Annotated in this window: 49 protein-coding genes and 3 pseudogenes (1 of these 52 running past the window's edge); 23 read left to right on the top strand and 29 right to left on the bottom strand. The window is 63.8% G+C overall.

The genetic code is table 11. The annotated features are described in order from the left end of the window. The 4 genes from GA0061098_RS35340 to GA0061098_RS35325 all read left to right on the top strand — a co-directional run. A protein-coding gene (locus GA0061098_RS35340; protein WP_091966018.1) for an amino acid ABC transporter permease crosses the window boundary here: on the top strand, positions 1-234 show its end. 498 nt of this gene lie to the left of the window's left edge; the window shows 234 of its 732 coding nt (coding positions 499-732); its start codon lies beyond the left edge, outside the window; the stop codon is at positions 232-234. A gap of 4 nt (positions 235-238) precedes the next feature. Further along, positions 239-931 (top strand): amino acid ABC transporter permease, encoded by a 693-nt coding sequence (locus tag GA0061098_RS35335; protein WP_091966017.1) that lies wholly within the window; start codon positions 239-241, stop codon positions 929-931. A 12-nt stretch (positions 932-943) separates the two neighbouring features. Then, positions 944-1,675 carry an amino acid ABC transporter ATP-binding protein gene (locus GA0061098_RS35330; protein WP_091966016.1) on the top strand — a complete coding sequence of 244 codons (732 nt, stop codon included), beginning with the start codon at positions 944-946 and terminating at the stop codon, positions 1,673-1,675. A 167-nt stretch (positions 1,676-1,842) separates the two neighbouring features. Next, on the top strand, positions 1,843-2,703 hold the full coding sequence (locus GA0061098_RS35325) for a D-amino-acid transaminase (RefSeq protein WP_091966015.1): 861 nt from the start codon (positions 1,843-1,845) through the stop codon (positions 2,701-2,703). Positions 2,704-2,839: 136 nt separating this feature from the next. Here the strand turns inward: GA0061098_RS35325 and GA0061098_RS35320 are convergent, their stop codons facing one another. The 3 genes from GA0061098_RS35320 to GA0061098_RS35310 all read right to left on the bottom strand — a co-directional run bounded on the left by GA0061098_RS35320 (position 2,840) and on the right by GA0061098_RS35310 (position 6,238). Beyond that, positions 2,840-3,301 (bottom strand): carboxymuconolactone decarboxylase family protein, encoded by a 462-nt coding sequence (locus tag GA0061098_RS35320; RefSeq protein WP_091966014.1) that lies wholly within the window; start codon positions 3,299-3,301, stop codon positions 2,840-2,842. 28 nt (positions 3,302-3,329) lie between these two features. Continuing rightward, positions 3,330-4,940: an MDR family MFS transporter gene (locus tag GA0061098_RS35315; protein WP_091966013.1), complete on the bottom strand. Its 1,611-nt coding sequence runs from the start codon at positions 4,938-4,940 to the stop codon at positions 3,330-3,332. A gap of 116 nt (positions 4,941-5,056) precedes the next feature. Then, positions 5,057-6,238, bottom strand: coding sequence for an HlyD family secretion protein (locus GA0061098_RS35310; protein ID WP_091966012.1), 1,182 nt, complete (start codon positions 6,236-6,238; stop codon positions 5,057-5,059). A 299-nt stretch (positions 6,239-6,537) separates the two neighbouring features. Between GA0061098_RS35310 and GA0061098_RS35305 the strand changes: the two genes are divergently transcribed. After that, on the top strand, positions 6,538-7,449 hold the full coding sequence (locus GA0061098_RS35305; RefSeq protein ID WP_091966011.1) for a LysR family transcriptional regulator: 912 nt from the start codon (positions 6,538-6,540) through the stop codon (positions 7,447-7,449). Here the strand turns inward: GA0061098_RS35305 and iaaH are convergent. Continuing rightward, a pseudogene (iaaH, locus tag GA0061098_RS47285) lies at positions 7,433-8,864 on the bottom strand (indoleacetamide hydrolase). The gene GA0061098_RS35305 and the pseudogene iaaH sit on opposite strands and share 17 nt — an antisense overlap. Positions 8,865-8,940: 76 nt before the next feature. Continuing rightward, a complete protein-coding gene (locus GA0061098_RS35295) occupies positions 8,941-12,390 on the bottom strand; it encodes an indolepyruvate ferredoxin oxidoreductase family protein (RefSeq protein WP_091966010.1) in 3,450 nt (1,149 codons plus the stop codon). A 152-nt stretch (positions 12,391-12,542) separates the two neighbouring features. On the opposite strand from GA0061098_RS35295, the gene GA0061098_RS35290 reads away from it, so the two are divergent. Next, on the top strand, positions 12,543-12,998 hold the full coding sequence (locus GA0061098_RS35290; protein ID WP_091966009.1) for an Lrp/AsnC family transcriptional regulator: 456 nt from the start codon (positions 12,543-12,545) through the stop codon (positions 12,996-12,998). A 104-nt stretch (positions 12,999-13,102) separates the two neighbouring features. Here the strand turns inward: GA0061098_RS35290 and GA0061098_RS35285 are convergent, their stop codons facing one another. The 3 genes from GA0061098_RS35285 to GA0061098_RS35275 are packed head-to-tail and all read right to left on the bottom strand — an operon-like array spanning position 13,103 to position 16,345. Continuing rightward, positions 13,103-13,888: a fumarylacetoacetate hydrolase family protein gene (locus GA0061098_RS35285; RefSeq protein ID WP_091966008.1), complete on the bottom strand. Its 786-nt coding sequence runs from the start codon at positions 13,886-13,888 to the stop codon at positions 13,103-13,105. Positions 13,889-13,903: 15 nt separating this feature from the next. Continuing rightward, positions 13,904-15,271, bottom strand: coding sequence for an LLM class flavin-dependent oxidoreductase (locus tag GA0061098_RS35280; protein WP_091966007.1), 1,368 nt, complete (start codon positions 15,269-15,271; stop codon positions 13,904-13,906). Positions 15,272-15,292: 21 nt separating this feature from the next. Next, positions 15,293-16,345 (bottom strand): Ldh family oxidoreductase, encoded by a 1,053-nt coding sequence (locus GA0061098_RS35275; protein WP_091966006.1) that lies wholly within the window; start codon positions 16,343-16,345, stop codon positions 15,293-15,295. Positions 16,346-16,642: 297 nt separating this feature from the next. On the opposite strand from GA0061098_RS35275, the gene GA0061098_RS35270 reads away from it, so the two are divergent. Beyond that, a complete protein-coding gene (locus tag GA0061098_RS35270; protein WP_091966005.1) occupies positions 16,643-20,758 on the top strand; it encodes a bifunctional diguanylate cyclase/phosphodiesterase in 4,116 nt (1,371 codons plus the stop codon). Here GA0061098_RS35270 and GA0061098_RS35265 read toward each other — a convergent pair. The 5 genes from GA0061098_RS35265 to GA0061098_RS35245 all read right to left on the bottom strand — a co-directional run bounded on the left by GA0061098_RS35265 (position 20,732) and on the right by GA0061098_RS35245 (position 26,530). Then, a complete protein-coding gene (locus GA0061098_RS35265) occupies positions 20,732-21,073 on the bottom strand; it encodes a hypothetical protein (protein WP_091966004.1) in 342 nt (113 codons plus the stop codon). The two genes, GA0061098_RS35270 and GA0061098_RS35265, sit on opposite strands and share 27 nt — an antisense overlap. 187 nt (positions 21,074-21,260) lie before the next feature. Then, positions 21,261-22,253, bottom strand: a complete 993-nt coding sequence (galE, locus tag GA0061098_RS35260; RefSeq protein WP_091966003.1) for a UDP-glucose 4-epimerase GalE — start codon at positions 22,251-22,253, stop codon at positions 21,261-21,263. A gap of 19 nt (positions 22,254-22,272) precedes the next feature. Next, entirely contained in the window at positions 22,273-23,076 is an 804-nt protein-coding gene (locus GA0061098_RS35255; protein ID WP_091966002.1) for a WecB/TagA/CpsF family glycosyltransferase, read from the bottom strand. Then, a complete protein-coding gene (locus GA0061098_RS35250; protein WP_091966001.1) occupies positions 23,069-25,438 on the bottom strand; it encodes an exopolysaccharide transport family protein in 2,370 nt (789 codons plus the stop codon). The genes GA0061098_RS35255 and GA0061098_RS35250 overlap by 8 nt, the downstream gene beginning before the upstream one ends. A 291-nt stretch (positions 25,439-25,729) precedes the next feature. Beyond that, a complete protein-coding gene (locus tag GA0061098_RS35245; protein WP_091966000.1) occupies positions 25,730-26,530 on the bottom strand; it encodes a class I SAM-dependent methyltransferase in 801 nt (266 codons plus the stop codon). Between the two features lie 394 nt (positions 26,531-26,924). On the opposite strand from GA0061098_RS35245, the gene GA0061098_RS35240 reads away from it, so the two are divergent. After that, a complete protein-coding gene (locus GA0061098_RS35240; protein ID WP_091965999.1) occupies positions 26,925-27,953 on the top strand; it encodes a glycosyltransferase family 2 protein in 1,029 nt (342 codons plus the stop codon). Between the two features lie 3 nt (positions 27,954-27,956). Here GA0061098_RS35240 and GA0061098_RS35235 read toward each other — a convergent pair whose 3' ends face one another. Continuing rightward, positions 27,957-28,943, bottom strand: coding sequence for a glycosyltransferase (locus GA0061098_RS35235; RefSeq protein WP_165637808.1), 987 nt, complete (start codon positions 28,941-28,943; stop codon positions 27,957-27,959). Between the two features lie 245 nt (positions 28,944-29,188). Here GA0061098_RS35235 and GA0061098_RS35230 point away from each other — a divergent pair, with 245 nt between their 5' ends. The 3 genes from GA0061098_RS35230 to GA0061098_RS45335 all read left to right on the top strand — a co-directional run bounded on the left by GA0061098_RS35230 (position 29,189) and on the right by GA0061098_RS45335 (position 32,919). Continuing rightward, positions 29,189-30,289 carry a glycosyltransferase gene (locus tag GA0061098_RS35230; protein ID WP_091965998.1) on the top strand — a complete coding sequence of 367 codons (1,101 nt, stop codon included), beginning with the start codon at positions 29,189-29,191 and terminating at the stop codon, positions 30,287-30,289. Between the two features lie 15 nt (positions 30,290-30,304). After that, positions 30,305-31,657, top strand: coding sequence for an O-antigen ligase family protein (locus GA0061098_RS35225; protein ID WP_129591011.1), 1,353 nt, complete (start codon positions 30,305-30,307; stop codon positions 31,655-31,657). A gap of 119 nt (positions 31,658-31,776) precedes the next feature. Further along, positions 31,777-32,919, top strand: coding sequence for a GNAT family N-acetyltransferase (locus GA0061098_RS45335; protein ID WP_165637807.1), 1,143 nt, complete (start codon positions 31,777-31,779; stop codon positions 32,917-32,919). Positions 32,920-32,940: 21 nt separating this feature from the next. Here the strand turns inward: GA0061098_RS45335 and GA0061098_RS35215 are convergent, their stop codons facing one another. Next, entirely contained in the window at positions 32,941-33,480 is a 540-nt protein-coding gene (locus tag GA0061098_RS35215; RefSeq protein WP_091965997.1) for an RBBP9/YdeN family alpha/beta hydrolase, read from the bottom strand. A 122-nt stretch (positions 33,481-33,602) separates the two neighbouring features. Here GA0061098_RS35215 and GA0061098_RS35210 point away from each other — a divergent pair, with 122 nt between their 5' ends. Continuing rightward, positions 33,603-34,079 (top strand): Lrp/AsnC family transcriptional regulator, encoded by a 477-nt coding sequence (locus tag GA0061098_RS35210; protein ID WP_091965996.1) that lies wholly within the window; start codon positions 33,603-33,605, stop codon positions 34,077-34,079. Positions 34,080-34,127: 48 nt separating this feature from the next. Here GA0061098_RS35210 and wrbA read toward each other — a convergent pair whose 3' ends face one another. From wrbA to GA0061098_RS35195, 3 genes are all read right to left on the bottom strand, one after another. After that, on the bottom strand, positions 34,128-34,727 hold the full coding sequence (gene wrbA / locus GA0061098_RS35205; RefSeq protein WP_091965995.1) for an NAD(P)H:quinone oxidoreductase: 600 nt from the start codon (positions 34,725-34,727) through the stop codon (positions 34,128-34,130). A gap of 83 nt (positions 34,728-34,810) precedes the next feature. Next, entirely contained in the window at positions 34,811-35,509 is a 699-nt protein-coding gene (locus tag GA0061098_RS35200; RefSeq protein WP_091965994.1) for a pirin family protein, read from the bottom strand. Positions 35,510-35,544: 35 nt separating this feature from the next. After that, complete coding sequence (locus GA0061098_RS35195; RefSeq protein WP_091965993.1) at positions 35,545-36,297, bottom strand: SDR family NAD(P)-dependent oxidoreductase; 753 nt, start codon at positions 36,295-36,297, stop codon at positions 35,545-35,547. Between the two features lie 117 nt (positions 36,298-36,414). On the opposite strand from GA0061098_RS35195, the gene GA0061098_RS35190 reads away from it, so the two are divergent. Continuing rightward, a complete protein-coding gene (locus tag GA0061098_RS35190) occupies positions 36,415-37,350 on the top strand; it encodes a LysR family transcriptional regulator (RefSeq protein ID WP_091965992.1) in 936 nt (311 codons plus the stop codon). Between the two features lie 64 nt (positions 37,351-37,414). Here GA0061098_RS35190 and GA0061098_RS35185 read toward each other — a convergent pair whose 3' ends face one another. After that, a complete protein-coding gene (locus GA0061098_RS35185; RefSeq protein WP_165637806.1) occupies positions 37,415-37,672 on the bottom strand; it encodes a hypothetical protein in 258 nt (85 codons plus the stop codon). Between the two features lie 148 nt (positions 37,673-37,820). On the opposite strand from GA0061098_RS35185, the gene GA0061098_RS35180 reads away from it, so the two are divergent. Next, positions 37,821-38,807, top strand: coding sequence for a tripartite tricarboxylate transporter substrate binding protein (locus GA0061098_RS35180; RefSeq protein WP_091965990.1), 987 nt, complete (start codon positions 37,821-37,823; stop codon positions 38,805-38,807). Positions 38,808-38,815: 8 nt separating this feature from the next. Here GA0061098_RS35180 and GA0061098_RS35175 read toward each other — a convergent pair whose 3' ends face one another. Next, positions 38,816-41,434 (bottom strand): autotransporter outer membrane beta-barrel domain-containing protein, encoded by a 2,619-nt coding sequence (locus GA0061098_RS35175; protein WP_091965989.1) that lies wholly within the window; start codon positions 41,432-41,434, stop codon positions 38,816-38,818. A 315-nt stretch (positions 41,435-41,749) separates the two neighbouring features. Here GA0061098_RS35175 and GA0061098_RS35170 point away from each other — a divergent pair, with 315 nt between their 5' ends. Then, a complete protein-coding gene (locus GA0061098_RS35170; protein WP_091965988.1) occupies positions 41,750-42,094 on the top strand; it encodes a hypothetical protein in 345 nt (114 codons plus the stop codon). 68 nt (positions 42,095-42,162) lie between these two features. On the opposite strand, the pseudogene GA0061098_RS35165 reads toward GA0061098_RS35170, so the two are convergent. The 5 genes and pseudogenes from GA0061098_RS35165 to GA0061098_RS35145 all read right to left on the bottom strand — a co-directional run bounded on the left by GA0061098_RS35165 (position 42,163) and on the right by GA0061098_RS35145 (position 46,122). Continuing rightward, a pseudogene (locus tag GA0061098_RS35165) lies at positions 42,163-42,991 on the bottom strand (adenylate/guanylate cyclase domain-containing protein). Positions 42,992-43,050: 59 nt separating this feature from the next. After that, on the bottom strand, positions 43,051-43,518 hold the full coding sequence (locus tag GA0061098_RS35160; RefSeq protein WP_091965987.1) for a YbaK/EbsC family protein: 468 nt from the start codon (positions 43,516-43,518) through the stop codon (positions 43,051-43,053). A gap of 41 nt (positions 43,519-43,559) precedes the next feature. Beyond that, on the bottom strand, positions 43,560-44,291 hold the full coding sequence (locus GA0061098_RS35155; protein ID WP_091965986.1) for a haloacid dehalogenase type II: 732 nt from the start codon (positions 44,289-44,291) through the stop codon (positions 43,560-43,562). Between the two features lie 168 nt (positions 44,292-44,459). After that, the gene (locus GA0061098_RS35150; protein WP_091965985.1) at positions 44,460-44,984 is read right to left on the bottom strand and encodes a hypothetical protein; all 525 of its coding nucleotides are present in this window, start codon (positions 44,982-44,984) and stop codon (positions 44,460-44,462) included. Positions 44,985-45,198: 214 nt separating this feature from the next. Continuing rightward, a complete protein-coding gene (locus tag GA0061098_RS35145; protein ID WP_091965984.1) occupies positions 45,199-46,122 on the bottom strand; it encodes a LysR family transcriptional regulator in 924 nt (307 codons plus the stop codon). A 109-nt stretch (positions 46,123-46,231) separates the two neighbouring features. On the opposite strand from GA0061098_RS35145, the gene GA0061098_RS35140 reads away from it, so the two are divergent. Both GA0061098_RS35140 and GA0061098_RS35135 read left to right on the top strand, forming a co-directional pair. Next, complete coding sequence (locus tag GA0061098_RS35140; RefSeq protein WP_091965983.1) at positions 46,232-46,936, top strand: alpha/beta fold hydrolase; 705 nt, start codon at positions 46,232-46,234, stop codon at positions 46,934-46,936. A gap of 133 nt (positions 46,937-47,069) precedes the next feature. Then, positions 47,070-47,771 (top strand): alpha/beta fold hydrolase, encoded by a 702-nt coding sequence (locus tag GA0061098_RS35135; RefSeq protein ID WP_091965982.1) that lies wholly within the window; start codon positions 47,070-47,072, stop codon positions 47,769-47,771. 188 nt (positions 47,772-47,959) lie between these two features. On the opposite strand, the pseudogene GA0061098_RS44220 reads toward GA0061098_RS35135, so the two are convergent. Next, positions 47,960-48,088: pseudogene (locus tag GA0061098_RS44220) on the bottom strand (haloacid dehalogenase type II); the annotation flags it as partial. Positions 48,089-48,309: 221 nt separating this feature from the next. Here GA0061098_RS44220 and GA0061098_RS35130 point away from each other — a divergent pair. Beyond that, positions 48,310-50,073 carry a caspase family protein gene (locus GA0061098_RS35130; protein ID WP_091965981.1) on the top strand — a complete coding sequence of 588 codons (1,764 nt, stop codon included), beginning with the start codon at positions 48,310-48,312 and terminating at the stop codon, positions 50,071-50,073. Positions 50,074-50,536: 463 nt separating this feature from the next. Here GA0061098_RS35130 and GA0061098_RS35125 read toward each other — a convergent pair whose 3' ends face one another. After that, positions 50,537-50,908: a winged helix-turn-helix transcriptional regulator gene (locus GA0061098_RS35125; RefSeq protein WP_201759906.1), complete on the bottom strand. Its 372-nt coding sequence runs from the start codon at positions 50,906-50,908 to the stop codon at positions 50,537-50,539. Positions 50,909-51,056: 148 nt separating this feature from the next. Here GA0061098_RS35125 and GA0061098_RS35120 point away from each other — a divergent pair, with 148 nt between their 5' ends. Continuing rightward, positions 51,057-51,791 (top strand): SDR family NAD(P)-dependent oxidoreductase, encoded by a 735-nt coding sequence (locus GA0061098_RS35120; protein ID WP_165637802.1) that lies wholly within the window; start codon positions 51,057-51,059, stop codon positions 51,789-51,791. A gap of 61 nt (positions 51,792-51,852) precedes the next feature. Here the strand turns inward: GA0061098_RS35120 and GA0061098_RS35115 are convergent, their stop codons facing one another. Next, entirely contained in the window at positions 51,853-52,737 is an 885-nt protein-coding gene (locus GA0061098_RS35115; protein ID WP_091965978.1) for an amidohydrolase family protein, read from the bottom strand. 310 nt (positions 52,738-53,047) lie between these two features. On the opposite strand from GA0061098_RS35115, the gene ykgO reads away from it, so the two are divergent. From ykgO to GA0061098_RS35100, 3 genes are all read left to right on the top strand, one after another. After that, positions 53,048-53,173: a type B 50S ribosomal protein L36 gene (ykgO, locus tag GA0061098_RS35110; RefSeq protein ID WP_006611362.1), complete on the top strand. Its 126-nt coding sequence runs from the start codon at positions 53,048-53,050 to the stop codon at positions 53,171-53,173. 107 nt (positions 53,174-53,280) lie between these two features. Beyond that, positions 53,281-53,913, top strand: coding sequence for a tetratricopeptide repeat protein (locus GA0061098_RS35105; RefSeq protein WP_091965977.1), 633 nt, complete (start codon positions 53,281-53,283; stop codon positions 53,911-53,913). Between the two features lie 140 nt (positions 53,914-54,053). Further along, entirely contained in the window at positions 54,054-54,314 is a 261-nt protein-coding gene (locus tag GA0061098_RS35100) for a hypothetical protein (RefSeq protein ID WP_028140081.1), read from the top strand. A 112-nt stretch (positions 54,315-54,426) separates the two neighbouring features. On the opposite strand, the gene GA0061098_RS35095 is transcribed toward GA0061098_RS35100, so the two are convergent. After that, positions 54,427-54,609 (bottom strand): hypothetical protein, encoded by a 183-nt coding sequence (locus tag GA0061098_RS35095; RefSeq protein ID WP_038947516.1) that lies wholly within the window; start codon positions 54,607-54,609, stop codon positions 54,427-54,429. A gap of 342 nt (positions 54,610-54,951) precedes the next feature. On the opposite strand from GA0061098_RS35095, the gene GA0061098_RS35090 reads away from it, so the two are divergent. Beyond that, a complete protein-coding gene (locus tag GA0061098_RS35090; protein ID WP_165637801.1) occupies positions 54,952-55,908 on the top strand; it encodes an alpha/beta fold hydrolase in 957 nt (318 codons plus the stop codon). The last annotated feature ends 596 nt before the right edge of the window (positions 55,909-56,504 follow it).

The raw sequence follows: 56,504 nt of genomic DNA, 5'->3' as shown, positions 1-56,504 counted from the left end.
CCGCCGCTGACGTCGGAGTTCCTCAACACCATCAAGAACACGGCGGTCGCGATCACCATCGGCCTGCTGGAGCTGACCGGACAGGCGCGCTCGATGCAGGAATTCTCGTTCCAGGTGTTCGAGGCCTTCACCGCCGCGACCATCCTCTATCTTCTCGTCAACGCCGTCGTCGTGACCGCGATGCGTTTCCTCGAGCGCTGGGTCGCGATCCCCGGCTACATCACGGGGAAATAGCGCGATGTTCGGCAATCTCGATTTCGACGTCATCCGCCGCGCGCTGCCCTATTTGTTCTACGAGGGCATGACGTTCACCCTGACGCTGACGGGGCTTGCAGCTCTCGGCGGCCTGGTCTTCGGCACGGCGCTCGCCCTGATGCGCCTGTCCGGCCTCAAGCTGCTCGGCCGGATCGCCGGGGTCTATGTCGACTTCATGCGCTCGCTGCCGCTGGTGCTGGTGATCTTCTGGTTCTACTTCCTGGTGCCCTATATCGGGCAGTGGGTGACCGGCGCCTCGCGCCCGATCAGCGTCGGCGCGTTCGCGTCCTCGCTCATCACCTTCATCATGTTCGAGGCGGCGTACTTCTCCGAGATCATGCGCGCCGGCATCCAGTCGATCTCGCGCGGCCAGCCGGCCGCGGCCAGCGCGCTGGGTCTGACCTACGCCCAGACCATGCGCTACGTCGTGTTGCCGCAAGCCTTCCGCAACATGCTGCCGGTCCTGATCACGCAGACCATCGTGCTGTTCCAGGACACCTCGCTGGTCTACGTCCTCTCGATCACGGACTTCCTGGGAGCGGCGAGCAAGGTCGCGCAACGCGACGGGCGCCTCGTAGAAATGTATCTGTTCGCAGCGGTCGTCTACTTCACCATTTCCTGTATCGCGTCCTTCGGCGTCCGTCGCCTTCAGGCGCGCATCGCCATCATTCGATAGAGCGTGTCGGTCATGATCGAAATCAGCCACGTCAACAAATGGTACACTCCGAGCTTCCAGGTGCTGACCGATTGCACCACCAGCGTCACCAAGGGTGAGGTCGTCGTGGTCTGCGGACCCTCGGGCTCGGGCAAGTCGACGCTGATCAAGTGCGTCAATGCGCTGGAGCCGTTCCAGAGCGGCGACATCAGCGTCGACGGCACCAAGGTCAACGACCCCAAGACCAATCTGCCCAAGCTGCGCTCGCGCGTCGGCATGGTGTTCCAGCACTTCGAGCTGTTCCCGCACCTCAAGATCATCGACAATCTCTGCCTCGCGCAGCAGAAGGTGCTGGGCAGGTCGTCTGACAAGGCGGTGACGAAGGGCATGATGCTGCTGGATCGCGTCGGCCTGAAGGAACAGGCGCAGAAATTTCCCGCGCAGCTTTCCGGCGGCCAGCAGCAGCGCGTGGCGATCGCGCGCGCGCTCGCCATGGACCCGATCGTGATGCTGTTCGACGAGCCGACCTCGGCACTCGATCCCGAAATGGTCAGCGAAGTGCTCGACGTCATGGTCGATCTCGCCCATGAGGGCATGACCATGATGGTCGTCACCCACGAGATGGGGTTTGCCCGCAAGGTCGCCAACCGCGTGATCTTCATGGACCGCGGCGAGATCGTCGAGGACGCGGCGAAGGACGATTTCTTCGGCAAGCCGCGCAGCGACCGCGCGCAGAAGTTCTTGTCGAAGATTCTGTCGCATTAATTACCGCTGCCGTCATTCCGGGATGCGCCGAAGGCGCAGGCCCGGAATCTCGAGATTCCGGGTTCATTCGCTTTGCGAATGCCCCGGAATGACGAAACGAGGGATGATTGCGCCCCTCAATCAGCGTATAACGCCCCAAATTCCCCTTTCTCCCCAGGAGACCTGCCTTGGACCCGATCGCCTACGTCAACGGCTCATTCGTCCCGCTCTCGGACGCCAAGGTCTCGGTCCTCGATCGCGGCTTCTTGTTTGCCGACGGCATCTATGAGGTCTCGGCCGTGCTCGACGGCAAGCTGGTCGACAACGCCTCGCATCTGGCGCGGCTGGAGCGCTCGGTCGGCGAGATCAGCTTGAAGCTGCCGGAGACGGTCGAGCGCATCACCGAGCTGCAGAAGGAGCTGATCGCGCGCAACAAGGTCGCCAACGGCCTCGTCTATCTCCAGGTGACGCGCGGCGCCGACAAGGGCCGCGACTTCGCCTTCCCCAAGGGCGACGTCAAGTCGAGCCTGGTGATGTTCACTTCCGAAAAGGACATCATCAACGCCGCTTCCGCGAAGACCGGCATCAACGTCATCACCGTGCCTGATATCCGCTGGGAGCGGCGCGACATCAAGAGCGTGGCCCTGCTGGCGCAGGTCTTGGCAAAGCAGGCCGCGGCCGAAGCTGGCGCCGGCGAAGCCTGGATGCTGGAAGACGGCTACGTCACCGAGGGCGGCTCCTCCTCGGCGTTCATCCTCACCAAGGACGACGTCATCGTGACCCGCAAGAATTCCAACGCGATCCTGCCGGGCTGCACCCGCAAGGCCGTGGTGGCGCTCGCCGAGGAGCGTCAGCTCCGTGTCGAGGAGCGCTCGTTCACGGTGGCCGAGGCGCTGGCCGCGAAGGAAGCTTTTGCCACCTCGGCGTCACTGTTTGTCCAGCCCGTGGTTGCGATCGACGGCAAGAAGGTCGGCGACGGCAAGCCCGGCCCGATGGCCACGCGCCTGCGCGAAATCTACGTGGAGTTCGCCAAGGCGACGGCGGTCTGAGCCGCGCACTCAGCTGCCGTAGGGCGGGCAAAGCGCAGCGTGCCCACGTCCTGCCTATTTGATGGGAAGACGTGGGCACGGCGTAAGTGCGCCTTTGCCCACCCTACGAGACCTGCGCTGAGGCGCGTGTTGCGACCTACGCCACGGACGCCTTCACCTTCACCGGATGAACCGCACGGAACGCGATCGCGATCCTGTTCCAGGCGTTGATGGCGCCGATCAGCATGGTCAGGTTCACCGTCTCTTCCTCGGAGAACTGCGCACGGACCTGCTCGTAGACGTCGTCAGGCGCGTGCGTCCGCGCAATCAGCGTGACCGATTCCGTCCAGGCCAGCGCGGCGCGTTCGCGATCGGTGTAAAGCGGGGATTCGCGCCAGGCATCGAGCAGATAGATGCGCTGCTCGGTCTCGCCGCGCTTGCGGGCGTCCTCGGTGTGCATGTTGATGCAAAAGGCGCAGCCGTTGATCTGTGACGCCCGGATCTTGACGAGCTCGATAAGCGATTTCTCGAGCCCCGTGGACTGGATCTGCGTCTCCAGCGCCATCAGCGCTTTCATCGTGTCGGGCGCGGCCTGGTAGAAATTCATCCGGGGTTTCATGGTCGTTCTCCTTGCTTGCTGGGTTGAGTCAGTGGGCGCCACCGGCTGAGGTCTGGCCGGGCTTCTTCAGGAAGAGGACCGCGGCGAGCGCGACGATCAGTGCCATGCCGAGCAGATAAAACGTGTCGCTGAAGGCGAAGATATAGGCCTGCTTCTGCACGGTATGGCCAATCGCGACATAGGCGCGATGCGCCGCATCCGCACGGTCGAGGATGCCGTGATTGACGAAATATTGCGTAAGCTGTTCCAGCCGTGTGCGGGTGGCCTGCTCGAACACCGAGACCGACTGCATCAGCACGTTGGAGTGATACTGCTCGCGCTTGGTCAGCACGGTCTGGAGCAGTGCGATGCCGACAGCGCCGCCGAGATTGCGCATCATGTTGAACAGGCCCGAGGCCGAGCCCGCGTTCTCCGCCTCGATGCCGGCGGTGGCGACCGCCGACAGCGGCGCCATCACCAGCGCCTGGCCGATGGCGCGGACGACGTTGGGCCACAGCAGCTGGTCGGCGGCGTAATCGTTGGTCATATAGATGTTCATGAAGTTGGAAGCCGCGAACAGCACGAAGCCGATGCCGATGATGACCCGCGCATCGAACTTTTGCATCAGGCGCGGCACCAGCGGAATCAGCAGGAGTTGCGGCAATCCGGTCCATGCCAGCACCATGCCGATCTGCTCGGAATTGTAGCCCTGGATGCGCGACAGATATTGCGGCAGGATGAAGACCGAGCCGTACAGCGCAATGCCGAGCAGGAAATTGGCGAGCATGCCGAAGCCGAAATTGCGGCGGACGAGCAGGCGCAGGTTGAGTAGCGGCTTCTTCACCGTGAGCTCGATGATCAGGAAGGCGGACAGCGCGACGGCCGCGATCACTGACAGCCTGACGATGAAGGGCGAGCCGAACCAGTCGTCCTTGTTGCCTTCCTCCAGCACGGTCTGGAGCGCCGATAGCCCGATCGCCATGGTGATGATGCCGGCCCAGTCGCCATCGCGCAGCAGCGCCAGCTTCATCGGCTTGGGCTCGAGCGCGTACCAGAGCATGCCGACCATCACCGCGCCGGGGATGAGGTTGACGTAGAAGATGTACTCCCAGCCGAAATTCTCGGTGAGATAGCCGCCGATGGTCGGGCCGATCGCGGGCGCGAACGTCGCCGACAGCGCGAACAGGGCAAGGCCGACCGGCTGTTTTGCGCGCGGCAGCAGCGTGATGATCAGCGTGAACGCCATCGGAATCAGCACGCCGCCGGTAAATCCCTGCACGGCGCGCAGCACGATCATCTGCGGCAAATCCTGCGCCAGTGCGCAGGCCGCCGAGAGAACCAGGAACAGGACCGCGTTGGTCAGAAGGTAAATCCGGATCGAGAACACCTGCGCCAGCCAGCCGGAGAGCGGGATCACCACGATTTCGGCGATCAGATAGGAGGTCGAGATCCAGCCGCCGTCGTCGATGCCGGCGCCGATCGCGCCCTGGATGTCGGCGAGCGAAGCGTTGACGATCTGGATGTTCAGCACCGCCATGAAGGCGCCGAGCGTCGCGCCGATCACCGCGACCCAGGTCTTTGCGGATACCGTCGGCGTGGTCGGAGCTGCGGGGGCGGCGAGATTGGTGGCGGCGTCGAGGGTCGGTTGCAGCGTGCTCATGGAAGCCTCGTCTCGGGTACGGAGACAGGATGCGTCAGGCGAATGGTTTCGATAATCGATGAAGCTGTGGAAGGATCGTTGGCAGGATTTGATCATCCCGCCGATACCTTCCGGCTTCAGCCGCCGTTGGGGCGGGACGTGTTGTCGGCGAGGCGCTTCGCCGTCTCGCGCTCGGCCAGCACCGCCTGCTTGGTATCGACCGTCGGCACCGCCGACATGCCGGGGCGCAGCAGGCCGGTGAGGCTGTGGTCGTCGAGCACGATCTTCACCGGCACCCGCTGCACGATCTTGGTGAAATTTCCGGTGGCGTTGTCGGGCGGCAGCAGGGCGAATTCGAGCCCGCTCGCCGGCGACAGGCTGTCGACATGGCCGTGCAGGGTTCGATTGCGAAAACTGTCGACGTGCAACTCGACCGGCTGACCCGGCCGCATATGCGTGAGCTGGGTCTCCTTGAAGTTGGCGACCACGTAGACCGCATCGAGCGGCACCACCGCCATCAATTGCGTGCCGGCTTGCACGTACTGGCCGACGCGTAGCGAGCGGGCGCCGACGGTGCCCTCGACCGGCGCGGTGATCTCGGTGTAGGACAGGTTCAGCGCCGCCTGCTGCGCGACCGCGCGGGCGCGTTCGAGCTGGGCCGCCGCCTGGGCGCGCTGGGTCGTGAGCACGTCGATCTTGCGCTGCGCGGCCAGCAGGCCGGATTTCGCGTGCTGCAATTGCGCGCTGCTGGCACGCAGCGCCGCGTCGGTCTGCTGCGCGCGCTGGATCGTGCCGGAGCCGGTCTTCATGAGGTCGTCGTAACGGGCGCGCTCTTCCTGCGCGAATTTCAGGTTGGCGTCCGCTGCGGTGACGTCAGCCGTGCTCTGCTCGATGATCGGCTGTTGCAGTTCGAGCTGGGCATCGATGTTGCGCACCGAGGCTTCGCCGGCGGCGACGTCGGCTTTGGCCTGGTCGAGCGCGGCCTTGAAGTCGCGATCGTCGATCTTGGCCAGCGCCTGGCCGGCCTTCACCTTTTCGTTGTCACTGACCAGCACCTTGGCGATGTAGCCGGAGATTTTTGGTGCGATGATCGTGGAGTCGGCCTTCACATAGGCGTCGTCGGTTGTCTCAAGGTAGCGACCGTTGGTCCAGTAGTCGTGTCCGTAATAGACAATCGCTGCCGTACCCGCGAGGAACGCGAGCACCAGCGCCGCGCGCCGCACCCTATTCCAGGCCGGGACAGTCGGCGGCGGCTTGGGGCTATCGGGGGTAATTTCAGTTGCCTGCTGAAAAATCTCGGCGCGGGGCATCTCGGACATGGAAGTCTCCTATCGGCGTCCTGAGACTATTGGTCTTTCTGCGCTGGGTGATAATCGACGAAATGCTGGAAGGATTATCCATCAGGGTTGGATAATCCGGAGAGATCGCCTTGGTTGTGATGTCTAGCGAAACCAGACCCACGACTGCCCCAGCGGGATTGCCGCGCCCGTCGAGCGATTGCTGCTAACGCATGCGTCCTGCTGCACCGGAGCCTCCAAGCCGGATGAACTCCATGTTTTGATAGATAATCGGGGTGAATTCCTTGCGATTGTCCATCAAAGGCGGATAATCCGGCGCCATGGATCGATTGACCAGCCTCGAAGTCTTCAGCCGGGTGGTAGAGACCGGCGGCTTCTCTGCAGCCGCCCGCAAGCTCAACATGTCGACCACCATGGTGAGCAATCATGTTCAGGCGCTGGAAGACCGGCTCGGGGTGAGGCTGCTTCAGCGGACCACGCGCAAGGTCAACCTCACCGAGATCGGCAAGGCCTATTACGACCGCTGCGTCCAGATCCTCGCCGACATCGAACAGGCCGACGATATCGCAAGCGAATTGCAGTCGGTGCCCCGCGGCACGCTGCGCATCCACGTCGCCACGCACATGGTGCAGTTCGTCGCGCCTGTGGTGGCAAAGCTTCTGTCGACCTATTCGGAGCTCAAGGTCGATCTGCGCATGGGCGAAGGCGACGTCGATCTCATCGAGGAAGGCTACGATGTCGCCTTGCGCATGACCTCGCCGCCGGATTCAAGCCTGATCGTCCGCAGCCTCGCCACCTGGCGTCACGTGCTGTGCTGTTCGCACGATTATCTCGAGAAGCACGGCCGGGTGCAGAAGCTCGACGAGCTCGCCGCGCATAATTGTGGCCGGCACCTGAACTATCCGTTCGGTGATGAATGGCGCTTCCTCGATCGCAAAGGCGCACCGGCCTCCGTACGCATCTCGGGCAGCTTCGTCACCAACAGCGGGGAAGCGCTGCGCAAGGTCGCACTGGAGGGAGCCGCAATCTGTCTGATGGCGGGATTTCTCATTCAGGACGACCTCGAAGCCGGTCGCCTCGTGCGCCTCTTGCCGGAGTATCGGACGATCGAGCTGTCGATGAACGCGGTCTATCCGCATCGTCATCATCTGTCCGCGAAGGTCAGGACCTTCATCGACCTGCTCGCGCAGCACAGCGCCGAGCAGCAAAAGCTGATCAATCCCTATTCATGAGCGGCGGCGGCAGCCGTCCGAATACAATGTCCAGCGCCATGCCAATCGCAACGAGCTGCGCATCGCTGCCCGCCGGGCCGTCCAGCTCAAGGCCGATCGGCAGCTCGCTGGTGGCGCCGAGCGCGACCGGGATCTGGATTCCGGGAATGCCGGCATTGCTGCCGGGATCGGTGTTCTGGATGAAGAGCCCGAAGTTCTCGAGGCTGCTGGAGTCGGGATTGGAGGCGATTGCGACGCGCGGCGTGGTCGGGAAAGCGATGGCGTCGAGCCGATGATCGGCGAAGGTCCTGGCATAGAGCGCCTGTAGCGCCGGTCGTGCGGTCTTGATCGCCGCGTCGTAGATCGGCCCGGCATCGAGCAGCGTATTGTCCGGACCGGGCAGTTTGCGCGGGATGACGAGGCCATCATAGGTGCCCTTCACGTCGGGGCTCGCAATCTCCCTCGCCAGCGCTTCGATGGTGAGGCCTGTGCCGGTGTGGGCGAGATATCCGACCATGTCGTCATAGGCTTCATACAGCGCGACGGGGAAGCCGACCTGGCCGTTGAGTTCGGCGAGCTGCGGCATCTCGACCTCAACGACCGTGACGCCCTGCGCCTTCATCCGCATGATGGCGGCCTGGAAGGCGGTTTCGGTGTCGACATCGAGATTGGTCAACATCGTCTTCACGATGCCGATCCGCACCTGCTTCAGGTCGGCAGGTAGGACCGCCTCGCGACCCGAGATCACGCGATCGAGCAGTTCGACGTCGGCCATGGTCGCGGCCATCGGGCCCCGCGGTGTCGCGCGTGTGCGAGATCGGGGCGATGCCTTCTTGCGGATAGCGGCCGATGGTCGGGCGCAGCGAGGCACATCCGTTCAGCGCGGCGGGCACGCGCACCGATCCACCGGTGTCGGTGCCGAGCCCGCCAGCGACGATCCGCGCGCCGATCGCAGCGCCGGTCCCGGACGAGGAGCCGCCGGCGATCAGGGTGCGGTCATAGGCGTTGCGCACGCCGAACTCGGCGCCGGTCTTGAAAGCGGTGTTGTAGCCGGAGATGCCGAAGGCCAGCTCGTGCATGCTGGTCTTGCCGATGATGATCGCGCCCGCAGCGCGCAGCTTTGCCACGACCGGCGCATCGGCCTCCGGAACGTAATCCCTAAGTGCGGGTGTGCCGGCGCTACAGGGCAGTCCCGCGACCTCGATGTTGTCCTTGATCACAAGGGGCACACCGCCGAGCGGCTTGTTCTTGTCGTCCGTCGTGTCGAATGCCGCGGCGGCCTTCAGGGCGCCGGCCTCGTCCAGCGTGACGAAGGCATTGAGATCGGCATTGGCCTTGGCGCGGGCGAGAGCCTCCGTTGTGAGCGCGGTACTCTTGACTGTACCGGCGCGGAGGGCGGCCGCGGCCTGGGTCAGGGTCAACTGGTCGAAATCCATGATGCGTCACCCGATTGGCGGGCAGCCGTCAGGGCGCCCTCCCGAACATAGAGGCTGAAGCCTCGCCGGCTCCGCGTCAACCGGTGGCGCGCAGCTTCGCCGGCGACGACGGGTGGAGTTCATTGAACCGCCGCTCGACCTCGATCTTCGCCTTCTCGATCGCGGCGTCCTTGACCGGGCCATAGCCGCGGATGTCCATCGGCGCCGTTGCGATTGCGACGAGACCTGGCAGATGCGCCGCGTCGAGCCCGCCGAGCATCCGTTCGATCAGACCTTCATACCAGGCGATCAGCTCGCGCTCGGAGCGTCTTTCCCGGGTGTAGCCGAACGGATCGAACGGCGTGCCGCGTAGTCCCTTCAAGCGCGCGAGCATGGCGAGCGGCATCTGGATCCATTGGCCGAAGGCGCGCTTGCGCGGCCGCCCCCGTGCGTCGCGCTGCGACGGCAGGAAGGGTGGGGCGAGGTGATACCGGACTCTGAAGCCATCCTCGAATTCGCGTTTCAGTTCGTCGAGGAATCCGCCCTGCATGTGCAGGCGCGCCACCTCATACTCGTCCTTGTAGGCCATCAGCTTGAACAGGGCGCGGGCGACGGCCTCGGTCAGGGCCTCGCTGTTCAGGACAGCTTCGGCTCGGCGGACCCTCGCGACGGTCGCCCGGTAGCGCGCCGCATAGGCGTTGTCCTGATAGGCGGTGAGGAAATCGGCCCGACGGTCGGTCATCTGGTCGAGCGTCTCGGCCTTGGGCGCATCGTCCACCCTCGGCAAAAAGTCCGGATCGGCGGCCGCGACCCGGCCCCAGGCAAAGGCCTGCTTGTTGCGTTCGACGGCGACGCCGTTGAGCTCGATTGCGCGCAGCAGCGCTTGCAGCGAGAGGGGAACCAGTCCGTGCTGCCAGGCAAAACCGAGCATGATGATGTTGGCATAGACGGCATCGCCGAGCAGCCGTTCAGCCAGTGCGTTGGCGTTGATGGTGCCGAGATTGCTCTCGCCGATGACCTGGCCAATGGCACGCAGGCGCGCGGGTGATGCGAGATCGGCGTCCCGGAAGCGGACGACGTCACCGGTCGGCATCTCCGCGGTGTTGACCGCTGCACGCGTGCCGCGGCGGTAGGTGCCTGAGGCTTTTGGCGAGGAGCTCACCACAAGGTCGCAGCCGATCAGCGCATCGGCTGCGACCTGGTCGATACGGACCTGATGCAGCGCCTCGGGACTCGAGGCGAGGCGGATGTAGCTCAGCACGGGCCCGAACTTCTGCGCAAAACCGGTGAAGTCCAGCACCGAGACGCCGCGGCGTTCGAGGTGCGCGGCCATGCCGATCAGCGCGCCCACTGTGATGACGCCGGTGCCACCGACGCCGGTCACCAGCAGGTCGTAGGGGCGGTCGAGCGTTGCCGTCGCGGGCAACGGAAGTGTGGCGGCCCGCCCAACGGCGTCGATCTGACTCGCGCTCTTCTTCCGGCGCGTCGCGCCTTCGACGGTCACAAAACTCGGGCAGAAGCCGTTGAGGCAGGAAAAATCCTTGTTGCAGGCCGACAGATTGATCTGGCGCTTGCGGCCGAACGGCGTCTCCTTTGGCTCGACGCTGAGGCAGTTGGATTCCACGGAGCAGTCGCCGCAGCCTTCGCAGACGAGATCGTTGATATAGGCGAAGCGCTTGGGGTCGGCCATCTGCCCGCGCTTGCGCCGGCGTCGCTTCTCCGTGGCGCAGGTCTGCTGATAGATCAGGACCGAGACGCCGGGGATATTGCGCAGCTCGCGCTGCACGGCATCCATCTCTTCGCGCGGATGAAGGGTGACGCCGGCCGGCAGGTCGGCAGGCGAGAAATGTGCCGGATCATCCGACACCAGCGCGATGCGCGCCACACCTTCAGCGCGGACGCTGTGGGCGATGGCGTGCACGCTGATGGGACCATCGACCGGCTGGCCACCGGTCATCGCGACGGCGTCGTTGAACAGGATCTTGTAGGTGATGTTGGCCTTGGCGGCGATCGCCTGCCGGATCGCCATCGAGCCGGAGTGGTAGTAGGTGCCTTCGCCGAGGTTCTGAAAGATGTGCTTGTGGCCGGTGAAGCGTGACGAAGCCGTCCAGTTCACGCCTTCACCGCCCATCTGGATCAGTGACGAGGTCTCGCGGTCCATCCAGCTTGCCATGAAGTGACAACCGATGCCGGCCAGCGCCTTGGAGCCTTCAGGTACCTTTGTTGATGTGTTGTGCGGACATCCCGAGCAAAAATACGGCGTTCGTGTCGCGCCGCTGACGTTGATCGTGCGCGCTGCCTCCGGCATCAGAGCGGCCGCGCGTGCGGCGAGATTGAGGCCTGGAAACATCGGATCAAGCCGGCGCGCCAGCACGCCGGCGAGCGCGCGAGGCGACAATTCGCCGATCCAGGAGATCAGCCTTGCCCCGGTTTCATCGTGCTTGCCGACCATGCGCTCCGGCTTGCTGCCAGGATAGTCGTAAAAATATTCCTTGAACTGACTCTCGATGATGCCGCGCTTCTCCTCGACCACGAGGATCTCGCGCTTGCCTTTCACGAAATCCATGGCGTCATGCAACGCCAGTGGCCAGACCATGCCGACCTTGTAGACGTCGATGCCGATGCTGCGGCAGGCGGCTTCGTCAAGACCCATCAGCCGCAGCGCCTCCATCAGATCGAGATGGGCCTTGCCTGTGGTGACGATGCCGTAGGTGGCATCCGGAATGTCATAGATGTGAAGGTCGATCGGATTGGCCTTTGCGAAGGCGTAGACCGCGTGCTTCTTCGCCTCCAGCCGCTCCTCGATCTGCGGGCCCGGCAAATCAGGCCAGCGGTAGTGCAGTCCATCAGGCGGCGGCGTGAAGTCGGGCGTGCGGAAGTGGCGCGGCGGCTGTAGCGCGACGGAGGCGCCCGACTCCACGATCTCCGAGATCGCCTTGAAGCCGACCCACATGCCGGAGAAGCGGCTCAGCGCATAGCCATATTCGCCGAACTCGAGATATTCGCCGACGCTCGCGGGATGCAGCGTCGGCATGAACCAGCTCATGAAGGCGACGTCGGACTGGTGCGGCATCGAGGAGGAGACGCAGCCATGGTCGTCGCCGGCGACCACCAGCACGCCGCCATGCGGCGAGGAGCCGTAGGCGTTGCCGTGCTTCAGCGCATCGCCGGAGCGGTCGACGCCGGGTCCCTTGCCGTACCAGAGCCCGAACACGCCATCGACCTCGCGATCTCCCTGCGTCTCGACCTGCTGCGAGCCGAGCACCGCGGTCGCGGCGAGGTCCTCGTTCACGGCTGGCAGGAATTCGACACGGTCCCGCTTCAGCCGCTCCTGGATGCGCCAGAGCTCGAGGTCAATGCCGCCGAGCGGCGAGCCGCGATAGCCTGAGATGAAGCCGGCGGTGTTGAGCCCCGCGGCCCGGTCGCGCCTGACTTGATCGAGCGCGATGCGGACAATGGCCTGTGTGCCCGTAAGGAAGACGCGGCCGTGTTCGCGATCGTAGCGATCGGAGAGTTCGTAGGAGTCGAGTGACGGAAAGGCGTCCATGCGGACCTCCCGCGGCATCCTTGCCGGATGAGCGGAGGGTAGGCCCTGACGGTTGGTAGGTCTTACCTATCTTTCCTAGCTGCAACCTGATTCTGGTAGATTATCCCGAATTCTGCTATCATGCGGTAGAATACACCAGATTGGGCCGATCGATGATCGAAGACCAGGACGCGCGGATTCTCGCTCATCTCCAGAAGGATGGCCGTGCCACCAACCAGCAGCTCGCCGACGAGGTCGGCATGTCCACCTCTGCCTGCTGGCGCAGGGTGCGCGCGCTGGAGGAAGCCGGCATCATCCAGGGCTACGCGGCGCTGGTCGCGCGCGAGCAGGCGGGCTTTGCGATGTCGGCCATCCTCCACGTCTCGCTGGAGCGGCACGACGCGAAGTTCGTCGACGAGTTCGTCTCGCGGGTAACCAAACGCCGCGAGGTGCTGGAGTGCTTTGCGACCACGGGCGACGCCGATTATCATTTGCGTGTCGTCGTGCAGGATATGGCGGCCTACAACCGCTTCCTCGACGAGTTCATGTTCCGCATTCCCGGCATCCGCTATGTCCGCAGCAACGTGGTGTTGAAGGAGATCAAGTCGAGTGTGGCGCTGCCGTTTTGAGGAAGATTGTAGGATGGGTAGAGCGATAGCGAAACCCATCGCGCTCTCTCCGCGACGAACCGAAATGATGGGTTTCGCTGCGCTCTACCCATCCTACGGCAGGATCACCGCCCCTCCCGCACAAACCTGTTCCGCAATGTCCCTACGCCCGTGATCTCGATCTCCACGACATCGCCGTGCTTGATGTCAGGCGAGGCGCCATCGGTGCCCATCCAGATCACGTCGCCGGGCCATAAGGTAAAATACTTGGTCAGCTCCACCAGGAACGGCACCACACCGAAGATCATGTCGCCGGTAGCGAAGCGGTTGGTTTCCTTGCCGTTGACCCGGACGATCGTTTCCATCTGTTGGAGATCGGCTTCTGTCTCGATCCACGGCCCCATCGGCTTGAATGTGTCGGCGTTCTTCGAGCGCCACAGGCTGCGGTCGGCCTTCTGCCAGCTGCGCTCGCTGACGTCGTTGCCGATGGTGTAGCCGAACACGCAATCCATCGCGTTGTCTTTGGTGAGATGTTTCACCTTCTTGCCGATAACAACGACGAGTTCGCCCTCGTAATGGATTTTCTCCGTCGCGAAGGACGGGATCACGACGTCCTCGTCATGTGCGATCAGCGCGTTCTGCGCGCGATAGCCGATCTCGGGGCGATCAGGCACGGCCGGCACTTCGCCGCGCTTGTCAGCGGCCTCCTTCAGATGCTTCAGATAGTTCAGGCCGACGCAATAGAAGGTGCGCGGGATCAGCGGCAGCTCGATCCTGACCTGCGACAGCGAATGCGTGCGCGAGGTGCGCTGCCATTCGCCGAAGGGATCGCCATCGACTGCGACGACCTTATCTCCCTCGACGATCCCCCACGAGGTCTTGCCTGTCTCAGTGAATTTCAGCCAGCGCATGCTAAGTCCTCGTTGCTATTCCGCGGCATCGCGCGGCGGCACCTTCCAGGCGCCGGCCGCGGGCCGCTTCAGTCCGAGATTTTCGCGCAGCGTCTTGCCGCGATAGTCTTTCTGGAACAGTCCGCGGCGTTGCAGCTCCGGCACGACATGCTGCACGAAATCGGCGTAGGAGCCGGGCACATAGGTCGCCGCGATGACAAAACCGTCGCAGCCGCGCTCGACAAACATCTCCTCGAGCTTGTCCGCAATCTCCTTCGGGCCGCCGACCATCGCGTCCTGCACCTGGCCGCGGCCGGAGAAAGTGACGAAGTCGCGCGCGCTCGGATTGCTCCTGCCCGAATTCTTCAGCACGCCGTCGCGGATGCCCAGAATACCCTGCATGCTCTTCAGCTCGTCAGTGGTCAGCGGCTCGTCGAGATCCTTGGAGGCGAAGTCGTAGTTGAGCGCTTCGGCAAGCAGCGACAGCGCGTCGATCTGGAGCGGCAGCTTGTTGATCAGCGCCATCCTGTCCTCGGCTTCCGCCTTGGTCGCGCCACAGACCGGCGTCGTCAAATTGCAGAGGAACATCTGGTCGGGATCGCGACCGGCCTTGGCGGCCTCGTTGCGCACGGACGCATAGCCGTCCTTGGCGCCCTGAAGATTGCGCGCGGCGGTGAAGATCACCTCGCCCCATCGCCCGGCAAAGCGCTGGCCTCGGCCCGATGCCCCGGCCTGGATGATCACGGGGTGGCCTTGCTGCGAACGCGGCACGGTGAACGGCCCGCGTGACTTGAACGCCGCGCCCCTGTGGTCGAGCCGCTTCACCTTGGTCGGATCGGCAAAGCGGCCGGTCTTCTTGTCCATGATCAGCGCGCCGTCTTCCCAGGTGTCCCAATGGCCGAGCACGACCTCCATGAACTCGTCGGCCTTGTCGTAGCGGGAATCATGTTCGGGATGGGAGTCGCGCCCCATGTTGAGGGCCTCGCCGTCGTTGAGCGAGGTCACGACGTTCCAGCCGGCACGTCCGCCGGACATGAGGTCGAGCGTTGCGAAGCGGCGGGCGACGTCGAACGGCTCGTAATAGGTGGTCGAGCAGGTTGCTCCCAGCCCGAGCTTCTCAGTGACCATGCCCATCGTGGTCAGCACGATCAGCGGATCCATCTTCACGCAGCGGATGCCGTATTCGACGGTATGGGCGTGGTCGTTGCCGTAGCGGTCCGGCATCGCCAGGCGGTCGTCGAAGAAGGCCATGTGGAACTTGCCGGCTTCGAGAATCCTGCCGATCTCCTGATAGTAGTCCGCCGACATCGAATCGTCGCGGGAGTCCGGATGCCGCCAGGAGCTCGGCAGGTTGGTGCAGTTCTGTGCCTGGAGGAAGCCGACCAGGACCATCTGTCGATTCATGCTGCTGTTCTCCTGATGCCGTCAGGCCAGATCGGGGACGGTGTCGAGCCGGTATTCCCGCGCCAGCGCGCGCAGCTTTTCCCAGGTGGCATCCTCGATCTCGATGCCGTCGCGCAGACGCTGCTGCTCGCGCAAACCCTCGATCTCGCCGGGATAGAACACGCCTTTGCTGCCCTCGGACGGCGGCGTTGATTTCAGATAACGCGCGAACTCGGCGACCTCGCGCTTGAACTCCTGCAGCGGGCGGAATGCGGCGACATTGAACACCGCCATGAAGCATCCGTCATTGTGCCGCCCCGTAGGCTCGACGCCGAAGCCGAGACCGGTGAGCAGGCCGCACAGCACCTCGACCATGGCCGCAAGACCGCTGCCCTTGTAGCCCTCGGTGCCGCCCAGTGGCAGCAGCGCGCCGCCCTTGCGGTAATGGGTCGGATCGGTGGTGTGCCGTCCCTCGGCATCGATGATCCAGCCCGTCGGAATCTCCTCGCCGCGGGCGACCGCGAGCTGGATCTTGCCGGCCGCCACCGCCGAAGTCGCCATATCCAGATAGAACGGCGCGTCGAGATCGGACGGCACCGCGATCGAGATCGGGTTGGTGCCGAGCCGCGCCTCCTTGCCGCCGAACGGCGCCACGTGCTTCGGCGAGCGGCCGGAGTCCGCCGTGGCAATCCCGATCATGCCTGCGCGCATCGCCATCAAGGGGTAGGCGGCGAGGCGGCCGACATGGCTTTGCCGGAACACGGTGCAGGCAGCGACATTCGCCGTCCTGGCTTTCTCGATCGTCAGCGCCATCGCCTTGGCGTTGACGTGGAAACCAAAGCCCCAATGGCCGTCGATCACGGTTGTGGTCGGCGATTCCTGGACGACGGTCCATTGGGCGCCGGGAACGATGTGGCCGGCCTTGATGCGGTCGATATAGGTGGGAACGGCGATCACGCCGTGGGAATCATGGCCGGCGAGATTGGCGTTGACGCAGCCGACCGCGACGGCGTCGGCTTCTTCCTCGGAGGCTCCGGCGGCGCGGAGCAGGGCGGCGCTGATGCGCGTGAGGCGATCGGCCGTGACGATCGGCATGGCGTTCCCCAGGGTCTTTGCCCTTGGCGGGCACTGATTGTTGGAGGCCATCGTCTCAAAGCGCGGCAGCGATATCAATCTCCCGTAAACCAATACAGGGCTGCAAATTCGTAAAGAGATCGCGGCTCTCGCTGAGGATTCGTCCCGTGCGGCGGTATTTTCGGTAGTTTACCCCGGGTCGTTCGCAGCTCGTTCACTTTGATCGATTGTTTGCAGCGCGCAATAACGACCACTTAGGCGATGGCCCCTCATAAAGTCACCCGGGAGAAATAGGCAGAATGCCCGGGAGCTGAGATCGTGCCGACGACACTCGCGCGCACATTTGCGGCGTTGAGCGCCATCAACGAAGCGATCCTCTATGCGAAATCGCCGGACGAGCTGTACCAGAAGGTCTGCAACGCCGGGTTTTCGAGCGGGGATTTCTTGGCTGTCGCCGTGTTTCTGGTCGGACCGGACGACCGGCGACTCCATTTTGCGGCCGGCTGTGGCGACGACGTTGCGCGGCTGCGCTCGATCGAGATCACGACGGTTGCCGGCACACCCGAAGGCTCGGGCGTCGGCGGCGAGGCATTTCGAGATCAGAAGCTGTGCGTCAGCAACGATTATCTGAACGACCCCCGTTCGCTGGCGTGGCGCGCGGGTGCCGCTTCGGCCGCCATTGGCGCGGCTGCGGCGCTGCCGCTGCTCTGCAACGGCAAGAGTGTCGGCGTGCTCTACGTGACCCGCCGCGAAGCCGGCTCGCTGAACGAGCAGATGGTGTCGCTGTTCGGGCGCATGTCGGCCAACATTTCCTATGCGCTGGACAATTTCGCGCGCGAAACCGCGCGGCAGACCAGCGAACGGGCGACGCGGCGACTCAACCGCATGTTCGGCGCCATCAGCGCCACCAATGAAGCCATTCTACGCGCCAAAACCGAGCAGGAACTGTATCAGCTCGTGTGTGACGCCTCCGTTCATGGAGGCAAATCGCTGGCGACCATCGTATTGCTCCGCGAACCGGATTCGCATTGGATGAGTCCGGTCGCGTCGACCGGCCAGAACCTCGCACTGATCACCCAGGCGCGCTATTCGATCGATCCGGAGAATCCCTACGGCAAGGGAATATCCGGCGAGGTGTTCCGGACGCAGAAGGCCATCGTCGAGGACGATCTCGCCAGCCGCACCAGGGGTTCGCCGTGGGAGCAGGCCAACGTCAACACTGGCGTTGCCGCCTGCGTGGTCGCGCCGTTGATCAGGCACGGTGAAAGTGTCGGCGTGCTCTTGTTCTTCATCAGCCGCTCCTGGGCCAAGGACGAAGAGATCGTCGCGCTCCTGCTGCGTATGGCGGAGAACGTCTCGTTCGCGATCGATAATTTCGGCCGCGAGTCCGAGAAGGCCAAAATCGCCGCCGAAGAGGAACGGCTGGCACGCATGTATGCGGCGCTAAGCGCCACCAACGAGGCGATTCTGCGGGCGCGGTCGCGCGCCGATCTGTTCGACCTCGTTTGCGAGGCGACGGCGAAGGGCGCCAAGTTCACCTCGGCCAACATCGCACTGGTCGACCATCACGCCGGGTTGCTGCGCGTCGTCGCCTGTTACGGACCTAACGCCGACCAGGTTCGCAACTTCAAGTTATCCATCTCCGAGGAGGTGCCGGAAGGGCGCGGATTGACCGGCATCGCGTTCCGCACGCGCCAGCCCGCCGTCAGCAACGACGTTCTCGCCGACGAGCGCATCGCGCCGTGGCACGCCAGCGCCCGCCGCAACGGGATCGCCTCCTCCGCGGCGCTGCCGCTCTTCAACGGCGATCAGGTCGAAGGCGTGTTCCTGTTCAACTCTCCGGAGTGCGGCACGTTCACACCCGAATTCGTCGAATTGCTCCGCAAGCTCCAGGCCAACGTCGCCTTCGCGCTGGAAGGCTTCGATCGCGCCGAGGAGAAGGCGCAGGTAGACAAGCAGCGCAATCGCCTGAGCGGAATGTTCGAAGCGCTAAGCGCAACCAATGAAGCGATCATGCGCGCCAAGACGCGCGAGGACCTGTTCGAGGCCGCGTGCCAGGCAGCTATTCTCGGCGACGTGTTCGCGTCGGCAACGATCGGCATCATCGACGAGGAAAACGAGCTCGTTCGCGTCGTCGCGGTGAAGGGGCGCCTGCAGCAGCAAATGGTTGGACGGACCTGCAGCATTTCCGCCGACCATCCCGAAGGCGAGGGGATCATCGGCACCTCGCTCCGGACCCGCCGGCCCAGCGTCATGAACGACTATCTGAACGAGCCGCGGTCGGCATACTGGCGGGCGAAGGCGATCGAGGACGGAACGCGGGCCGCCGCCAGTTTCCCGCTTCTAAAGGCGGGCCAGGAGCCGATCGGCATCCTGCTTTTCCTCGCACCCGAGGAGGACACATTCACGCCCGATCTGGTCGAACTGCTCGGGCGCCTTGCCGAAAACGTCTCCTTCGCGCTCGACAATTTCGACCGTGCCGAGGAAAAGGCCCGCACCGAGGCGCAGAAGGAGCGCCTGACGCGCATGTTCGCGGCTCTGAGCGCGACCAACGAGGCGATCATGCGGGCGAAGTCGCGCGCCGAGCTGTTCGACCTCGTCTGCCTTGCCGCCTCGAACGGCGCCAAGTTCACCTCGACCACGATCGCGCTTGCCAGGGCCGACAGCGAGCAGCTGGAGATCGTGGCGAGCGCCGGGCCGCCTTCCGACACCACGCGGAACGTTCGCCTCTCCATCGACCCCGAGCGTCCCGAAGGACGCGGGATGAGCGGCACGGCGTTCCGCACGCGCCAGCCCTGCATCAGCAACGACTATCTCAACGACGATCGCGTCAGCGCCTTCCATGCGGTCGTCCGCGGCGACGGGGCGCGATCGGGCGCGGCATTTCCGCTCATCGTGCACGATCAGGCCGTCGGCGTCATGATCTACATGTCGACCGAGCCGGCTACCTTCACGGCCGAGTTCGTCGAGCTGTTGCAGCGCCTCGCCGACAACGTCGCCTTCGCGATGGAGAATTTCGATCGCGCGGACGAGAAGAACGAGGCCGACGAGCGGATCGAGTACCTCGCCTCGCATGACAGCCTGACGGACCTTCCGAACCGCGAGACCTTCAACGGGCTCTTGCGCGAGGCGATCGAAACGGCAGAGCGCCACGATCACCGTTTCGCGGTGCTGTTCATCGATCTCGACCGCTTCAAGGTCATCAACGATTCGCTCGGCCATGAGGCCGGCGACCTGCTCCTGCTCGAAGTCGCCAACCGCTTGCGCGGCGCGCTGCGGGAAAGCGATGTGGTGGCGCGCCTCGGCGGCGACGAGTTCGTGGTGATCCTGGACCAGTGCGGCGAGATCGACGACGTCCAGCGCATCGCGACCGGGCTGCTCGCTGCACTCGCCGAGCCCATGGAGCTGGCCGGACACGAGTGCCACACCACGGCCTCGATCGGTATCGCGATGTATCCGGCCAACGGCTCCGATGCGCAGACCCTGACCAAGAACGCCGACATGGCGATGTACCTCGCCAAGGAGGACGGCAAGAACGGCTACCGCTTCTTCTCCAAGGAAGTGACGACGCAGTCGATCGAGCGGCTGTCGCTGGAGAGCGCGCTGCGCCGCGCGCTGGAGCGCGAGCAGTTCTCGCTGAACTACCAGCCGAAGGTCGACATGGCGACCGGCCAGATCACCGGCGTGGAAGCCCTGCTGCGCTGGGCGCATCCCGATCTCGGCAACATCTCGCCGGCTCAGTTCATCCCGCTCGCGGAGGAGACCGGCCTGATCGTGCCGATCGGCCGCTGGGTGCTGAGGGAAGCTTGCGCGCAGGCCATGGCCTGGCAGCGCCGTGGTCTGTTGCCGTTGTCGATGGCGGTCAATTTGTCGCCGCGGCAGTTCGCCGACGAGCATCTGTTGCAGGACGTCGACGAGGCGCTGGCGGCCAGCGGCATGTCGCCGGTGCTGCTCCAGCTCGAAGTCACCGAGAGCATGATGATGCGCAATGTCGGCCGCGCGCTCAAGGTGCTCGATGCCATCCAGAGCCGCGGCATCCGCCTCGCCATCGACGATTTCGGCACTGGCTATTCGTCGATGTCGCTGATGAAGCATTTCCCGATCGACACGATCAAGATCGACCGCTCCTTCGTACGCGACCTGCCGCAGGATTCGGAGGACCAGGCGATCGCACAGGCCATCATCAGCATGGGCAAGGCGCTCGGCATGACCGTCGTCGCCGAAGGCGTCGAGAACGCCGAGCAGGAGGCCTTCCTGCGCACCCATGGCTGCGACGAGATGCAGGGCTTCCTGATCTCGAAGCCGCTGCCGGCCAAGCAGATGGCCGAGCTGTTGCGGCCGATGATCCTGCCTGTTGCCCCGCCGCTCCAGCCGGAGCCGGACGTTGCCGCCACGGAAGCTGCGGCGTCACGGCTGAAACGCGCTGTCGTCTGACGGCTGCGGGTGCAGCTCGCGGACGTCGTGCTCCCCGCCCTCGGCCTTGCTCGGAAAATCCTGAGGCCCCGTCAGCGACGTCTGCTCGACGAACAGCGCGAGAATCGTGTGCGCGCCCTCGGCGAAGCTCGCGCCCTCGTTCAAACCGAGTTCGGCGCGCCATGCGCAACTCATCGGCTCCCGGTCGTCGAACACCGCCATGGCGGGTCCCCACCACCAGGCGGGCGCGGGCGAGCGCTCGTCCGCAGGCACAATGCGCCAGCGGGCAAACTCCTCCATCACGCGCTCGAACTCCAGGCGTGCGGCCTGATGCATTCGTTCCATGCTCCCAGGGATCCGCGACCAATGACAGGCCTTCGCGCCGAAATGATCGTGACCTGACGCTCGGAAAAATCGGCTCGCGCAATCGGCCGAGCCAGGCATGCCGGCATCGTCGCCGGCAGCGAAGGCCCAGTCTAGCCGTTCACGCCTCCGCCGAGCAAGGCGCGGGAGCCCCGATTGCCTAACGCTGTCTGAACGGATGCGCCTTCTGGTGCCAGGCCCAGGCGGTGCGGATGACCGTCGCCAAGTCGGAATGGCCAGGCACGAAGTTCAGCACCTTTCGCGCAGCGGAAGGATCCGCGACCAGATAAGTCGGATCGCCGGCGCGGCGCGGCTTGATGGTGTGCGGCACCTCGCGGCCGGTCTCCTGCCTGATCGCGTTCAGGATCTCGCGCACGGAAAAGCCGGAGCCGGTGCCGAGATTGAAGCTGCCGCCGGCATGCCCGTCCTCCAGGAGCTTCAGGGCTGCGACATGCGCCGCGGCGAGGTCGGTGACGTGGATGTAGTCGCGGATCGCGGTTCCGTCGGGCGTGTCGTAGTCGTCGCCGAACACCGCGAAGTCGACATGGCCCTGCAGCGCCATCATGGCGCGGGGAATGAGGTGGGTTTCATTGTCGCGCAGCTCGCCGATGCCGCCGGCCGGATCGGCGCCGCTGGCGTTGAAATAGCGCAGGCAGAACGCGCCGAAGCCGTAGGCCGAGCGGTAATCGGCGAGCATCCGCTCGATCATCCATTTCGACGCGCCATAGGGGTTGATCGGTACGCAGGGAAAGTCTTCCGGCAGCTCCTTGGAATCGGCATTGCCGTAGACGGCGCCGGTCGAGGAGAACACGATGCGATGGCAGCCTGCGTTACGCATCGCCTGCAGCAGCGACAGCGTGCCCTGAACGTTGTTGATGTAGTATTTCTGCGGATCGGTCATGGACTCGCCGACCAGGCTGGCCGCCGCGAAATGCATCACCGCCGTGATCTTGTGGTCGGCGAAGGCGCGTGCCAGCGCCGTGCCGTCGAGCAGATCGCCCGTCACCAGGGGGCCGGCAACGAAGCTGCGATGACCTGTCGAGAGATTGTCATAAACGACGGGCTGGTAGCCGGCGGCGGTCAATGCGCGGCAGGCATGCGAGCCAATATAGCCCGCGCCCCCAGTGACGAGGACAGTCGGTCGGTCGGTCATATCGTCTTCTGCTCTTCTCTTAGCGGAGGGGTCGGTTGCGGCTGAAGAGAAGATAGAGCGCGCGGGGGTTGGTGGTCAAATAGCGCCAGAATAGGCGGCGCGGCTCGAGCAAGGTGCGCCACGCCCATTCGAGTCCGATCTTCTGCATCCATTGCGGCGCGCGGGAACGGCTGCTCGACAAAAAGTTGAACAGGCCGCCTGATGTCTTGATAACGCCAACATTGGTCAGGTATGGCGTGAATTCCTCCACGAATGCCTGCTCGTTGGGCACGCCGAGCGCGACCCACAGATAGTCCGGCGCAAGCGCGTTGATCTCCTCGACTTTGGCGCGCAGCGCCTCGCCTCGCAGATAGCCGTGGCTGCGCCCGATGATCTTGAGGTCCGGATACATCTTCTGGACGTTCTCGACGGCCACGATGTTTTCGGCCTCGCTGGCGCCGAACATGTAGAAGGTGCGGCCGACCGCTTCCGCCTTGCGCGCGACGACGTGGAACAGGTCCGTGGTCGCGACGCGCTCGGGCAGGGGAAACCACGATTGCAGCCTCGAGGCCGCCACCAGCGGCTGGCCGTCGGCATTGATCAGGTCGGCGGCGCGGAACAGGCGCTCGGTCTGCGGTTCCGTCGAGCAGCGCGCCAGCACCTCGCCATTGGCCGAGGTCAGGAACAACGGACGGCCGATGCGATTGTCGGGATCGGTCGCTTCGATCATGAAATCGGCGGTCGCTTCCAGATCGATCGCGGCCATGCGGAGCCCGCCGACGGTGATTCGCGGCACCTCGGCCGTGGCTGCCCGTCCGTCGAGGTTGACGCGACGCTCAAGCATATTGTCTGCCTCGCTGGCGCGTTTGGATTGCAGGGGTGAGCTCGTCCAGCACGACGCCGACCAGCTTGCGCTCGGCGCGGCCCAGCGCGGTCAGGATCTCTTCCAGGCTGTCGTTGATGTCGTGGCTGGTCGGCAGCACCGCCACCAGCGCGTCGGTATCGTCGAGCAGCTTGCGGCCGCCGCCCGAGAGCGGCATCGCGGGACCGTCGAGGATCACAAGGTCATAGCCGCCTGCGGAACGTGCCTGCGCAATCGCCTTGCGAATCGCGTCGGCAGCCTTGCCGGCGTCACCCTCGCCGGCCGGCAGCACCGAAATGCCGTTGACCGTCTTGATCTCGCGTGCGGCCTTGCTGCCGATCGAGAGCCAGCCGAGCCTGCTCGGCTCGCTCTTGCCGGGGCGGCTGACCTTGTTCGAGAGCACATGGGCCTGATGGTCGGCATCGATCATCAGCACGCGGGCGCCGTCGCGCGCTGCCGCGAGCGCGAAATTCAGCGCGATCACGCTGCGTCCGGTGGTGTCGCCGGCGCCGACGAGCGCGATGACCGGCATCGCCTTGTCGCCGGCGCGCCGGGCCACGGCGGCGCGCATATCGCGCCAGGCGTTGAGCAGTTTCGTCAGGGGAAAGCCGGGCCGCAATGTCGGCCAGCCCAGCCGCGTGAGGTCGACGCCGCCGCCGGTGGCGAGAATGGCTCCGAGCGTGTGGATGACGTCGGCCTCCTGGAGCCGCGCGATCAGCGGCTTTTCGATCAGGGGCTTTTCGACCATCGCAGGCTGCAGCGATGGCGCGGCAAGTTCGGGCAGGGCCTGCGCCACTTCCTGAGGTCGCGAGACCTGCGGAGGCTGCGGGGCTTCAGGAGCCGGCAAAACCTCGGGAGTGCGCGTTCTCTCCGGTGCCGGCTTGCCCGCACGGCGGGCTGGCGCGGGCGCCGGCGCGCCGACGAGCAGGAGTTCGACCGCGGCGAACCAGCCCGACGCCGCGAGCGCGCCGAAGATGAAGCCGATCATGGCGAACAGGCTCATGGCGGGCGGGAACGAGCGCCGCTGCGGCACCGTCGCTTCGCCGATGACGCGGGCCGCCGAAGTGTTCAGCGTCTCCTGCTCCTCGGTCTCGCGCGAGCGCTTGAGGAAGGATTGATAGACGTCGCGGCTGGCATCGGCCTCGCGCTCGAGTTCGCGCAGGCGGACGGCGGCCTGGCTGAGCTGCACGCTCTGCCGCTTCTGCGCTTCCATGGCCCGGTTGAGCGAGGCCTCATAGTCGCGGGCGCGCGTCAGATCGTTCTTGGCCGACTGGGCGAAGCGATCGATCTCCTCGCTGATGGTGCGCTTGAGATCCTCGACCTGCTTCTCGGTCTGGCGCAGCGCCGGATGGCGCGGCCCGAGCTCGCCGGCCTGCTCAGCATATTTCTTGCGCGCATCGGCATATTGCGCGCGCAGGTTCGCAATCGTCGGTGATTGCAGCGCTTCTGGAATCGCACCGGCATCGGCAGCGGTACGGCGGCTGGCCTCGATCTGGTCGAGCCGCGCCTGCGCATCCATCGTCGCCGCGCGGGCTGCGGAAAGCCGCTGGTTGCTGGCGGAAAGCTGCTGATCGCTGATCAGCGCATCCTGGGTGCCGACGAAATTGTTCTGGGCCTTGTAGGTGGCGAGCGTGGTCTCGGCGTTACGCAGCCGCTCGCGCAGCTCCTTGAGGCGGCCGGAGAGATCGTTGGTGGCCCGTCGTGCGGCCGAAGCCTGTGAGTTGCGGGATTCGGTGAGGTACGCATTGGTCAGCGTGTTGGCGAGCATCGCCGCTTTCGCCGGATCCGTCGACCAGACCTCGATGTCAACGATGAAGCTCTTCTCGGTCTTGCGGATCGTGATGTGCCTGTTCAGCGCTTCGAGCGCCGCAAGTTGCACTTCCTTGTTGTCCGCAGCGGAGGGAGCGCGCGGCTGCAGGCCGATCAGGCCGAGCAGCGACGACATCAGGCTCTGGCCGTCGCTGCCGCCGCCGAATTCCGGGTCCTTGTCGAGACCCGCCTGCTGGATCACCTTGAGCAGTACGCTGTTGGAGGTGATCAGCCGCGCCTGGCTCTCCACCACCATGGACATGCCGGAGACGTCCTGCGCGCGCGGTGTGAGTTCGCGGTCGACGAGCTGAAGCTCGCGCGGATCGACATAGAGCTGGGCAGTGGCGGTGTAGCGGGGCGTCAGGCTCTTGCCCACGGTAACGGCAAGCGTTGCGCCGAGCAGGGCAGCCGCGGCAATCGCGATCTTGCGCCGCCAGAGCAGATTGGCGAGCTCCAGCACGTTGAAGCCGGCCTGGGGCCGCTGTTGCGGCGACTCCGGTCTGGCCCGATCTATCGGCTGGTTATAGTCAAGCATGATCCCCAGCTTTCATTCCAACTGCCGCAGGCTGAGGGGCTACTCTTCGCTCTACGCCATGCACCCGGGATATAGGTGCCCAATCAACGCAACAGGGAAAATTAACCATACTCATTGAGGGACTATTCACCGAAATGGCAAACAAAGCGTTTAAGCGCTTGCCACTCCCCGGTGCGTCCTCGTGACGCCAGCGATGCCGGGGCTCCCTGGAGATTAACGGTTCGTTACCGCGCGCGGCATGGCTGCGAGGCTCCGCTTGTTCTGCAATGGGCCGCGCGCGCGCCATGATCGTCAGCTCTTCCGCAGGATGACGTGATAGTCGCCGCGACGGACGTCGACGCCCCGCGGCAGCACGGCGTTCAGGACGGCGGCGCCGGCGTCCACGAGCGCCGCGAACAGCGGCTTGCGCCGGCGCATCTCGGGATAGCGCGGACTCTCGACCTCACGGCGGTAGATCATCTCCAGGCCGTTGGCAGCCGCGAAGGCTTCGAGGCGGGGCAGCGTCACCAGCGGATGAAAGAAGGTCGGGAACGGCGGCTCACCGGGCATGCCGGCATCCTTGATGCCGCGGATGTGCCGGTAGAACCAGACGTGAAACCAGTGCGGCGAATATTTGGTGACGACGCCGGAGAGCGAGCGTGGATTGGGCGCGCCGATCAGGATCAGGCCGCCGCGCTTGAGCGCATCGCGGAAGTTCAGGAGCGCGGCGTCGACATGGGGCAGATGCTCGATCACGTTGTAGCAGATCACGAGATCGAAGGTCTCGCGCCCGAAACGATAGGTCTGCACGTCGCCGAGGATCGCATCATCCGCGTAGGTGTTGTTGCGGACCTGGTCCTCGTCGATATCGACGACGGTGACCTTGCTGCGTCCAGGCAATTCCGGTGGCAGAACGCTGCACGAGCCGCCGCCGGCTTCATAGATGGCGAGCTGGCCTTGCGGCAGCTCGCGCCGCAGCACGTCGTGAACGGCGAGCAGGCTGTCGCGCGCTTCGCCCGGGACGAGATCGTGAAGTGCCTGGACGGGGGACGCGGCCGCGGGAATCTGGATCGCCGTGGCTGTCGCAAAATCAATCGTGGCTGGCTTGTTCATATTTTCTGACCGCGCTTGTTCTATTCAAATTTACAGGAAAAATATCGCGAGCCCGAAGAGCAAATCTGATGCCGCGCCGTCTCACCGGTCGCAGTGCTTACGGTCGGGTTAATGCGCATGCGCATTAACTACGGCATTGTTCATGTTGGGTCTTCCTCGGCGCATGGACCGCGAATTGCAGTACCACGTGCGCATGATTTCGCGGGAGAAACAGGCGAAAGCGGTTAAACGCATGATGTTATCTTGGGACGGCCGGGAGACTGGCGTGAGGAGCGGGCACGCGCCATCAACTGGCCGTTCTTTTTGGGACGCATCTGTCCCGCGACGATGTGCCGTCGCGGGACGTACGAATGAAGCAGGGCTTTTTCAATATATCTCGGACATCTAGAACGTCATGACATTGATCCCGACAGACCTGTCTGCCACGCGTATCTCGGATGCCGTGCGCGATCCCAACCGGGAGATCGTGGCGAGCTCCGCGGTCATCGACCTGTCGGTCGGTATCGTCGTCTGCATTCCCTGCTTCCGCCGTCCGCAGCATCTGCGGTTGACGCTGGAGTCGCTTGCGAACCAGCGGACCCCGCGCTCCTTTGCCGTCGTCATGGTCGAGAACGATGCCACGCAGCGCGAGAGCGCGCCGGTTGCCGCGGAGTTTCTGGTCGCCGGCAGGCTGCAGGGCGTCTGCCTGGTCGAGAAGCGGCAGGGCAATTGCCAGGCGATCAACGCTGCGTTCGAGACGGCGCAGGCGCTGTTTCCCGCCGCGACCCGCTTCCTGATGATCGACGACGACGAGATCGCATCAAGCGACTGGCTCGAACTGATGGTCCGCACCGCGGAGGCGACCGGCGCTGACGTGGTCGGCGGGCCGGTGCTGCCTGTGTTCGATGACGACAGCAAGCCGTGGCTGTCGCGTCATCCCGCTTTCCGTCCCGCCTACGACTATTCCGGCGCGGTGCCGCTGATCTATGGCTGCGGCAATTGTCTGATCACGCGCGCCGCGTTCGAGCGGTTCGATCGTCCCGCGTTCGACCTGCGCTTCAATTTCCTCGGCGGCGGCGATTGCGATTTCTTCGTGCGGTGCCGTGATGCCGGCATGATCTTCCACTGGACGGCGGAGGCCGTCATCACCGAGACCGTACCGCAAAGCCGCACCAGCCTCGGCTGGATCGCCAAGCGTGGCCTGCGCATCGGCGCGATCAATTATCGCGTGCAGTACAAGGCCGCGCAGAGCGCGACGGCGCGGGCGCGGGTGTTCATACAGATGCTCGGACGGTTGCCGCTCTCGCTGGTTCGGTCCGCAGGTCTGTTGACGTCGTCGAAGGCCGTCGTCGCGATGCATCCTGTGATGGTCGCGCTCGGCTCGATGCTCGCGGCGCTCGGGATCGAGCCGAAGCCCTATGAGGCCTCGAAGATCGTGTCGTGACGATCAGATGCCGAAGCGGGCGAGGGCAGTCCTGGCCGCGGCGCGCGGCAACGCCTTGAGCGAGCGGCGGCCGACCATTCCAAGATAGCCAAAAGCCTGGCGATATCGGCCGAAGCGAACCGCCTGCATCGCCGAGTAGGTGATGAGATGAAGTTCGGCGGCGAGGCGCAGTCCGGCCGCCGTGCCCTCGGGCAGGCGTGCCAGGATCAGTCCGTCGTCGAATACCCGCGCGATGGCAGGGAAGAAATCCTTTGGCGTCCGGACTGCGGCGTTCATGGTGTTGGCGGTGTGCAGGCGATAATCGAGCAGCAGTTTTGGCGCGAATTCGAACTCGCCGATCGCGGCAAGGCGGCACCAGCAATGCCAATCCTCGCAATATCTGAGCGAGGTGTCGAAACCGCCGATGGCCCGGAAAGCTTCCGCGCGGGCCAGCGCGATGCCGCCATTGACGATGAAATTGCCGGCGGCGAGCCGCGTCAGCACGTCGCCGGACGGCTTCCGGCGTCCCTTCAGCAGGCCGCGCCGGCCGATCTGATGTCCCTCGCTGTCGATCGTGTTGTAATCGCCATAGACGAGCACCGCCCGCGGAGCCCCGCGTGCCGCCTCCAGCAGTGCCGCCACTGCGCCGGGGCGAAGGCGGTCGTCGGCATCGAGGAACAGCAGCCATTCGCCGCGGGCATATCGTGCACCGAGATTGCGCGCTGCCGACACGCCGGCGGAATCATTCGTGATCAGGCGCAGCCGCGGATCGCGAATGCCGCGGACGATGGCGGCGGTGTTGTCGGTCGAGCCGTCGTCCACGACGATCACTTCGCCCACGTCGCCCTGCGCCAGTGCGCTGGCGAGGGTTTCGCCGACATAGGCCGCAACGTTCTTGGCGGGAATGACGACGGACACCGTCGAGCTCGACGGCAGCGGTTGGCGTGCCGCCGGAACGATGCGTCTGGTTGCCGGCAAATCGAGAACGTCTTCGGCGGTGATCTGAGCCACGGCTCGCCTTTAAGAGTCTGTTAACCAGGGCGCATCTGCTGAATGGATGATGCGATCGATCGCAACATGGGCATGCCCGCGAATGATACTCGCATTACAGCCAGATCGTTGTCGGGAAGCCGTGAGCGGCGCTGGTTTCGTCAATTAGCGTTAAGCCGCTGGCATTAAGCCTGTGGCAAATTTGGAAGAGTGCGACCGCCGGTCCCATGCGAGAATGCGCATCCGGTTGCCGCGGATGGAATCCAGTGCCCGCAAAGACATTCGAACACGACCCAGATGCGATGATCCTCAACCTCTTCTATGAGGACAAGGACGATCGCTGGTTTCCCGGCGACCGGCATCTGCGGCGCATGGCGCGCCGGTTGCTGCTCGGCGAGCCGCGCATGAGCGGCCAGCTTCGCGTGTTCCTCAATCTCTGTGCGGGGCTCGACCGGCTCGGTATCCGTTACCGCGTCAACGATTACGGCTACATCGCGCGGCATCCCGAAGAGCTGGCCTGCATCGTCGGCCGCACCTTCCTGCTCGACAAGTTCGCGTGGAAGAACCCGATCCTGCTTGGCGTCGCCGCGCACAATCATCCGCTCGACGACCTCGATTTGTTCAAGCGTCTGCCGGTGAAGAAGGTCGTGGTGCCCGGCCCCTGGTACGTCGACATGTACCGGCCCTATTGGCCCGAGACGGAAGCCTGGCCGGTCGGCATCGACACCGATCTCTGGGCGCCGTCGCAGTCCTCGCAGAAGGCCGTCGACGTGCTGATCTACGACAAGGTCCACTGGGATCGCGAGCGCTATGCGCCGGAGTTGATCGAACCCGTCCGCGCCCGCCTGCAAAAAGAGGGACGCTCGTTCACGGAGCTGCGTTATGGCAGCTACAAGGAAGAAGATTATCAGGCGGCGCTGGCGCGTTCGCGCGCGATGATCTTCCTGTGCCAGAACGAGAGCCAGGGCATCGCCTATCAGCAGGCCTTGTCTTGCGGCGTGCCGGTGTTCGCCTGGGATCCGGGCGGCCCGTGGCGAGACCCCGATTACTATCCGCACCGCGTGCAGTTCGCGCCGGTGTCGTCGGTGCCGTATTGGGATGAGCGCTGCGGGGCCAAATTCGTCGACGTCGCTGGGTTCGAGGCGGGGTGGGAAAACTTCTGGGAAGGGTGTGCTGCGGGCGAATTCGATCCGCGCGGCTATATTCTGGACAGCCTCACACTGGAGCAACGGGCGCTGCAATATTACGAGATCGCGCGGAGCATCGTGCGGCAGCCGGCGGCGCAGACTTCCGAAAGGCCTGGTGACGGACGCTCAATGGGCTTGAGCCAGGACCTCGAGCTTCACCGGCGTCACCAAGTGTCTTGAGCCGTGGACCGCAGCATGGACCGCAGCGCCGCCGACATGACCGACCTCGAGGCCCGATCGTTGGGCCGCGCCTTCCGCGACGGCCTGGCGGAGCTGAATGCCGTGCAGGCGGCGCGCTGCCTCGTCGCCGTCGCCTCGCTGCTGCTGGTGCTGGTGACGCTCGATCCGTTCCCGGACCTGCGCAATCCCGATGTCACCACCGTCGTCGGCGGACGAATGGCGCTGGCCTATGTGTCCTGGGGACTGCTCGCTGCGGTCGCGGCGCTGCTCGTCGCCACCACGGATGCGCCCGCGCTGAAGACCCTGGTGACGCCGCTTCACCTCTGCCTCGTGGGCTGGCTGGTGATCAACATCGTCCTCTCCGAAAGCCGCGGCGTTTCGATCCAGCGTTTCGTGCTCGCCGCCAGCGTGACGTCGCTCGCCGTCCTGCTGCCATTGCTGCCGCCGACGCAGCGCAGCTTCAACCTGTGTTTGGGTGCCGCCGCGCTGGTGCTGCTCGCGCTCTGCTATCTCGGCATCTTCCTCGCGCCGCAATATTCGATCCACACCGCGCTCGATATTGGCGAGCCGCAGCTTGCCGGCGACTGGCGCGGCAGTTTTGGCCATAAGAACATCGCCTCACCCGTGATGACCATCCTGGTCTATGTCGGCATCTACCTGACCGCCGTCGGCTCGTTCGTGATGGGACCGGCGATCGCCGCGCTGGCCGGCATCTTCCTGATCTTCACCGGCGGCAAGACCTCGTCGGTGCTGTGCCTTGCGATCTACGCGCTCGCGTCGCTGGTCTATGTCACCCCTGGCCTGTGGCTGAAGCGGATCATCTGCTTCGTGCCGCTGATCGTGATGAACCTGCTGACGGTCGGCAGTGTCTTGAGCCCGACGCTCGGCGGCATGACGCGGCTGCTGCCGCTCGATCCGACCTTCACCGGCCGCTCCGCGATCTGGGAGTTCGCGCTCGCGGCCGTCGCCGAGAAGCCGGTCATCGGTCACGGCTATGCGGCCTTCTGGGATGATGTCACCGCACGGCAGACCGCCCAGGGCGCCGAATGGGCGACGTCGGCGGCGCATAGCCACAACAGCTATCTCGACCTCGCGGTCACCATCGGTCTGCCGGGACTGCTGCTCGTGATCCTCGTCTTCGTGCTCGCACCGCTCGGCAATTTCCAGTCAGCCCAGGCTCACAGCCGCAGTGGGGCGCTGGCAAAGCTGTTCCTGACCGTTTGGCTGTTTGGCCTGTATTACGGCGCGACCGAGACCTTCCTGCTCGAACGGCAAAATCCGATCTGGTTCATGTTCGCCCTCGCGGTGGCCGGCCTGCACTTCCTTGCCAGGTTCCAATGTGTCGAGCAGATGGAACCGCAGCGCTGACAGCTTGTCGCAGTCGGGGCGATGGTGGCATCGGCTTAACGATTGAGCGGCTACGTCTCTTGTGGTGTGCGACAAAACATAATCTATCTCGAAACACTCAGTAATCGTATGCCCCGCAGATGACGTTCCTCAGCGTCGAGCCACCAGATGGCCTCGTGTCCAGCGCGTCGAAAATCGCTGTCGATTTCGTGCGTGACTGGCGGCAGGCCGCGTCGCGTCTGAGCGCCGGGCATCGCACCGCATTCCAGCATCGTTACTGGCTCGATGCATGGTATGAGGCGTTTCACGATTTTGCGCCGCTGATCGCGATGATCTCGGATGCCGCCACCGGCAAGGACATCGCGGTCGTGCCGATGGTCAGCCACATCAGGCGCGGCATCCGCATCGTCGAATTCGCCGATCTCGGCGTCTCCGATAACAACGCGCCGATCCTGGCGCTCGATGCCGCGTTGGACGCGACGGCGATGGATGCGATCGGCAGGGCACTGGTCGAGGCATTGCGCGCCTTGCCGGACCGCTTGGACCTGCTTCGCCTGAAGAAGATGCCGACCCAGGTCGGCGGCAAGCCGAATCCACTGGTGTCGCTCGGGCGGATCGGATCCTCATCGCTGAACGGCAATGTCGTGCTGACGGGCGACGACTATGAGAACTATCAAGCGTCGATCAAGCGCATGCAGATGCCGCGCTGTTGGCGCGTCTTCAGCCGTCACGAAGGTGCGCGGTTCGAGATCGCCGCGAACGTTGCGCGCGCGCATGAGCTGCTGGACGTGATGGATGTCCAGCAGCAGGCGCGCATGCGCCAACTCGGCTCGCGGTTCGTCCTCAACGACGACGCCCATGCCCGGTTTTACCGCGAGGTCGCCCGCCAGGGCGTCGCGGAAGCCTATGCCGTCGTCACAGCGCTCGTCTGCGATAAGGGTATCGTCGCCACCGCGTTCGGCGTCAGATCCGGCGCGACCTATTACCTCTTGCGCATCAGCCACGCCGGCAATTCATGGTCGAGCTGCTCGCCGGGGCTGCTCGTCGCCGAGCGCACGATGGCGGCGCTGCATGCAGAGGGCGTGCGCCGTTTCGACCTCAGCATCGGCAATCAAGATTACAAGCGCCGCTTCGGCGCCGAGAGGGTGCCGCTGACCGACGTCAGCATCGCGCTGTCCTGGCGCGGTGCTCCTTTTGCGTGGCGCGACCATGCAGCGCAGGGTCTGCGTCGCTATCCCGCGCTCGCCGACGTCGCTGCGAGGGCGATACGCAAGATGCGCTGACAGCGGCGGTCTGCTCGCCCGTCACCTCGGAAGGCCCGCGCAGAAGGCATCCAGCAATGCGCGACCCTGCGGCCAGTCGCTGAGCCCGCTCGACCCGTTGATGTGGCCGAGTGCGCCCGGCACGATCAGGCCGGACTGCCAGGCGCGTGCGTGTCGCTGTGTCACCTCGAGGCTGCCATAGGGATCGTTCGTGCTGGCGATGATGAGCGAAGGGAAGCGCAGCGCGCGGTCGGGGACCGGCTTGAACGCGGCGGCTTCCGCGGGAAAGTTGGCGCCCTCAGGATCGGGGACCGCGACCAGAAATGCGCCCGCGATCGCGGATGGGAAGCGGGCGGCCCAGTGCGCCACGAGCAGGCAGGCGAGGCTGTGGGCCACCAGCACAGGCGGCTTCGCGCAGCGCCTGACCGCTCGCTCCAGCGATTGCTCCCAGTCGTCGAGCTCGGGCTGGTCCCAGCTCGTCGGCTGAAATCGTCCGAAGCACGCATCGCTACGCTCCCAGAGCGTCTGCCAATGGGTGTCGCCGGAGCCGCCGAGGCCGGGCAAGGTGATGATGTCGTGCATGATCGTCCCGTGATATCTGAGATGGAGGCGCAGTGTGGCCGGTCACGATGCTGCGTGACATGGCAAGTCATCGGCGGAATCGATCATCTGCCGATGATCTCAAGGCGGAATGGAGAATTTTCTTGGATCGTTTCGGAAGTATCGACGCCAAGGACCTGAAGATCCTCGAGGCGCTGCAGGCCAATGCGCGCGTGCCGTTGTCCGAGCTTGGCCGTTCCGTCGGCCTGTCGCAGCCGGCCGTCTCCGAGCGCGTCAGGCGGCTGGAGGAAGCCGGGATCATCGAAGGCTACGGTGCCCGGATCAACCCGCGCGCGCTCGGGCTGGGCCTGATGGCGCTGGTGCGCCTGCGCACGTCGCACGAGCACATCAAGACCTGCCTGAAACGATTCAGCGAGATTCCGTACATCATCGAGGTCCATCGCGTGACCGGCGATGACTGCTTCGTGCTGAAGGTGCTGGTTCCGGCGCCGGAAGACCTGGAGACGATCGTGGATCGCATTGCCGGTTTCGGAACTGTGACGACCTCGCTGGTGCTGCGGAGCGAACCGGCGCGGCCGATCGGCCGCGAGCTCGTCAGGAAGAAAACCGAGCGGAGCTGAGGCGGCATTCCCGAAAGAGAATGCCGCCCGTCGCGTCAGCCGTGCAACTCAGCCATGGAGCTTCTTGGCGGTCTCCGCGATCTGGCGCCCCTGATAGCGCGCACCGGCGAGCTCGTTGGCGCTGGGCTGGCGGCTGCCGTCTCCGCCAGTGATCGTGGTGGCGCCGTAGGGCGCGCCGCCGGTGACTTCGTCGAGCTTCATCTGGCCGGCGAAGCCATAGTTCATGCCGACCACGACCATGCCGAAATGCAGGAGGTTGGTGATGATCGAGAACAGCGTCGTCTCCTGGCCGCCATGCTGGGTCGCGGTCGACGTGAAGGCGCCGCCGACCTTGCCGTGCAGTGCGCCCTTGGCCCAGAGACCGCCGGCCTGATCGAGGAAGTTCGCCATCTGCGAAGCCATGCGGCCGAAGCGGGTGCCGGTGCCGACGATGATCGCGTCGTAATTGGCGAGATCCTCAATCTTGGCGATGGGGGCGGCCTGATCGACCTTGTAATAGGAGGCTTTCGCGACCTCGGCCGGCACCAGCTCCGGCACGCGCTTGATGTCGACGGTGGCGCCGGCCTCGCGCGCGCCTTCGGCGACGGCGTTGGCCATCGCCTCGATATGGCCATAGGCGGAATAATAGAGGACGAGAACTTTGGTCATGGTGGTCTCCGTTGGGGGATTAGTTTGACTGTTGTTGAGGCCGTGGATGGCCGGGACAGGCCCGGCCATGACGGAGAGAGTGGTCAGGCCGCGTCGACGAGCACGAGCTCGGTGTCCTCGAGCGCGGTGATCTTCAGCCGGTCTTCGTCGCGGATCGCGGCGCCGTCGCGGGCGTTGACGCGCACGCCGTTGATCTCGACAGCGCCCGCTGCGGGAACGAGGTAGAGATGCCGCGACTTCTGCGGCGCGTACTCCGCGCTCTCGCCGGCCTTCAGCGTAGTTGCGAGCACACGCGCATCGGCGCGGATCGGCAGCGCGTCCGCATCGTCATCGAAGCCACTCGCGATGGTCATGAGCTTGCCGGAGCGATCCGCTTTCGGAAACGGCTTCGAACCCCAGGTCGGCTGTCCGCCGCGCGCCGTCGGCTCGATCCAGATCTGGAAGATCCGCGTCTGGGTCGGCTCCAGATTGTACTCGGAGTGGCGGATGCCGCTGCCGGCACTCATCACCTGCACGTCGCCTGCTTCAGTGCGGCCCTCGTTGCCGAGGCTGTCCTGATGGGTGATCGCGCCCTCGCGCACATAGGTGATGATTTCCATGTTGGCGTGGGGATGGGCGGGAAAGCCGGTGTTGGGCGCGATCTCGTCGTCGTTCCACACCCGCAATGCGCCGTGACCCATGTTGTTCGGGTCATAGTGGCCAGCGAAGGAGAAATGATGCTTGGCCTTGAGCCAGCCGTGATCGGCGCCGCCGAGCTTGTCGAAAGGTCTGAGTTCGATCATTTGCGTAATCCTTGTGTGGGTGGTTGACGCCTTGTTCAGGCGCCGAACCCGCCGTCGACGTTGAGCACAGTGCCGGTGACGAAAGAGGCGTCCGGGCTTGCGAGGAAAACGATTCCGGCGGCGACTTCCTCGGGACGGCCGAAGCGCTGCAGCGCGTGCTGCTTGCGCTGGGTCTCGGCGAACTCGCCGCCATCCTTCGGATTCATGTCGGTGTCGATCGAGCCGGGCTGCACCACGTTCACGGTGATGCCGCGCGGTCCGAGGTCGCGCGCTGCGCCCTTGGTGTAGCCAACGACGGCCGCCTTGGTGGCGACGTAGTCGGCAAGCCCAGGGAACGAGGCGCGGTCGGCGAGCATGGAGCCGACGGTGACGATGCGGCCGCCTTCACCCATCAGCTGCGAGGCGGCGCGGATCGCTGCGATCACGCCGTGCACATTGACCTGATCCTGGCGGGCGAGGGCATCCGTGTCGGCATTGGCGTCGTCGATGGCACCGCCAGCGGCGACGCCGGCATTGTTGACGAGGATGTCGAGATGGCCGAATTCCTTGGCGACGTCGTTGACGAGCTGCGTGACGTCCTTCGCGGAAGCCTGGTCCGCCCTGAAAGCGCGGGCCCTGACGCCCTTGGCCTTCAACTCGGTGACGACGGCTTCCGCCTTTTCCGGCGAGGCCACATAGCTGATGGCGACATCCGCGCCTTGGTCGGCGAGAGCGCGGGCAGAGGCCGCGCCGATGCCGCGCGAACCGCCGGTGACGAGGGCAACCTTGCCTGAGAGCTTCTTGGTCATTGGATTTCTCCAGTCCTGAATGTCTGATGACCCCTTGGATAAGCCTCCGTCTGTGGTATAGAAATAGAAACTGTTGAAACGCATTGTTTCCATAAATATGCAGGTGGATAGGCCGCCATGGCAAAACTTCCCGATTTCGAGGCGCTCGCGATTTTCGCAAAAGTTGTGGAATTACGGTCGTTTGCGGGGGCCGCGAGCGAGCTCGTGATGTCCAAGGCCACGGTGTCCAAGGCGGTCACGCGTCTGGAGGAGCGGCTCGGCGCCCGGCTGTTCAACCGCACCTCACGCCGGCTTGCGCTGACCGACGCCGGGCACAAGCTCGCCGAGCGCGCGACGCGGTTACTGACCGACGGCGAAGCGGCAGAGAACGAGGCGTTGGCGCAATCGGTGGCGCCGCGGGGCCTGGTGCGGCTCGCCGTGCCCATGACGTTCGGGATCAAGGCGGTGGCGCCGCTGCTGCCTGAGTTCTTTGAGGCCTATCCGGAAGTCTCGGTCGATCTGCATTTGAGCGATGCGACAATCGACCTGATCGGCGAGGGCTTTGATATGGCGGTGCGGATCGCGCGGCTGCCGGACTCCTCGCTGATCGCACGGCGGCTCTTCACCATGCCGCGCTTCACCGTGGCCGCGCCGTCCTATCTCAAGCGCCACGGCCGGCCGACGCATCCCATGCACCTGGCCGAGCACAAATGCTTCAGCTACGCCTATATGTCGACGCCCAACATCTGGCACTACACCAATTCCGCCGGCGAGCAGGCCAGCGTGCGCCCGGGTGGACAGCTCCGCGTCAACAACGGCGAAGCCGTGATGCCGGCGCTGATCGCGGGCCTCGGCATCGCCGAGCTGCCCGAGTTCATCGTCGGTGAAGCGATTTCGTCGGGCGCCGTCGAAGTAATCCTGAAGGACTGGAAGCAGGCCGAAGGCGCCGTGCACATGGTGACCCCACCCGGCGGCCCGCGTCCCGCCCGCGTCGAAGCGCTCGGCGATTTCCTCGCGGCGAAGTTGCCGGGCACATGCAAGCGGCGAGCGAAGAAAAGTACGAAGGCGGGATAGACTTTGGTGGGCACGGCACGAGAGCGCCTTTGCCCACCCTACGGCATCTCTCTTTGGGGCCGGACTACGCCACCTTCACGCCGTCGATCGCGACGATACGCAGGCTTGGCTTCAGCGTTTCTTCAAGCTGCGATTTCAATTCGTGGACGCGAGGGTCTCTCGAACGCTTCGCACAAACCGCATATTGATGGATCGATTGCGCCAATGCGCGGCGGGCTTCCGGCGTACGCGTCACTTCGGGCTTTGCAAGCCGCAGAACGATGGCAGCGAGATTCACCAGCATCTCGTCCAGGGCGACATCGATGGTTCCAATGTTAGGCATCACGCACTCCCTCAAGAGGGCAACAGCGGCTCCAGGCATGCGTTCCGGGCTCGGCCGAACATGGCCAACGCTTCGTAAACGTCTTGTTCTTGCCGATCGCGGCGCTAGGCTGGGTGCGAAACAAGATAATTCGGGGGAGGGACCTGCCATGGATCGACGCGACGTCCTGCGCGCCGCTGCTGCACTGCCGTTGCTGCGCGCTGCGTTACCTGGACCGGCCTCTGCGCAAACCTACCCCGCCCGCAACATCACCATGATCGTGCCGTTTCCGGCGGGCGGACAGGCCGATCTCGCAGCGCGGCCGGTGGCGATGGCGCTGGAGCGGATCCTGGGCAAGGCCGTCATCGTCGACAACCGTGCCGGAGGCGGCGGCGGCTCCGTCGGCAATGCCGCGGCGGCACGCGCCGAGCCCGACGGTTACACGCTGCTGATGACGCTGTCCTCGCTCGCGGTGCTCCCCGAGGCCGACCGTCTGTTCGACCGGCCCGCCGCCTACGAGGTCTCGCAGTTCATGCCGATCGCGCGCGTGCTAGCCGATCCCACGCTGCTGGCGGTGCCGGCCTCCGCGCCATGGAAAACGGCGCAGGATTTTGTCGAGGACGCGAAGAAGCGCCCTGGCCAGATCACCTACGGCTCGTCAGGGCCTTACGGCACGCTGCATGTGGCGATGGAGATGTTCGCAAACAGCGCCGGCATCAAGCTGCTGCACGTGCCGTTCCGTGGCGCCGGTCCCGCGCTCACCGCGATCCTCGGCGGGACCGTGCAGGCGATCGCCGCCGCACCGGGGACGCTGAAGCCGCAGGTCGACGACGGCAAGCTCCGCGTGCTCGGCAATTGCGGCGCGCAGCGCATCGCGAGCTTTCCCGATGTGCCGACCTTCCAGGAACTCGGCTACAAGGACGTTGAGATGTACATCTGGGCGGGGCTGTTCGCACAGAGTTCTCTTCCCGCGCCAATCGCGACCCGCCTGCGCGAGGCGATGGCACAGGTGATGGCGAGTCCCGAGGTGCTCAAGGCCTTCGAAACCTCGGGCAGTCTCGTCGCCTATCAGGACGCGCCGTCCTTCTCCGAATTCGTCGCGACCGACAGCAAGCGGCTGATTGCGGCGGTGAAGAAGATCGGCAAGGTGGAGTAGGGTGCCGTTCAGAATTCACTGTGGACCACGCCCCGCAGGTTATGCCGGTCGTATCCCGGCGCGAACGCACCCTCGTAGGATGCCTTGAACGATGTTGCGGCCGTGAGGTCCCATCGGATCTCGGCGCCGGTGAGCGCCACCGTGCGTGCGCGCTCGACGCCGGTGATCGCGAACGGAATGCCGGGCGCGCCTTCGAGCGCAGCCGTAATGGTTGCTGCGTTGCCGGAAAACTCATGGCGTACGGCAAGTGTCGCGCCGAACTGCGCCGCGTGACCGTTCGGCATCATCATGCGGTGATGGGTGCGCAAGCCGGCCGTGCCGTAGCCGACGTCGAAGCTGCCGGCGCGCACCAGCTGATTGACGCCGGGCGCGCCGGTCTCGGAGAAGCTGCCCTGGCGCGTTGAATACCAGTCGGCCTTGGCGAACGGCTCGGCCGTAAAGCCCCATCCGGTCTCGAAAGGACGTGCGATGCCGAACGAAGCGGCAAAGGTATTCGCCCGCGAGGAAGCGGTTGCAGTCTGTCCCAGGAACGAGATCGTGCGCGAGGATTCCAGCGCCGCGAAGGAATAGCTGATGGCGGATGCGAGATTGAATCCTCCCGCTTCACCGCGTGCGTAGAAGCCGGCATGACCGGCATTGGCGTCGATGCGGTCGGCCCGGCCCGCCATGCGCAGTTGACCGGTCGATGCGCCGATCGCAAGGCCGGCGGTGAAGCCCGGCAGGTTCCAGAGATCGGCGCCGAGGGCCGCGCCGCCAACGGCCGTGCTGGTCCCGAAAGCAATGTTGCTCGCCGCCACCTTGTCCCAATTTCCGTAGCCGCCGAACCAGACGCTCTGCACCGGTGCAGCGCGGCGACCACGCAGCGCCTTGCCGATCGGGTCCGCCGGCTCCGGGGCGTAAGCTGTGGCTGACATCCGCACGCTCTCGCCGCGCGACTGCGTGCCGGCGTTCCACATGAAGCTCTGGAACATGTCGGCCTGGTCCGCGGTGAAGCGGCGACCATCGGCGTGAATCTGCCCGGCGAGATCGTCGAGGCCGGCCTTGATGCCTGATGTGTTGAGCGCGGCGAGCGTATTGATCGCGGTGCCGAGCGGTCCCGATGCGCCGCCAGACTGCGCCTGATCCAGCGCGCCGGCCACCGCCGTCTGGTTTGGCGTCAGGCCCGACAGCGTGCCGAAGCCGCCGATCTGTTGCAGAAGGAAGTAGACATTGTTGGCGTCATAGCTGAGCTGCCCCGAGACCAGCGGGCTGCCCGAGGTCGTGAGCGTCGCGAACGTGCCGGTGACGCCGCCGGTCGCGGTGAGGATCGTATATTGGGTGTTGGCGAGAAATCCGGCGCCGAGCGGCACGATCTGCACCGTGCCGCCATTGAGCGTCGCCGTCCCGGTCGCCGCGATCTTGTCGGACTGGCCGCCGGGATTGAACTCGACCCGAAAGGTCGAGCCGGCGTTGAAGGTCACGTTGCCGCTGACATTGAGGGTCCCGATCGAATTGCCGGGCGCGATCGTGCCGCCATTGTTGACGACGATGCCGCCGACCGTGCCGGTGCCGCCGAGATAGCCGCCGTTGACGGTGACCACGGAGGGCAACGTGCCGTTCACGATCAAGCCGCCGGCATCCACCGTGGTCGCGCCGTTGAAGGCGGTGGCGCCGGTCAAGGTCCAGACGGAGTTGCCGTTCTTCTTCAGTTGCTCGAACTCGTCATATTGCAGCCCGGGGCCGAGATTGCCGAGGTCGAACGAAGCGCTGCCGATGCTGCCGAAGTTCAGCGTGTCGGTACCGCTCCCGCCGCGAACATTCCCGGTGATCGTCGCGCCCGGAGCGAGGCCGAGCAGATCATCGCCCCCATTCAGCTCGATCGCTCCGCTGCCGCCGCCCGAGATGGTGCCGGAGTTGAAGATGGTGTCGCTGCCGGAAGAACCCTGGATGGCGATGAAGAAGCCGCCGGAGATCGTGCCGCCATTGATGAGTGTATTGCCGCCGGCGATGAATTGCACGCCGGTATGACCGCCGCCGATCGATCCGCTGTCGTAGACGAGGACGACATTGCCACTCGACGTCCCGCTGATGCGCAGTCCCGTCGTGTTTCCTCCGGTGCCGACCGCCGTCCCGCGAATGTTGACGAGATTGTCGTCCGAATTATCGATGACGATGGCCGCTTCGGCATTGCCCGTCCCCTCCGCAATCCCGCCGGCCGCGATCGTCACATTGTTGTGGATCGATCCATTGGAGAGCAGAACCGCCCCGCTGTAGGTCGAGGCCGTCGCCTGATCGCTGACGGTGACGCGCGAGCCGATGGTGCTGTCGAAAACGACCGCGGGAATCCCGGCGCCGGGCAGCAGCGAAGTCAACGTGCCGTCGCCGATATTGACCGTGACGTTGCTACGGCCGGTGGCGTTGATGTGGTCGGTGTTGCCGAGGCCGGTGCAGGTCGCAACGTCGCCCGAATTGAGCGCGCCGATTGCGCCGGTGCCGGCCACGGTGCAGGCCGCGCGCGCCGGGACGGCTGTAAGGACGGGCAGTGCGGCAAGCACCAGCGGCGCCAGCGCCGTGGTCACGAGCAGCCTGTTCCGCAGGATGGCGGCCGTTGTGGTGTTTCGCGCACAGGCCGGTATTGCAGTCGGCATCGACGGATTCCCTCATTCCAGCGCAATTGCTAGCGGGGCCGTCGCCGCGGTTCTTGGCGTTATGCGAAATGCCCTATGGCCAAAGGCGCAAGCCGCCGGTTTGCGCTGGCCCTGTTGCGGCGGTGCCACGGACCGTGGCGCCGATATCGCCTCGGGCAGGTGGACAAAAGCGCAGGGGGGGATGACGTTGCGGGCAACCCGAATATCGAGGGTGAATTGGGTTCCGAAGCCATTTTCACATTTTGTTGTTGGTTCAGAACCGGGTCCTGCCTCATTGATTGATGAAAATCGATGGGAATTAAGAAGGATCGGGACATGCGAACAGAGCGGATTGCGCTGGGTGTGGCGCTCGCGGTCGGCGGCATCGTCGCGCAGGGCGCTGCATTCGCCCAGGAATATCGCGGCACCATGGAACAGCAGATGGCATGTACGCCGGACGTCTGGCGTCTGTGCAGCGACCAGATTCCGGACGTGAGCCGGATCACCGCCTGCCTGCAGCAGAATACGCCGCAGCTGTCGAGCGGCTGCCGCGCCGTGTTCCAGTCCAACAACCAGATGCCGCCGCAGCAGCAGGTCCCGCGCAACCGCGCCGCACCGCCGCGCTATAACAATGCGCCGCCGCCACCTCCGCAGCGTCCCTATGACGATTACGACGATTAGGCTCTGAAGGGCGCATGATCCGGAAAATTGCGCCGAGGACGGCGCGACGACGCGTCGTGCCGCCCCGTTCAGCGCTCCGTCTTGCTGTCCGATTCAGGTCGTTGTCCAAGCACCATCCGCAGGACGACACCGAAGAGAATGGCTGCGACGGGCCAATGGAACCAGATCTTGCTGCCAGTGAAAAGATTGATCAGAATCAGGAAGGCCGACACCGTGAGGGCCGTTGCAAGCGGGCGGGGCAGCTTTGCCAGCCACTCCGAAACGACATTCGGCGCCGAAGTCAGCTCGCGCCTGTCGTCCATCCGCGGAGCACGCGTTCGCTCTGAGGGAGTTGCGCTTTCCTCACGGGAAGCTCCCCTGTGCGGCGGCTTGGCCGCCCAGGGTCAGCCGATAGCTGGTCAGGGGCGCGATGTTCTTCAGGGGACGCTGGCCGAGACAGTCGAAGCCAACGGACAATTTGTTGTGCACCTGGTCATAGACGGAGCTCGAGATCACGACGCCGCCGGGCTCGGCTAGCTCTTGCAGCCGTGATGCGATATTGACCCCGTCGCCATAGATGTCGGAGCCGTCCACCATCACATCGCCGAGGTTAATGCCGATGCGAAACCGCATCGGGCTCGCCTGCGGCGCGTCCGCAGCCTGACTGGAGATCTCCTGCTGAATTTCGACTGCGCATTGCACGGCCTCGACGACGCTGGCGAACTCGGCGATTACGGCATCGCCCCAGGTATTCACGATGCGGCCGTCATGGCGCTCGACCAATCGCGCGATGGCGGTGCGGTAGCGCCGGAGCGTCTCCAACGTTCCGGTCTCGTCTGCTTCCATGAGACGAGAATAGCCGTACACGTCAGCGCACAGCACGGTGGTCAGTCGTCGTTTCACCTTGTCGTCGGTCATCGGCGCTATGCTAGCCTCCCTGATCGGCAAATGCATCAGGCATCGTGTCCGGTGCCGCCCTACGGCCTGACCTCGCAGACGTCGACCCATTCGGCGGCGGTCAGCTCGGCCATCCGGTCGGGCGTGATGCGCACCGCGCTGTGGGTCGAGCCTGCGGCCGGGACCACCACGTTGAAAGCCTTCAGGGAGACGTCGCAATAGATCGGGAGCGGCGACTTCAGGCCGAACGGGCAGACGCCGCCGACCTCGTGGCCGGTGATGTCGGCGACCTCCTCCAGCCCCAGCATCTTCGGCTTGCCGCCGAACTGCGCCTTGACCTTCTTGTTGTCCATGCGCGAGGTGCCGGCGGCCACGATCAGGATCACGCGTTCGCCGATGCGCAAGCTCAGCGTCTTGGCAATCATTCCGGGCTCGACGCCATAGGCTTCGGCGGCCAGCGGCACCGTCGCCGAGCTGATCGGGGATTCCATGACGGAGATGTCGGGGGCTTTCTCGGCGAAGAAGGCGCGAACGGATTCCAGGCTCATTCCGGGCAGCTCATTCCAGACTTACGGGCGGGCGGCGATGCCTAAGCAATCCCTGGCAGCTCGGAGAGCGCCCGGACACGATGATCCGGCGCAAAGCCAAGCTCGTCCATCTGGGTGCGGATCGCCTTGAACATGGTCAGCGGTGCCACGAGTTCGTTCTCGACGCAAGCCAGCGCCATCGCCTCCGGCGTCACCCGCTCGATCCAGGCGACGTTCAGTCCAAACGCTTTCGCGCCCGCCACGTCCCAGGGGTTGGAGGACACGAACAGAGTCTCGCTCGGTGCGGTGCCGAGCACTTCCCGGATCAGCATGTAGGCCTCCGGGCTCGGCTTGAAGATCTTCTTGGCATCGACGCTGATGGTGGCATCGAGCAGACGATCGAGGCCGGAGTTGCGCACCAGTGCATTCAGCATGTCCGGGCTGCCGTTGGAGAGGATGGCAAGCTTACGCGGCTTGAGGGCTGCAAGCGCGCTTGTCGCATCCGGATAGAGGTCGAGATGCAGATATTTCTCGATCACTCGCTCGAACGCCTTGCTCTCATAAGCCAGCCCGAGCACGCGCAGCGTATAGGCCAGCGAGTCGCGCGTGACCGCGGCAAAATCCTGGTAGCGCCGCATCAGCGAGCGCAGCCAGGTGTATTCGAGCTGCTTGATGCGCCAGACCTGCGTGATGATCTCGCCATAGCCCGGAAACGTGTCCTCGGTGACCTCTGCGACTGATTGAATGTCGTAGAGCGTTCCGTAGGCGTCGAAGACGACGGCTTTGGTGGGCATTGGGTGTCCTTTCGGGCCGTTGTGGTCACAGGATCCTCTGGGGATGTGCTCGTGTCGTCAACTTACCAGCGTTCAGCGGAAGTTTGCGACTTTGAGGGTAATCGGTGGCTCTCGACCCCATAGCGGACTCCATTCCTTGTGAGCGGTAGATTGAATGAACGCGGCTTCTCAGCGTGCTACAGGCGTCTCGCGGACAATCTTGCCGTTGCGGTCGGCATAAACCAGTCTGCCGCTAACGAGGTGAATGGAGGATATTGGGGCATAGGCCGACCCAGGGTCGCGCTCGGCCACGAAATCATCAACCAGACGGAACGTCCCCCCTGCCAGCTTTTCGAGAACGAAATAGCGTTCCTTCGCGACTTGCGGGATTTCCATGAATCGGACGGCAAACTCTCGTCCGGCGGCGACAACGTTTTCACCGCTTGCCATGCCGTAGCCCGGAAACTTGATATTGATGAGCTGATGCGCGGCGTCATGCCAATCCGCGAAATCCGGGCCAACCTGCGCATCTGTCATCAGCCTCTCAACGCGCGGAATCTCCGAAGCTGCAAGGTTGGCCGGATCGTTCTTGTAGTCGTCGTAATCGACGTACTTCTTTGACAGTCGGATCTTCTCGCCGCGGTAATCTATCTTATCGGTGCCGATCGCCTCAACATAGGCCCTGCGTCCGAGCGCCACGGCGCCCACCGACACCAGGAGAACACCTAAAACGACGATTAACCTTCTGAACCGTATCAAAGTGCAATTCTCCAAGCGGCCCTTTAAGCCAGTAGTTCGTAGGATGGGTTGAGCTCTTGCGAAACCCATCGCCTGACGGTCGGCGCCATGCAATCATCGGTGCGGTCTGATTGAGGGAACGAAGTCTGATGGACTTCGCAAGAGTTCAACCCAGCCTGCCGACCGCCAATTATTGAACTTCGGCATAGCGGATGATGCTCTGATTCTGAACGCTTGCGATCAATTCATCTGCGCGAGACAAAAGCCGTTGAAGCAACGGAGAGGAATTTGTCTGATTGAACCCCAGGGCTAAATCGACCGTTGGCGTTCCTCCCTCGAGCGCTCTGGCAACAACGTTGGGTGCCAGCATATTCTGCGCATAGAGGGGAACAAGACTAATTCCGCCTGTGGATGCTACGAGCGACATCGCCGACGATATATTCTCGCCTTCGTACTTTGCCTTGAGCGTGATCCCAATCTTGGATGCATAATCATCAATGGCGGCTTGCAGCACCGGAGAGGTTCTTGCCGAACTGACGTAAATTTCCCGGGCGAGATCTTGCGGCCGAATCCTTTTGCGAGAGGCCAAGCGATGGTCAGCCGGAAGCACAGCAATCAAGGGCTCCTTCGCCAGCATCTTGAAGATTAGACCCGCGCTCTCCTTCTCAGGTCGAAGGAAGGCGACATCCAACTTTCCTCGCATCAACGCGAGCGTGAGTTCCGGGGAGGATTGAGTGCAGAGCGTGACTTCGACCTCGGGTGCTTCTTCGCGGAGGATCCGCAACAGATGGGGTAGCCACATGACCTCCAATCCAACCAGGAATCCCATGGAAAGCGCGGGTCGTTGCGGTTCGGCCGTCCGCCGGGCACCATCAGTCGCCGCCTCGACTTGCAAGAGCGCTAGCCGAGCGTGATCGAGAAACACTCTTCCTGCGGCTGTCAGCGTCACGCCGCGGGCCTGGCGCTCCAATAGCTGTACGCCAACCTCGTTTTCCAGATCGCGAACCTGTCGACTCAAAGACGGCTGCGATGTGTTCAGCCGCCGCTGGGCAGCAGTCAAAAAGCTGCCTTCCTCCGCCACGGCAACGAAATAGCGCAAATGCCGAAGTTCCATTCGCCCTCGTATATCTTTGAGGCATAGCTCCGAGCGTACAAGGTCTTAGTCATCAACAGAAGGGGGATTTAGCTTCGCGCAGTTTCAAACCATTAAGGGACAAGGAAGAATGTCGACAACCTCCAAGCCTAGCATCGTGTTCTGTCACGGCCTCTGGGCCGATGGCTCCTGCTTCAGCAAGGTCATCCCCGCTTTGCAGGCCGACGGTCACGAGGTGATCGCCGTCCAATACGGGCTCAATAATTATGCGGATGACGTGGCGACCGTGAAGCGCACGCTGGGACGGGTCAGCAGCCCCTCAATCCTTGTCGGTCACTCGTATGGAGGAGCCACCATCACGGGCGCGGGGACCGACGGCCGCGTTGCTGGCCTGGTTTATATCGCTGCCGTCGTTCCGGATGTGCATGAGACCGTACAGAGCGAGCTCAACAAATACCCCACGGAGATATTCTCCCACATCGAGGTCGCGGGCGGACGGGTCTGGATCAAGCCGGAAGGCGTCAAGTACTTCGCGGGAGACCTTCCCGAGCACGAGCAGAAGCTGGTGTGGGCGACCCACTACCCGCCGGCCGCCGACCTGCTCGAGCAGCAAAATCTCGATGAAGTCGCCTGGAAGTCCAAGCCGAGCTGGTACATCCTCGCCCGAAAGGACCAGGCCGTGCATCCCGATCTTCAGCGTTTTCTGGCGAAGCGCATGAATGCGATCACCGTCGAGACCGACAGCAGCCATGTCACCATGCTCTCGCAGCCTGACGTGGTCATCGAGGTCATTCGCAAGGCTGCTGCGGCCGTTCAAGGCGGTCAGTCGAAATGAATAAATGACACTTCGCTCGCGAAGGGGACGCCGTTTAAGGCGTCTCCGTTCTGCCGATTCGGGTGATCTTGAAAGACGTCGCTGCGTCTTTCGACAGTATTTGGGGTGCAATCGCGACTCTTAAGGAGTGCCCATGTCCACCACATCGAAGCCAACAATCGTCTTTTGTCACGGTATTTGGGCTGATGGCTCGTGCTTCAGCAAGGTCATTCCTGCGTTGCAGGCGGATGGCCACGAGGTCATTGCCGTCCAATATGGTTTGGACTCCTATGAAGAAGACCTTGCGACGGTGAAGCGCACGCTCAACCGCGTTGGCAGCCCGGTCCTCCTCGTCGGCCATTCCTATGGCGGAGCGACCATCACGGGCGCCGGCACCGATGATCGCGTGGTTGGCCTCGTCTACATCGCAGCGGTTGCGCCCGATGCGGGCGAGACCGTGCAAGACCAGCTCAACAAATTCCCGTCGGACATTTTCTCACGTGTCGAGGTCGCAGACGGTCGTGCCTGGATGCTGCCGAACGGCACCGAGTTTTTCGCCGGCGACCTTTCCGAGGCTGAGCAGAAACTGGTATGGGCCACCCATTATGCGCCCGTCGCCGATCTGTTCCAGCAGCAGAAGCTTAGCGCTGGCAAGGTTGCGTGGAGATTGAAGCCGAGCTGGTACATCCTGGCTACTGATGACCACACCGTGCATCCCGACTTGCAACGCTGGGTCTCGAAGCGCATGGGCGCGACGGTCACGGAGGTGGCGAGCAGCCACGTGCCGATGCTCTCCCGGCCCGACGTTGTGATCGACGTCATTCGCAAGGCGGCAGCCGCCGTTCAAAAAGGCTGATCGAAGTCGGCGTTGGTATGGACGAAGCCGTCGTAGGGCGGCTTCACTCCTCTGTTCGCGACAGTTCGTAGGATGGGTTGAGCTCTTGCGAAACCAGCGCCCGACGGCCGAAGCCAAGCAATCGTTGGTGCGATCTGATTGAGAGAACCAAGTTTGATGGGTTTCGCAAGAGCTCAACCCATCCTACGCTGCTTGATGCGCCAGACCTGCGTGATGATCTCGCCGTATCCCGGAAACGCGTCCTCGGTAATCTCCGCGACCGACTGGATGTCATAGAGCGTCCCGTAAGCGTCGAAGACGACGGCTTTGATGCTCATTGGGTGTCCTTCCAGGCAATTGTGGGCACAAGAACTCCGCTTAGGGGAGTACGCGTTGTCGTCAGCTTACCAAAGCACAGCGGAAGTTTGCCACTGCAGGCATGATCGGTAGCTTGTGATCTAAAGGGGCATGGCATCGAAGTGTGATCAGCATCACAGAGCCAATGCTTGCCTTTCATCAGGCTCGACGTAGGCTGCGCACAATTTGATCGGGGCCTGCAATGGGCGCTCTTCGCTGGTTTTCATTGTTCTTTTTCATCTGGCTGACCTGCGGTTCGGCGCATGCCGAGCGCCGCGTGGCGCTGGTGATCGGTAACTCGGCTTATGAAAAGGTCGCGCGGCTCGGCAATCCCTCCAGCGACGCAGCACTCGTGGCGGAAACCTTGAAGGCTGCCGGCTTCGATCTTGTCGACCTGCGTCGTGACCTAAAAGTAGCTGATATGAGGCGGGCGCTGCGGGACTTTATCGAACAGTCCCGCGATGCCGAAGTTGCGGTCGTTTACTATGCAGGTCATGGCATCGAGGTTGATGGGGTCAATTATCTCATCCCGATCGATGCTGTCCTCGAACGTGACACTGACATTTATGACGAGGCAATGTCGCTGGATCGGGTGTTAGTAGCGATCGAGCCTGCGAAAAAGTTGCGGCTGGTGGTTCTTGACGCATGCCGTGACAGCCCGTTCTCGAAGGTGATGAAGCGGACCCTCGCTTCCAGGGCGATTGGGCGCGGCCTCGCAAAGGTAGAACCGTCAAGCCCCAACACCCTGATTGCCTTCGCATCAAAGGCAGGTTCAACAGCGCTGGATGGTGATGGCAAGAATAGTCCGTTCACGGCGGCGATGGTTCACCACGTTACCAAGCCTGGCCTGGATCTGCGAAAGGCTTTTGGTTACGTCCGCGACGAAGTCTTGAAGTCTACCGCCAATAGGCAAGAGCCATATCTCTACGGCTCACTTGGAGGCGATGATCTTTCGCTTGTCCCGGCAGCGGCGGCGCCGTCACCAACAGGACCGCAGGCGGATCCTCAGACGGCGATCCGAAGGGACTACGAGCTGGCGCTGCAACTCGGCACCCACGATGGCTGGGAAGCTTTTCTGTCTCAATATCCAGATGGCTTCTATGCCAACCTTGCGAGAGCGCACGCGAAAAAAATCGCCGCAGAAGAGGCGCGGGCAGCTGCCGCTGAAAAGGCGAGGCTAGCGGAGCAGGAGAGGGTTCGACTTGCCGCAGAAGGTGCAAGACAGTTCGAGATAGAAAAAGCAGCTGCGGCTGCCAAGGCTGCTGAAGAGGCCCGCATCGCTGCCGAGAAGGTCAAGCAGATCGAGCATGACAAGGCTGCTGCCGCTGAAAGAGCTCGTCTGACAGCCCAGGAGAACGCGGCACGGGAACTCGCAATTCGAGAGAAGGCCTCGCGAGAAAAGAACCAGCAAGTCGCTGCTCTACCACCTCCCGTCGAGACGGAGCAGATCAGCGCCGATACAGCTCGCGCGCTGCAAGCCGAGCTACGTCGCGTGGGATGCAATGTGGGCGTTGTAGACGGCGTTTGGGGTGAGCCCTCGCAGAAAGCCCTCGACCTCTTCAACAAGCACGCGGGCATGAAACTGAATGTGAGCGTCGCCACTACCGACGCGCTCGACGCTGTCAAAAACAAGGGCGGGCGAATATGTCCGCTGATTTGCGAGAACGGCTACCGCGCAGAGGGGGACCGCTGCACGAAAATCAGCTGCCGCAAGGGCCACGTCCTGAACGACGAGAATGAGTGCGAGAAGAAGGGAGCATCGCCTGAAGCAAAGAAAAAGCCAGAGATGCAGCACCGCGAAGTAAGACCCTCTTCGTCCTCCGCCGTCACGCGCGCTGATGCGGCTCTATCTAACGGCACCTATCAGAAATGCATGGGCCCCATCACGGGATGTTATGCAAGGGCTGTTCAGCAGATGGACCCGCAGAGAGCCAAAATCTGGTGCAGTCGGCAGCCGACGTGCTGAATCACCAAGGCGGAGAAAAATGAAAGTTGCTTGTGGTTGGGCTGTTGTCGGCGCAGTCGCGTTTTGAACTTGCATCAGCTCAAATGGATGGAGACGTTCCACGGTCGAGGCGCAAGGCGTATGCTCTCAATAATCGATTTGCTTTCTTTCCGAGCCAATTCTTAGGTAAACTCTGACTTTACGCTGAATCGAGGGGGCGGTTGATGTCGAGGATTTTTCCAGTTCTTTTGATTGTGATGTGTTCGCTGGTGTTTGCGGTCGAAGCGAGGGCTCAGGTGCACAGTCCATCAGCCAAGATGAGCTCTGACAACGGACAATGTCCCACCGGAAGTTGCGCCATGGACGGTTCGGCTTTTGCAAAACACCGCAAATATTGTTCGCCAGCCAACTGTCTAAACAACCGTTTTAATAGGAAGCAGACGCAGAGGTAGAGTTTGCATGGTGTTCGATGCAACCATTCAAGCTAGACGGTCGGCTGACGTCCTCGCCGCGTCCAGGTCGCTCGCTCGGCGAAGACCTGGCTGACTTCTGCCATGTGCTCGGTGCCCCACGTGCAGAGCGGCACGAGAGCCTGGGCTAGGCTGTGACCCAACGGGGTGAGGCTGTAGTCGACCCGCGGCGGCACTTCCTTGTAGTCGGTCCGCTTCACGAGCCCGTCGGCCTCCAGCTCCTTCAACTGCTGGATCAGCACCTTGTCGCTGACGTCGCGGATGGCGCGCCGGAGCTCGCCGTAGCGGGTCGGGCCGTCCTGGGCGACGAAGTACAGGATCAGCGGCTTCCACTTGCCGGAGACGACGCGCAGGGTTGCATCTAACCCGCAGGTGAAGCCGGGCAAAGTCGGCGTGCAGCTCTGGACCGGTGTTGGAGCCTGTGCAGGCGGGAAAGTCGTGTCTGACATTTTTTGGGCACTTACCAAAAGGTGCATACTTGTCGATAGGTGGGTACGCCGCCAGCTCAGTGCAACCTCAGTGAAGGAGCACATCATGAGCAGACTACAAGGCAAGACGGCAGTGGTGACCGGCGGCGGTACCGGCATCGGATTTGGAGCGGCGAAACGGTTCATCGACGAAGGCGCGTTCGTCTACATCTTCGGCCGGCGGCAGGAGCAGCTCGACGCCGCCGTGGCGAAGCTCGGATCCTCGGCGCGAGCCGTCAGGGGCTCGGTGACGGATCTGGCCGATCTCGACCGGCTCTATGAGACGGTGAAGAAAGAACGAGGCGGGCTCGACATTCTCTTCGCCAATGCCGGCACCGGGTTGTTCGCCCCGCTCGGCGAGATCACGGTCGAGCATTACGATCATATCTTCGACGTCAATGTGAAGGGGCTGGTCTTCACGGTACAGAAAGCCCTGCCGCTGATGACGAAGGGATCGTCGATCATCCTGACCGGGTCGAGCACGGGCGTGATGGGGACGCCGCAGTTCAGCATCTACAGCGCGACCAAGGCCGCGATCCGCAATCTGGCGCGGAGCTGGGCGCTGGACCTGCGCGGCACCGGCATCCGCGTCAATGTGCTGTCGCCCGGGCCGACCAAGACGGAGCTGGCACTGGAGATCGTCGGCGAGGAAGCGTTCGATGCGCTCGGAAGTGCCACGCCCATCGGGCGCGTCGGCGATCCCTCCGAGACAGGCGCGGTGGCTGCCTTCCTGGCATCCTCGGACAGCAGCTTCATGACGGGCGGCGAGGTCTTCGTCGATGGCGGCCTGGCGCAGGTCTGACGTTTCGAGCATGAGGGCTTCGGTCACCCGAAGCCCTCGATGCGCGGCGCTGAGAAGCGCTTCAGATCCCCAGCAGTTTTCGGGCGTTCGCCTTCAGCACCTTCGGCCGGATCTCGTCGCGGATCTCGATCTTGGCGAAGTCCGACAGCCAGCGGTCCGGTGTGATCACCGGCCAGTCCGAGCCGAACAGCATCTTGTCCTGCAGGATCGAGTTGATGTAGCGCACCAGGATCGGCGGGAAGTACTTCGGCGACCAGCCGGAGAGGTCGATGTAAACGTTCGGCTTGTGGGTCGCGACCGACAGCGCCTCTTCCTGCCAGGGGAAGGAGGGGTGGGCGAGGATGATCTTGAGGTCGGGGAAATCAGCCGCGACGTCGTCCATGTACATCGGGTTGGAATATTTCAGCCGCATCCCCATGCCGCCGGGCATGCCCGAGCCGACGCCGGTCTGGCCAGTGTGGAAGAGCGCGACCGCGCCGCCATTGTTGATCTCTTCGTAGAGCGGATAGGCCATGCGGTCATTGGCGTAGAAGCCCTGCATGGTCGGGTGGAATTTGAAGCCGCGCACGCCGTATTCCTCGATCAGCTTGCGCGCTTCGCGTGCGCCGAGCTTGCCCTTGTGCGGGTCGATCGAGGCGAAGGGAATGAGGACGTCGAGATGGTCGGAGGCGGCCTCGATCATCTCGTAATTGTTGTAGCGGCGGAAGCCGGTCTCGCGCTCGGCGTCGACCGGGAAGATCACAGCGGCGATGTTCTTGGAGCGGTAGTAGGCCGCGGTCTCCGGCACCGTCGGCGGATGCTTGTTCGGCGACTTGAAATACTCCGCCATCTGCGCCTGGAAATCGTCATAGCCATCGTCAGGGTGGCAGCCGCAGGGCTCCTCGGCGTGGGTGTGGATGTCGATGGCGACGACATCGTCGATATTGGGCAGCTTCAGCTTCGGCATGGGTTTCCTCCCGACGGGTTGCCGAATTGATTATATGATATAACGAATTTGGCAAGGTGTCGTCGAAAGGTCTGATTCCCCCAGCGATAAATCGGGCCGATCCGGCCGCTTTGACGGTGCATGGGGTTGTTTTCGCGAATTTGCCGGTTCGGAACGGGCCAGTTAACATTGACATGACCTCCCGCCATGCCTTAAGAACCGCCCCGTCCCGGGCGGTCGTCCGCCGGCGGGAAAAATCTCATTTTGCCACATTCGCGCGTGCCGAAACGGTAGTGCCGAACACGGCCTTTCGAACGTTCAGGATTCCGCCATGAAGGTCCGTAACTCGCTGAAATCGCTGCGCGGTCGCCATCGCGCCAACCGCCTGGTCCGCCGCAAGGGCCGGGTCTATGTGATCAACAAGGTGCAGCGCCGCTTCAAGGCTCGTCAGGGCTGATATTGCCCTGCCGGACGCCCGCGCGCGCCCCGCAAGACCACGGTCTCACACGAGTTTGACGCCGCCTTTGCTTTGCAAGGGCGGCTTTGCGCGTTTAGACTTTGACCATGGCAGTGAGATTCCTCTTCGCGCGCACCTTGTGTCTGGCCCTTGTGCTGGGAACCTCCGGCCTTGCTCCGGCCCTGGCACAGCAGGTTGAGCCGCCCGGCAAGCAGAAGAAGCTCCCGGAGGCGCCGGCCAAGCTGCCCAAGGTCGATCGCACCAAGAATCTCGAATTCCTGTTCGGCGCGTTGAAGGCGGCGCCCGACGAGGCCAGCGCCAAGCATGTCGAGGCGCGGATCTGGGCGATCTGGCTGCAGACCCCGAGCGACACGGCGTCCTTGCTGATGTCGCGGGCGAAGACCGCAGTCGATGCGAAGAAGATCGATGTCGCGATCAAGCTCTTGGATTCGGTCATCAAGCTCAGGCCCGACTACATCGAGGCCTGGAACCGCCGCGCCACGCTCCATTACATGCAGAACGACTATGGTCGTTCGCTCGCCGATATCCAGCAGGTGCTGATCCGGGAGCCGCGCCATTTCGGCGCGCTCGCAGGCCTCGGCATGATCATGCAGGAGGTCGGCGACGAGAAGCGCGCGCTCGAGGCCTATCGCAAGGCGCTCGCCGTCAATCCGCATCTCGAAAAGATTCCCGACCAGGTCAAGGCGTTGACCGAGAAGGTCGAGGGACGGGATATCTAGCGCACGATCCGGACGCGGATAGTTTGATCATCTTCCGAGTGATGGCCGCCTGCGCCGATTAACCACGATCGGAAGCGCGGCATCGTGAGGACTATTGCCGGCGCCGCCGCAGGCCTACCTGCATGGCAGGAGCAAAAGCCATGAAGCGTTTGATCTTTGCGGGTAGCTTGCTGCTTGCGTCGGGGACGGTGAGCTTCGCCGACGGACTGTTCTGGGTGGTCGGCAATCGCGCCACCGGAAAGTGCAACATCGTGACCAGCAATCCCGTGATCATCGGCGATATCTGGTTCGGCGACGGTCCCTACAAGTCGAGGGCCGATGCCAAGCTTGCCCGTTCGACGATCCGCGCCTGTCCCGCACTTACGCCGGACGAGGAAAAGGACGAGGACGGAGCGAACTAGTCTGCGTGCCAAGCATGATCCGGACCCGAAGGGCCACGTTGGCGAAAAGTGTGCAGCGGTTTTCCGACAAGATCATGCTCGATAGAGAGCCTAAAGTGCGGTCCACCGCACTTTAGTGCAGGGCGTTGCCGCCGCGCTCGACCAGGCCGTGATCGGCGGCTGCGGCGTAAGCCTTTGCAAGCTCCGATTCCAGATGCTCGTTGATCAGCAGCAGCGCCCGCACGGCACCGCGCAGGTCGCCGTTGCAGCTCGCCACGATCTCGTCGATCGCAGTGTCGTTCGATCTGAAGCTCATCGAAAATCCTCCGGTTCAAATCAGGACAAATCCTGCCGGTCTTTCCCGCATCCCCTGAGGTTGCCCTGGGCCTGCGAGGAGGATCGGCGCCCACCCGCGCCTAGATGGCGGAACCGACCATGGCGATTATATGGAGGCCGCGATGACGGCCCCATGAAGCTGTTCCGAGGCTTGCGTGTCCTCCTGGAATATTGTTGATTCTATTGAGTTTTCACGTTCTTCAATTATGCACATATCCACAGCCCCGGCAGTTTCGGCGCAAATCCGGAAAGCCGGCGAAGCGAAACTGCCACCCGTAACGCCCGTAACTGCCCTGTGCCCAGGATCACCCGGATTCTCTCCATGATCGTGATGTTAGTCGTGACGGCGCTGGTTCTGCTGGCGCTGGTCACGCAGGCTGGAATCGTCGCCGTGCAGCGCGCCTTTCCGCCGCAGGGCGGGATGGTCGAGGTCGACGGCGCAACGCTTCACGTCGTCGATATCGGTCCGCGCGATGCAGGCCTGCCGATCGTGATGCTGCACGGCGCCAGCTCCAATCTCGAAGCGATGCGGCGCCCGCTCGGCGACCTGCTCGCCAAAGACCATCGCGTCATCCTGGTCGACCGTCCCGGCCATGGCTGGAGCACGCGCGCACGGCGCCAGGATTCCACGCCGCAGATCCAGGCGCGGATGATCGACGAGGCGCTTGGCAAGCTCGGGGTCGAGCGTGCTGTCTTCGTCGTCCATTCCTGGAGCGGCGCGCTCGGCGCGCGGATTGCGCTCGATCATCCCGGCCGCGTCGCCGGCCTGGTCATGCTCGCTCCCGTCACCCATCCCTGGCGCGGCGGTGTCGGCCGTTACAATGAGTTCATCGCAACGCCGGTGATCGGTCCGCTGCTCGCCTACACGATCACCCTGCCGCTCGGCTACTTTCTGGCCGAGCCCGGCGCGCGCAACGTGTTCCTGCCGCAGATGATGCCGGATGGATTCGTGCAGGATTCCGCGACGCCGCTGCTGCTGCGCCCGCGCGAGTTCATCGCCAATGCCTATGATCTGGTGACGTTGAAGGAGGCGGTGACTGCGCAAGCCGCGCGCTATGGCGAGATCTCGGCGCCGGTCACGATCATCGCCGGAGAGCCCGACAAGACGGTGAAGACCAACATCCACGCGCGCCCGTTCGCAGCCATGGTGCCGAATGCGAAGCTGATCGTGCTGCCCGAGCTCGGCCACATGGTGCAGAATGCCGTGCCGGAGCTCGTGAAGGTGGAAATCGAGACGATGATCGGGAAAATCGCCCCGGCGCAGGCGGCTGCCGATTAGAGCGAAGCTCCCGTAGCCCGGATGGAGCGAAGCGCTATCCGGGGCGGCTCGCCCGCATCTCGCACTGTCCCGGATTACGCTGGCGCTCCATCCGGGCTACGGGACCGGGTCTGTGTCGCGCTCTGTCAATCCGCTTCGCCAAAAATATTCCACTTTGCCGAAATTCGGTTTTGTCGTATGTGTCGTCCATCCCGGCTCACCAAGAGGGGCGATCATGTGTCGTCACGCATCGCGAGCCGGGCTTGCGGTGGACGCGGCAGCGTCGGCACGAGAGGCGCGGGCAGGGCGGGTAGTCCCTGTGAGCCCGAGGCTTCGTGCGGACGACGGCGCTGCTAGGCTTCGTCTCGTCTGTAAGTTTCCGGCTTCGTCGACGGGGTCCGGGAAAACTGCGGCGAAATGGCGGGCCGTGCGTACGGCAAAACCGTGTGGTCCTGGCCGTCGTTGCTACGGTCAAGTCCTTGCGAAGGTGCGAGCGAGCCCAACCGGGCAGACTGCATCATCCAAATTCGCGGGGCGAGGGAGGCCAGAAGGAATGGTCGGCTCCCGGGAGATCACGGCATAAGCCGTCCAGCCATCGCGCAGGGAAGGCCGAGTGA

This window comes from Bradyrhizobium shewense (assembly GCF_900094605.1).
Taxonomy (GTDB): Bacteria; Pseudomonadota; Alphaproteobacteria; order Rhizobiales; family Xanthobacteraceae; genus Bradyrhizobium; species Bradyrhizobium shewense.
This window is presented reverse-complemented; position numbering and strand designations above follow the sequence as displayed.

What these genes read in the sequence shown, in the direction of transcription:
- GA0061098_RS35275 (WP_091966006.1), bottom strand. Translation starts at nt 16,345, where the DNA reads ATGCCGATCGTCACGGCCGATCGCCTCACGCGCATCAGCGCCGCCCTG.
- GA0061098_RS35305 (WP_091966011.1), top strand. Translation starts at nt 6,538, where the DNA reads ATGGATCGATTGACCAGCCTCGAAGTCTTCAGCCGGGTGGTAGAGACC.
- GA0061098_RS35115 (WP_091965978.1), bottom strand. Translation starts at nt 52,737, where the DNA reads ATGCCGAAGCTGAAGCTGCCCAATATCGACGATGTCGTCGCCATCGAC.
- GA0061098_RS35245 (WP_091966000.1), bottom strand. Translation starts at nt 26,530, where the DNA reads ATGAACAAGCCAGCCACGATTGATTTTGCGACAGCCACGGCGATCCAG.
- GA0061098_RS35330 (WP_091966016.1), top strand. Translation starts at nt 944, where the DNA reads ATGATCGAAATCAGCCACGTCAACAAATGGTACACTCCGAGCTTCCAG.
- GA0061098_RS35295 (WP_091966010.1), bottom strand. Translation starts at nt 12,390, where the DNA reads ATGGACGCCTTTCCGTCACTCGACTCCTACGAACTCTCCGATCGCTAC.
- GA0061098_RS35105 (WP_091965977.1), top strand. Translation starts at nt 53,281, where the DNA reads ATGGCAGTGAGATTCCTCTTCGCGCGCACCTTGTGTCTGGCCCTTGTG.
- ykgO (WP_006611362.1), top strand. Translation starts at nt 53,048, where the DNA reads ATGAAGGTCCGTAACTCGCTGAAATCGCTGCGCGGTCGCCATCGCGCC.
- GA0061098_RS35280 (WP_091966007.1), bottom strand. Translation starts at nt 15,271, where the DNA reads ATGAATCGACAGATGGTCCTGGTCGGCTTCCTCCAGGCACAGAACTGC.
- GA0061098_RS35180 (WP_091965990.1), top strand. Translation starts at nt 37,821, where the DNA reads ATGGATCGACGCGACGTCCTGCGCGCCGCTGCTGCACTGCCGTTGCTG.
- GA0061098_RS35185 (WP_165637806.1), bottom strand. Translation starts at nt 37,672, where the DNA reads ATGCCTAACATTGGAACCATCGATGTCGCCCTGGACGAGATGCTGGTG.
- GA0061098_RS35265 (WP_091966004.1), bottom strand. Translation starts at nt 21,073, where the DNA reads ATGCATCAGGCCGCACGCCTGGAGTTCGAGCGCGTGATGGAGGAGTTT.
- GA0061098_RS35335 (WP_091966017.1), top strand. Translation starts at nt 239, where the DNA reads ATGTTCGGCAATCTCGATTTCGACGTCATCCGCCGCGCGCTGCCCTAT.
- GA0061098_RS35200 (WP_091965994.1), bottom strand. Translation starts at nt 35,509, where the DNA reads ATGATCGAACTCAGACCTTTCGACAAGCTCGGCGGCGCCGATCACGGC.
- GA0061098_RS35100 (WP_028140081.1), top strand. Translation starts at nt 54,054, where the DNA reads ATGAAGCGTTTGATCTTTGCGGGTAGCTTGCTGCTTGCGTCGGGGACG.
- GA0061098_RS35285 (WP_091966008.1), bottom strand. Translation starts at nt 13,888, where the DNA reads ATGCGCTGGCTGAAATTCACTGAGACAGGCAAGACCTCGTGGGGGATC.
- GA0061098_RS35225 (WP_129591011.1), top strand. Translation starts at nt 30,305, where the DNA reads ATGGACCGCAGCGCCGCCGACATGACCGACCTCGAGGCCCGATCGTTG.
- GA0061098_RS35130 (WP_091965981.1), top strand. Translation starts at nt 48,310, where the DNA reads ATGGGCGCTCTTCGCTGGTTTTCATTGTTCTTTTTCATCTGGCTGACC.
- GA0061098_RS35315 (WP_091966013.1), bottom strand. Translation starts at nt 4,940, where the DNA reads ATGAGCACGCTGCAACCGACCCTCGACGCCGCCACCAATCTCGCCGCC.
- GA0061098_RS35250 (WP_091966001.1), bottom strand. Translation starts at nt 25,438, where the DNA reads ATGCTTGACTATAACCAGCCGATAGATCGGGCCAGACCGGAGTCGCCG.
- GA0061098_RS35135 (WP_091965982.1), top strand. Translation starts at nt 47,070, where the DNA reads ATGTCCACCACATCGAAGCCAACAATCGTCTTTTGTCACGGTATTTGG.
- GA0061098_RS35140 (WP_091965983.1), top strand. Translation starts at nt 46,232, where the DNA reads ATGTCGACAACCTCCAAGCCTAGCATCGTGTTCTGTCACGGCCTCTGG.
- GA0061098_RS35290 (WP_091966009.1), top strand. Translation starts at nt 12,543, where the DNA reads ATGATCGAAGACCAGGACGCGCGGATTCTCGCTCATCTCCAGAAGGAT.
- GA0061098_RS35310 (WP_091966012.1), bottom strand. Translation starts at nt 6,238, where the DNA reads ATGTCCGAGATGCCCCGCGCCGAGATTTTTCAGCAGGCAACTGAAATT.
- GA0061098_RS35215 (WP_091965997.1), bottom strand. Translation starts at nt 33,480, where the DNA reads ATGCACGACATCATCACCTTGCCCGGCCTCGGCGGCTCCGGCGACACC.
- GA0061098_RS35320 (WP_091966014.1), bottom strand. Translation starts at nt 3,301, where the DNA reads ATGAAACCCCGGATGAATTTCTACCAGGCCGCGCCCGACACGATGAAA.
- GA0061098_RS35155 (WP_091965986.1), bottom strand. Translation starts at nt 44,291, where the DNA reads ATGCCCACCAAAGCCGTCGTCTTCGACGCCTACGGAACGCTCTACGAC.
- GA0061098_RS35120 (WP_165637802.1), top strand. Translation starts at nt 51,057, where the DNA reads ATGAGCAGACTACAAGGCAAGACGGCAGTGGTGACCGGCGGCGGTACC.
- GA0061098_RS35145 (WP_091965984.1), bottom strand. Translation starts at nt 46,122, where the DNA reads ATGGAACTTCGGCATTTGCGCTATTTCGTTGCCGTGGCGGAGGAAGGC.
- GA0061098_RS35190 (WP_091965992.1), top strand. Translation starts at nt 36,415, where the DNA reads ATGGCAAAACTTCCCGATTTCGAGGCGCTCGCGATTTTCGCAAAAGTT.
- GA0061098_RS35095 (WP_038947516.1), bottom strand. Translation starts at nt 54,609, where the DNA reads ATGAGCTTCAGATCGAACGACACTGCGATCGACGAGATCGTGGCGAGC.
- GA0061098_RS35170 (WP_091965988.1), top strand. Translation starts at nt 41,750, where the DNA reads ATGCGAACAGAGCGGATTGCGCTGGGTGTGGCGCTCGCGGTCGGCGGC.
- GA0061098_RS35255 (WP_091966002.1), bottom strand. Translation starts at nt 23,076, where the DNA reads ATGCTTGAGCGTCGCGTCAACCTCGACGGACGGGCAGCCACGGCCGAG.
- GA0061098_RS35240 (WP_091965999.1), top strand. Translation starts at nt 26,925, where the DNA reads ATGACATTGATCCCGACAGACCTGTCTGCCACGCGTATCTCGGATGCC.
- GA0061098_RS35175 (WP_091965989.1), bottom strand. Translation starts at nt 41,434, where the DNA reads ATGCCGACTGCAATACCGGCCTGTGCGCGAAACACCACAACGGCCGCC.
- wrbA (WP_091965995.1), bottom strand. Translation starts at nt 34,727, where the DNA reads ATGACCAAAGTTCTCGTCCTCTATTATTCCGCCTATGGCCATATCGAG.
- GA0061098_RS35195 (WP_091965993.1), bottom strand. Translation starts at nt 36,297, where the DNA reads ATGACCAAGAAGCTCTCAGGCAAGGTTGCCCTCGTCACCGGCGGTTCG.
- GA0061098_RS35160 (WP_091965987.1), bottom strand. Translation starts at nt 43,518, where the DNA reads ATGAGCCTGGAATCCGTTCGCGCCTTCTTCGCCGAGAAAGCCCCCGAC.
- galE (WP_091966003.1), bottom strand. Translation starts at nt 22,253, where the DNA reads ATGACCGACCGACCGACTGTCCTCGTCACTGGGGGCGCGGGCTATATT.
- GA0061098_RS45335 (WP_165637807.1), top strand. Translation starts at nt 31,777, where the DNA reads ATGACGTTCCTCAGCGTCGAGCCACCAGATGGCCTCGTGTCCAGCGCG.
- GA0061098_RS35090 (WP_165637801.1), top strand. Translation starts at nt 54,952, where the DNA reads ATGATCGTGATGTTAGTCGTGACGGCGCTGGTTCTGCTGGCGCTGGTC.